Source organism: Methylobacterium guangdongense, assembly GCF_038442355.1.
Classification (GTDB): domain Bacteria; phylum Pseudomonadota; class Alphaproteobacteria; order Rhizobiales; family Beijerinckiaceae; genus Methylobacterium; species Methylobacterium guangdongense.
This window is the reverse complement of the sequence record NZ_JBBXMX010000013.1, coordinates 113240-167468: the sequence shown is the minus strand read 5'-3', so window position 1 is coordinate 167468 and position 54229 is coordinate 113240. Positions and strand designations below refer to the sequence as shown.

Below are 54229 nucleotides of genomic sequence, written 5' to 3'. Positions count from 1 at the left end.
CATGTCGACGCCGAGGATGCCGCCCACCGTGCCGGTGGCCGCACCGACGGCGCCGCCGACGATCCCGCCGATCGGGCCGGCCGCATCGGCACCCGCGGCGGCGCCGCGCTCGGCACCCGGGATGGTGCCCTGGGCCTGGGCAGCCAGCGGCAGCGACAGGACGAGGGCCGAAGCGGCGATAAGGGTCTTGATGGTCATACGGGATTGCTCCGTTCCGTGGCGTTCCGCCGCGGACACGCGGCGAAGCTCGGGCCGGTAACGTCCGATACCCGGAATCGGATGCATCGCTTTTTGCGGAGGATCGCCGAGGGCTAACGCCGCCTTACGCGTCCTTGGGCATCGCCGACTGGATGAACCGGTCGGAGCCGAGATCCTCCTCGTCGTAGCCGAGCAGCTCCGCCAGCCGGCCCCGGGCACGGCTGACGCGGCTCTTCACGGTGCCGACCTTGCAGCCCATGATGGTGGCGGCTTCCTCGTAGGACACGCCCTCGGCACCGACCAGAACCAGGGCCTCGCGCTGGTCCGGCGGGAGCTTCGCCAGCGCCGATTGCAGATCCTCGACGTCGAGCCGGTCGCCCTGGTGCGGGGCGGTGGCGAGGCGCGCGGCATAGGAGCCGTCCTGATCCTCGACCTCGCGGACCCGCTTGCGGTGATCCGAGTAGAAGATGTTGCGTAGAATCGTGAACAGCCACGCGTTCAGGTTGGTGCCCGGCTGGAACCGGGCCCGGTGCTGCCAGCCCTTCAGCAGGGTGTCCTGCACGAGATCGTCGGACCGGGCGGGGTTCGAGGTCAGCGACAGCGCGAAGGCACGCAGCGAGGGGACGGCGGCCAGCAGGCCGTTGCGGAATTCCGGCTCGATCGCCTCGCCCCGGGCGCGGAGCGCCGCCTCCAGCTTCTCGATCAGCTCGGCGAAGCGGGACGGGAGTGACTCCTCGCCGATCCGCTCGTAGACGGTGCGCAGGTGCTCGCCGAGATGCGTGCGGATGCCGGCGTTCAGGTTCGGGCGGCCATCCCGAGTCCCGCCCTCCTGGGACAGGACGGTATCGGTGTCGTCGCGGGTCATGCGGTTCGCACTCGTCAGCTCATCGTGGCTCGACCGTGGTCCCTCAAGGGTCGAGGCGGATCGCTTGCCGGCCCGAGACAGGACGAATTCGGGCCGATGCGCTCCTGTTACAGGCGTTCTAGCGCATCAAACGCGGGCATGCACCCTCGGCCCACTGACTTATGATAAGGTTGCCGCGCGCAACAAGCGGATCGACCCGTCCCGCAGGGTCAGGACGTCGCCGCGCTCGAGGTCGGTCCAGCGCTCGTCCCGGGTCAGGGCCTTCGTGGCGATCACCGTGACGATGTCGTGCTCGGTGGTCTCCCGGGCGAAGTCGACCTGCCAATCCTCGTCGATCAGGGTGGCCTTGCCGAAGGGCGCGCGGCGGGTGAGGTAGCAGAGGCGCTTGCCGCAATGGGCGTAGAGGGTGCGGCTGTCGGTCAGCAGCATGTTGAACACGCCGAGGCCGTGCAGCTCGCCGGCGAGGTCGGCGACGGCCCGGTCCAGGGCCTCGGGCCGCGGCAGGGACTTGTAGCGGTCCTGCAGGCGGCCGAGCATCCAGCAGAAGGCGTGCTCGCTGTCGGTGGAGCCGATCGGCATGAAGCCGCCGAGCGGCAGCTTCTTCACGCCCTTGAGCTGGCCGTTATGCGCGAAGGTCCACCGGCGCCCCCACAATTCCCGCGAGAACGGATGGGTGTTCTCCAGGCTGACCCGGCCGCGATTGGCCTTGCGCACATGGGCGACGACGATCCGGCTCTTGATCGGCATGTCGCGCAAGAGCCGGGCGAGCTGCGAGCGGGCGCTCGGCTCCGGCTCGTGAAAGCTCCGGCAGGTGCGGCCGTCGTAGAAGCTGATCCCCCAGCCGTCGGCGTGGGGCCCGGTGTCGCCGCCGCGCCGGGCGAGACCCGCGAAGGAGAAGCGGATGTCGGTCGGCACGTTGGCGCTCATGCCGAGCAGTTCGCACATCGTCTGTCAGCCGGGCCATGCGGGGAAGCGGCGACGTGTAGGAGTGTTCGGCCGTCCCGACAACGGCTTTCACGCGCCTTACCGCGCGAGATAATCGGTCAGCGTCATCCCCACCATGATGGCGACCCAGAAGAAGCCGAGCCCTGAGAACAGCCGGATCAGCGGCGGCTCGTGGATCACCTCCATGGAGACGAGGAGGATCAGCGCCACCATCACCGCCACGACGAGAAGCTCGACGATCCAGACCTGCGCGAAGGGCAGGGTGGCGCCGAGCGTCACGTTGACGGCGAGCAGGGCGAGGAGCGCCAGGAAGGTCAAGACCGGCGTGCGCAGGCGCCTGCGGAGCAGGGCGCGGTCGTCGGCGCTCAAGGCGGCGAGGGGGTTCCGCATCCTACCGATTCACCACGTAGAGGATCGGGAAGGCGAGGATCCAGACCAGATCGATGAAGTGCCAGTACAGGCCGTAGACCTCGATCCAGTTCTGGTGCCGCGCCAGGAACCCGGCCTTGGCGGCCATCCAGGTCATGCCGAGCAGGAGCCCGATGCCGGTGAACAGGTGCAGCGCGTGAAGGAGCGTCGCCACGTAGTAGAGGTTCACGAACAGCCGCGCCGCCGGCGTCTCGGCCAGCGCGAAGGGCCGATGGCTGAGGAACGGCATCATGTGCTCGTCCCAGTCGGCGTAGTACTCGTAGCCCTTCAGCACGAGGAACAGGCCGCCCAAAGCCGCGGTCGCCAGCATCGCCCGGACCATGGCGCGCTGCCAGCCCATCCGGGAGAACTCGATCGCCATCGACATGGTGAGCGAGGAACAGATCAGCACCACCGTGTTGGTGGCGCCGATCCAGAACTTGAGGTGCTTGGCCGCCGCCACCGTCGCCTCGGGGTGCTGGATCCGGGTGATCAGCGCCACCAGGAACAGGGCCGAGAACAGCAGCAGCTCGGTGATCAGCCACGCCCAGATACCGAGCGTCGCGGCCTGGCGCTGCTGGGCGACGCTCTCGAAATGCTCGGCGCGGGCGACGCCGACGCCCTGGGCCAGGGGCTCGCTCATCCGTGCTGGTCCCGGGCTTCCTGGGCCTGGATCGGGTAGTCGTAGGGGACGCGCGGCACCTCGGGCGGGGACAGGAAGTTGTGCGTCGGCGGCGGGGAGGCGGTCTCCCATTCGAGCCCCTTCGCGTTCCACGGGTTGGCGGGCGCCTTTCGGCCGAACCACAGGGAATAGACGAGGTAGAGCATCGGGAAGATGTAGCCCGCCGCCAGGATCGTGGCGCCCGCCGAGGACAGCACGTTGAGGAGCTGGAACTCGGCCGGGTAGGTCGCGTAGCGCCGCGGCATCCCCAGGTAGCCGAGGATGAACTGCGGGAAGAAGGTCACGTTGAAGCCGAGGAAGATCAGCAGCGCCGAGATCCGCCCCCAGGGCTCGCTGTACATCCGGCCGGTGAACTTGGGCCACCAGAAGTGCAGGCCGCCCAGGAACGCCAGCACCGTGCCGCCGACCATGATGTAGTGGAAGTGGGCGACCACAAAGTAGGTCGCGTGGATGTGCTGGTTGATGGCGAGCGTCGCGAGGTAGAGGCCGGTCAGGCCGCCGAGCACGAACAGGCCGATATAGCCCATCGCGTAGAGCATCGGCGTGTCGAGGCGCAGGCTGCCCTTATGGATCGTGGCGGTCCAGTTGTAGACCTTCACGGCCGAGGGCACCGCCACCGCGAAGGACAGCGCGGAGAACACCAGCGAGGCCAGGTCGCTCTGGCCGTTGACGAACATGTGGTGACCCCAGACGAAGAAGGTCACCGAGGCCAGCCCGATCGACGCGTAGGCGACGAACCGGTAGCCGAACAGCTTCTTCTGCGCGAAGGCCGGGACGATCTCGGAGATCACCCCCATGCCGGGCAGCACCATGATGTACACGGCCGGGTGCGAGTAGAACCAGAACAGGTGCTGGAACAGCACCGGATCGCCGCCATAGGCCGGATCGAACACGCCGATGTGGAAGGCGCGCTCGGCGATCAGCAGGATCAGCGCGGTCGTGATGACGGGCGTCGCGAGCAGGAAGATCAGGCTGGTGGCGTAGTGCGTCCAGACGAAGATCGGCAGCTTGAACCACGTCATGCCGGGGGCCCGCATGGTGTGGATCGTGACGACGAAGTTGAGCCCCGTCAGGATCGACGAGAAGCCCACTATGGTCACGCCGATCAGGGCGGGCAGCACCCAGGTGTTCGAGAAGGCCGTGGAGAGCGGGGCATAGAAGGTCCAGCCGGTGTCGACGCCGCCCAGCACCACCGAGACCAGGGTGAACAGGGCGCCCGCCATGAACACGTACCAGCTCGTCAGGTTGAGCTTCGGGAAGGCGAGGTCCCTGGCCCCGATCATGAGGGGGATCAAAAAATTGCCGAAGGTCGCGGGGATCGACGGGATCAGGAAGAACCAGACCATCACCACGCCGTGGATCGTGAAGGCCTTGTTGTAGGTGTCGTTGGTCATGATCGCGCCGTTCGGCACGATCAGCGCGAGGCGCACCACGCCCGCCGCCAGGGCGCCGATGACGAAGAAGCCGGTGATCGAGGCGAGGTAGAGGATCGCGATGCGCTTGTGGTCGGTGGCGAGGAACCACGAGCGCAGGGTCGATTCGGCGTGCAGGTAGTCGGGCTTGCGCCCGATCGTCGATTCCGGGGTGTGGGGTTCGCGGCGGGCGGTGCCGCCGATGCTGCCCGATGCGCTCATCGTGTCGCCCCCGCCGGCGTCGCGTCCGCGGCCTTGCCGGCGGCCGGGCGCGAATAGGATTTCAGGAAGTCGATGAGGGTCCCGAGCTCATCCGCCGGGATCCGGCCGGCGAAGCTCGGCATGATCTGCTTATACCCGTCGGCGAGCCGGTCACCGTTGGGGTTCAGGATCTTTTCGCGGAGCCACCCGTCATCGGCCGTGACGGTGCGGCCGTCGGCGAGCTTCACTTGACTGCCGTAGAGGCCCGCGAGGCTCGGCGCCTTCACGGCGGAGCCGGGCTCATGGCAGCCGGCGCAGCCATAGGCCTCGTAGAGGGCGCGGCCCGCCGCGACCTTGCCCTGCTGGGCGCCCGCATGGGTCAGCCAGTCCTGGTAGTCGCCGGGGTTCATGAAGGTGACCTCGCCGCCCATCACCGAATGGTCGGTGCCGCAATATTCCGAGCAGTAGAGGTGATAGGTGCCGGTCTTGTCGGCCTTGAACCACAGGTCGGTGTAGCGGTCGGGCAGGGCGGCGACCTGCATGCGCACGGCCGGCAGGTAGAGGGCGTGGATCACGTCCTGGCTGATGATGTGCAGGCGGATCGGCTGGCCGATCGGCAGGTGCAGGTTGTTGATCTCGGACTGGCCCGTGGGGTGCTGGAACTTCCACATCCATTGCCGGCCGACCGCCTCGACCACCATGGCGTCGGGGGGCGCGTTCTTCGACTGGATGAACAGCTTCGCGCCCCAGACGAAGAAGATCAGCGTCAGCAGGAACGGGATCAGCATCCAGCTGATCTCGATGAGGTTCGAGCGGATGCCCGACGGGCTGCGGTTCGCCTCCGAGCCCTCCCGGTAGCGCACGGCGAAGTAGGTGATCGCCACGAAGACCGGCACGGTGAGCAGCAGCGTCAGCACCGTGAAGGCCAGGATGAGCAGGTCGGTCTCGGTCGCGGTGGCGGAGACCGCGGCGGGCCAGAGCTGGAGGGATTCGTGGCTCGGCGTCATCGCGCGGCGGGCTCCGACGGTTCGAGGGAGCGGCCCACGGTCAACGCCATGGCGCGGCCGATCGGGATGCGGGCGCGGGTCTGGGCCGCGTCCCGGTAGGCGTAGCCGGCGATCCGGGCCTCGGTGGCGGCCCGCTCGCGGTCGATGTCGGCATAGGGGTTGGCCTGGAGATTCGGGGCCGGCGGGACGAGCCGTGCGGTCTGCTGGGCCGTCAGAGCCGGCAGGGTCCGGCGCTGGCTCGCCGCGACGGTGTGCATCAGCCAGACCATGGTGCCGATCACCGCCAGCGCCGTGAGGCCGAGGCCGGCCATGACCAGGGCGGTGTTGCGGACGTTGACGTCGCGCGTCTCGTGCCCGGGATCGTTCGGATCGCGCTGCGTGTTGGCGGGCGGGCGCGGCGGGCGTCCGTTCAGGATGCCGCTTCCGCGCAGCGTCAGCCCGGCCAGGATCGCCGGGATCAGCCCGGAGGGTCCGTTGCCGCTCATGCCGGCCTCCCGGAGCGGCGGGCCACGGAGGCCGCCCGGTCGGCCCGCGGGCGCAGGAACGGCCGCAGCGCGGCGGCGAGGCAGGCCACGGCACCGGCGGCGAGCGCGTCGCTCGGGCGGAGCACGAACCGATCGCGGATCGCAGGGGTGATCAGCCAGAACATCTCCAGGGCGTGCACGGCGAGCGCGGCGCCGGCCAGGATCCGCGTGGTCGGGCGGCCCGGCCGCAGAGTCGCCAGGGCGGCGAGCACCACCACGGCGCCCGCCACGATCGACAGCGCCCGGCCGAGCCAGCCGCCGCGGGCGAAGTACCACGCCACCTCCGGCGGCAGGTTCGCCGACCAGACGATCAGGAATTGCACGAAGTGCAGGTAGGCCCAGAGGCCGAGCAGCACCACGAGGGGGACCAGCCGGCCGCGCCCCGGCGCGGTGCGGCCGCGCCCCACGGGCTCGGGCTCCTCCCAGGCAAGCAGGATCGCCGTCGCGAAGGCGAGACCGCTCCAGGCGGTCATGACCAGGAGACCCAAAAGGGTGGAGTCGAGGCGCGGATCGAGGGAGGCGATCACGTCGGTGACGAACAGGGTGCCGATCACCGCGTGGAGCCCCACCGCCGGCACGGTCCGGCCCTCGCCGGGCGCGTCGAAGGGGCTGGCGAAGCGGAAGGACAGCCAGGTCCAGGCGGCGAGATAGGCGATCACCCGGGCCACGAAGAACGGCACCGTGAACCAGAGCGCGGCGAGCGGCGTGTGCGCCGGTTCCCGCACCCAGGGATAGAGGAGCGCCGCGCCGGCGAGCACGGGGAGGCCCAGCACGGCCGCCACCGGCATCAGCGCCATCAGCCGCCGCAGGCCCGCCAGCATCTCGACGCCGCCGCGCGCCTTCACGCGCCCGCCGAAGCGCTCGGCCACGATGACCACCGGCAGGGCACCGACCGGCAGGGCGAGGAGGACGAGCCAGGCGGCGAGATACGAGGCCATCGCCCCGCGCCAGCCGCCGGCGAGCAGGCAGAGGGCCAGGAGGCCGAGGCCGGCGAGGCCGAGCAGGGCAGGGCGGCTCATCGCGACGCCTCCAGCCGCGCCCGGTCCGGCTCCGGCAGGCTCGCCACCGGAGCGTCCTGGCTGAGCTGGAGGGCGCGCACATACGCGACGATCGCCCAGCGATCGGCGGACGGGATCATCTGCGCCATGCCGAACATCGCCTTCCGGCCGTTCGAGATCGCGTCGTAGAGTTCGGCCGCGGAGGCCCGGCGCACGTCCTCGCCGGTGAGATTGCCGGCATGCGGGAAGCCGCGGGCCACGATCATGCCCTGGCCGCGCCCGTCCTGGCCGTGGCAGGGGGTGCAGAACACCGCGTATTGCTGCTGCCCCCGGTCGAGGAGGTCCCGGCTGATCGTCTGCGGCTGTGGCGCCGGCGCGGCGGGATCGCGGCGCGGCACCGTGCCGGCGACCGGCTGGCGCATGGTGATCTCCCGCGGGAAGAACGGGTTCTTGTCCCAGGTCTTGGCCCGGGCCTGATCGGCCATGTCGGCCTCGCCGCAGGCGGCGAGCGGCGCCAGGACGAGGAGGACCATGGGGAGGGCGCGCCTCATCGCGGGATCCGCCGGATCTCGAGGGGCCGCCCGGCCTCGGCCGGCATACCCGCGAGCCTCCGCTCGATGCGCTCCGGATCGAAGCGATCGTCCCGCGCCTCCGCGGTCAGGAAGAAGCGGTCGTCCGAGACGCGCAGGAAGCCCGGGATGTTGAAGGCCGGATGGTTCAGCCGCGGCAGGCGGTTGAGCACGAGCAGCGCGAGATGGATCGCGATGCAGCCCGCCATCATCGCGAAGGAGAGGCTCGGCACCACGAAGGAGGGCCAGGACAGGCGCGGGCGCCCGCCGATCAGGAACACGTAATCGTAGGCGGTGGCGAAGACACACATCCCGTAGAAGCCGGCGCCGCCGAGAAGCGCACCGGCGAGCGCGTAGGGCAGGATCGAGCGGCCCTCCAGGCCGAGCGGCCGGAGGGTGCGGGGCATCGGCACGGGCCCGTGCCCGTCGAGATGGACGTGGTCCGGACCGATCCCCGACACCGCCTGGAGCGCGGCCGCGAGATCGCCCTCGCTGGCGAAGCTCGCCGAGACGCCCCAGAACGGCCCAGGGCCGGCGTTCTCCTCCGGCCGGGCCGCCGCCCGGGACGCGGCGGCGCGGGCAGCCTCCTGGGCGCCCGGGGCTTTCGCCAGGGCGAGGCGCCGGCTCTCCACGATCGAGACCGCCGGCAGGTAGCGCAGGAACAGGAGCAGCAGGGTCAGGAACAGGCCGACCGAGCCCGCGAAGGTGGCGATGCCCCAGATGTCGACCCCGTAGGGCAGCCGCGAGGAGGGCAAGAAGTCCTGCGTCAGGGTCACGACGAGGACCATGACGTGGTCGGCATAGGCGCCGATGGCGACGAGCAGCCCCACCGCCGCCAGGGCGAGCGGCGCCGTCCGGGCGCGCGCCGACCACAGGATCTGCGCCGGCAGCACGAGGCAGAGGATCGCCGTCCACGAGATCACAGCGTGGTCGCCGGTCATGCGCCGGGCCAGGACGCCGCGCGCCTGGGCGTCGCCGTTGAGGAACGTGTCGAAATACTCGGCGGCGTAGCAATAGGCGCTGGCGCAGCCGAGGCAGAGCAGCAGGCGGCCGAGCACGTCGAGATGGCGCGGGGTCACCAGGCCGTCGAGGCCGTAGACGACGCGGATCAGCATCACGATCACCGCGGTGACGCCGACGCCGGAATAGACCGCGTTGACGAAGAAGCTCACCGGCACGAGCGTGCTGTGCCAGCCCGGCATCAGCGAGCCCGCCAGCATCACCGAGGCGCCGGTCTGGACCGAGACCACCAGCAGCACGCCGAGCAACGCCACGGTCCGGTAGGCCTGGACCCAGATCTGCCAATGGGCCGCCGAGCCGCGCCAGCCCGAGGCGACGATGCCGTAGACCTGGGCGCGCAGCAGGGCGAGCTTGCGAGTCGGCGCCTTGGCGTCGGCCTGGCGCATCGCCTCCGCGAAGGCCCGGTCGCGCAAGGTCGCGAGGTCCGGCAGCAGGCCGATGAACCACAGGCTCACGCAGATCACGAGGAACGACACGATGTCGATCGCGTCCCACAGGAGCGGCGAGCGGAATTGCGGCCAGAGATCGTAGGTGTTGGGGTAGGGCAGGTTCCAGAAGAAGAACCACGGCCGCCCGAGATGGATGATCGGGTAGAGTCCGGCCGCCGCGGTGGCGAGCAGCGCCAGGGTCTCGGCGACCCGGTTGACCGCCCCGCGCCACTCCGCCCCGAGCAGGAGGAGCACGGCCGACACCAGCAGGCTGCCGGAGGCGACGCCGATCCACCAATCGTAGCTCGCGATGTCGAGCGCCCAGACGACGGCGTTGTTGTTGCCCCAGATGCCGGGCCCCGCGGCGAGCAGATAGCCGAGGGTGAGCAGGAACAGGCCGAGCAGCGCGGCCGCCCCCGCGAAGGCGATCCACCAGCGCCGGTTGAGCGGATGGGTCAGCGGGATCGCCGTGACCGTGCCGCCGATGCCCTGGAGGGTCTCGTCGGGCCGGATCAGGGGGCCGCCCGTGACAGAACCGGCCATGCTCAGCCCTCCCGCCCGCCGGGTTCCGCGGGCGGCGCGAGCCCGGCGAGGTAGGTGGTGCGCGGCCGCGTGTTGAGGTGGCCGAGCAGCGCGTATTCCCGGGGATCCCGGCGGGCCGCCGAGACGTGGCTCCCCGGATCGGCGACGTTGCCGAAGGTGATCGCCCGGGTCGGGCAGGCGCCCTGGCAGGCGGTCTCGACGGCGCCGTCCGGGATCGGCGCGTGCGCGTCCTTGGCCGAGGTGATCCGCGCCGCCGTGATCCGCTGGATGCAGTAGGTACACTTCTCCATCACGCCGCGGGCGCGGACCGTGACCTCGGGGTTGCGCTGCTGCTGCTCCACCGGGGTCATGCCGCCGCTATAGTCGAGGTAGTTGAACCGGCGGACCTTGTAGGGGCAGTAGCTCTGGCAGGTCCGGGTTCCGACGCAGCGGTTGTAGACTTGGAGGTTCAGCCCCTCGCTGTCGTGCAGCGTCGCCTCGACCGGGCAACCGAGTTCGCAGGGCGCCTGCTCGCAATGCATGCAGGGCACCGGCTGGAAATGCGTGCGCGGCGCGTCGAGCTCGCCCGCATAGTAGCGGTCGATCCGCAGCCAGCCCATCCAGCGCCCCAGCGCGACCTCCTCGCGGCCGACCACCGGGATGTTGTTCTCCGCCTGGCAGGCGGTGACGCAGGCGTTGCATCCGGTGCAGGCATCGAGGTCGATGGCCATGCCCCATTGCGCCGCGACCCAGCGATCCTGGCTCCCGGGGGGCGGATAGAACGAGGCGGGCGCCGGCGCGCCCTTGGGGTCGCCCACCGGGGCTGCGCCGAGCGCCTGCACGCGGACGAGATCCTCGCCCTCCATCGTGCCGAGGTGTTGGGTGGTGACCGGCTGGCTGCGCCGTCCGGTCCTGGTCAGCGTTGCCCCGGAGAGCCGCCAGGACGCGCCGACCGGCCGGAGCGGCCCGGCATCGTAGCCGAGGCCGCGGGACAGGTGGTCCGGCACGTTCCGGCCGTAGCCCAGCGTCAGGGTGACGGTGTCGTCGGCCTGACCCGGCAGGATCCAGGCCGGCCCCTCGACCGCGCGGCCCGCCGCCACGATCCGCAGGACGTCCCCGGTGGCGATGCCCTCGCGCTCGGCGAGCCGCGGGCTCACCGCCACCACATTCTCCCAGACCACCTTGGTGAGCGGCTTGGGCAGTTCCTGAAGCCACGCGAGGTCGGCATGGGTGCCGTCCCAGAGCGTCGGGTCGGGTCGGATCAGCACCTCGATCCCGCCGACGGGCAGGGCGGGGGCAGGGGAGGCGGCATCCTGCGTCAGCGCCACGGTCTCGACGGGCCGCGCGCTGTCCGCCCAGAACCCCCGGCGCAGGGCCTCCGAGAACCGGGCCTCGAAGGCGGCCTCATCCTCGCCGTCTCTGCGCCAGCGCGCCTTGACGAGGGCCAGCGCGTCCTCGGCCTCGTCGCCGCCCGCCAGGAAGGCCAGCATCTGCGGCAGGGTGCGGCCGTTGTAGAGCGGCGCGATCGTCGGCTGGATCAGCCCCACGGTCCCGTCGAGGGCGCGGACATCGCCCCAGGATTCCAGCGGATGCGCGATCGGCAGGTGCCAGTCGGCATGGGCGCCGGTCTCGTCGTAATAGAGGCCGGCGTGGATCTTGAGCGGCACGCGCGCCATCCGGGCGGCGAAATCGAGCGCGCCGGGCGCGTCGTAGACCGGGTTGGCGCCGAGCACGATCAGCGCCTTGACGGTGCCGCGCTCCATCGCCTCCGCGAGTTCGGCCAGCGTGCCGGCCCCCGGCTCGGCGGCGGGCTCCACGTGCAGGAGGGTCGCGCCGGTATTGCCGAGCGCGCCGTTCAGACGGTGGACCAGGGCGTGCAGATCCGGGCTCGCGGTCAGGCCCGCCGTGACGATCCCGGCCCCCCGCGCCCCGGCGAGCGCCGTGCCGGCCCCGCGCGTCCAGCGGGCGACCGGATCGTCGCCCCCCGGCCCCGTACCGCCGCCGGCCATGCCGAGGAGATCCCGGGCGAGGTCATCGAGCCGGCCGGCCGGGACCACGACGCCGTGATCCGCCTTGGCACTGGTCAGCGTCGGGGTCGGGGCGGCGGCGTGCAGGGTGAGGAGGCGCCCGTCCGCGTAGGCGGCCCGCCGGGCGTCGATCCACCGCCGGGACAGCCCCACTTGGCCCGGTCCGAGATCCAGAAAATCGCCGTCGAGCGCCACGATGGTGCGCGCCCGATCGAACGCGGGCAGCGTTTCCAGCGGTCGTCCATAGGCCCGGCGGGCGCCCTCGTAGAGACCGTCGCGCGACGCGCCCGCACCGACATGCCAGCGGAGCGCCGGGTAGGCGGCCCGCAGCCGGGCGATCTGCGCGGCCAGCGTCGGCGAGGTCACCGGCCCGGTGAGCAGGGCGAGTCCCTCGCCCCGGTTCTCGCGCCAGGCCGGCATCTGCGCCTGCAGATCCGCCCGGAACGCCGCCCAGGAACTCGGCCGGCCGAGATGCTGCACCGCCTGCGACCGGAACGGGTCGTAGAGCCCGAGCACGGAGGCCTGGGCCAGCACGTCGGTGCCGCCGCGGCTCCAGGGATGGTCGGGATTGCCCTCGATCTTCAGCGGCCGCCCGTTGCGGGTCGTGACCAGCACGCCGTTGCCGAACCCGTCGAACAGGGCCGAGGAGGCGTAGGACAGATCCGTGCCCGGCACGATCCGCTCGGGCTGGTTGACGTAGGGCACCTCGTAGTCGCGCCCGCTCCCGGCGCCGCAGGCGGTCAGCCCACCGAGCGCGAAGGAGGCCGCCATCAGCTTCAGGAAGCCGCGCCGCTCCGGCGCCGCGGCGAGCCGGGAGGCCGACGGGAATTCGGCCGCGAGATAATCGCGAAACTCCGGGCTGTCGGCCACGGCGTCGAGGCTGCGCCAGAAGCGCGGGCCGTCGCCCTGGCTGAGCTTCTCGCGGAGTGCCGCGAGGTCGGGGGTGCCGGTCATCGGTGGCAGATCCCGCACTCGGTAAGCCGCGCGCCGCCGCGGATGTGGTATTGCGCGACGAGCTTCGGACCCAGCGTCGCCTGATCGGCCGGCGGCTTCCAATTCATGTTCCAGACCTGATCGGGCGTGCGCACATACTTCTCGGGTGCCCGGTGGCAATCGAGGCAGAACTGCATCTCGAAGGCGTTGGCCCGGTAGGTCATCTGCATCGACGTCACGTCGCCGTGGCAGGTCGAGCAGCCGATCCCCTTCGTCACGTGGACGGAGTGGTTGTAGTAGACGTATTGCGGCAGCTTGTTCAGCCGCTTCCATTCCAGCGGCTTGTCCTGCGCGTAGCTGTCGCGCACCGGCTTGAGCATGTCCGAGCCGGTCCAGATCTGCGAGTGGCAGGTCATGCAGGTATGGGTCGGCGGGATGCCGGCGGTGGCCTCCTTCTCGACCGTGGTGTGGCAGTAGCGGCAATCGACGCCGAGTTCGCCGGAATGGTGCTTGTGGCTGAACGGCAGCGGCTGGGCCGGCGCCACGCCGACGCCCGTCACGTAGTTCGAGCGCACGATCCCGGCGGCCAGCACCGGCAATCCGACGAGGCAGGCGACCCCGGTCATCAGGGCGAGGCGGTAGATCGCGTCCGCGCCGGGCGTGAACAGCTGCGCCATCAGGCGCGCCCGCGCCGGAGGAGGGCCGGACGATCGCGCTCGCTCACCTCACACCGTCGCCGCAAGCCTCGCCCCACCCTCGACTCCCGGTCGCAATCGGGCCGCGCACGGCACTGCACCACCCACCTCAACCTAGAGCGCTTCCAGATCCAGGCTAGAACTTGAGTTAGGCGGACCGACATGTCGCACGGGCCCGGGCTCTCGTCACAGAACGCCCGCTCATGGGCCGCCTTTCGTCGGCCCGCAACCGTGCAACGGGCGCGCTGTGAGAGGCTCTGAAACCCTTCCCGCGGCCGGCACGAAGGCCTATGCCCGGGGCCGCCTCGATTGGACGCCGCGGACGATCCCCCGATCCCCCGGAGACGCATGGAATCCGATCCCCTCCTCCTGACCTGGCGTGCCGCGCGGCGCGCGCACGGGGCCGCCGTGGCGCTCGCGGTCGGGATCGGTGCGCCGCTCTGCGCCCTGGCGCTGCTCTGCCTGCGTGACCTCGTCGCGGTGCTGCCCCGCGACGAGGCGCCGGACCTCGCCTTCCTGCGCCTAGCCGTGCCGTTGCAGGGCCGCGAACTCGTCCTGGCGCCCGGCCTGCCGATGCGGGCGGCCGGGCTCGAACTCGCGGCCTTCCTGTGCATCGCCGCCTGCGCGCTGATCCTGGCGGGTCTCGGCTGGTGGGTGGCGCGCCTGTGCTTCAAGGCCCAGGCCCGCGCCGCCGACACGGTGCGGGAGGGGGTGCTGCGGGCGATCCTCGACGCTCCGGCGGGGGCCCGGGACGAGGCGCGCAGCCTCGCCCGCCTCGTCGGCGAGGTGCTGGCGCGGGCCGACCGGCTGCTCGCCGCCGGCATCGTCCTGCCCGCGATGACGCTTGCCGCGCTGATCCTGGCGCTGGGCTTCGCCGCCCTGGCGGCGCCCCGGCTGATCCCGGCCGCCCTGGTCGGCCTCGGGGCGGTCGGCCTCGCCTACGGGCTGGTGCTGGAGCGCGCCCGGGACCGGCAGGAGCTGCGCCTGCGCACCAGCGTGCGGGCCGAGGAGAACCTGAACGACCTCGTGCGCCGCCTGCCGGCCGTGCGCAACCACGGGGCGGCCGCCCTGGAGCGGCGGCGGATCGCGGCCCGCGTGGTCGCGATGCGCGGCACCGTGGCGCGGGCCGAGGCGCGGCTGGCCTATGCCCGGGCGCCGGCACTCGCCCTGGCGGTGATCCTGCCGGCGATCGCGGTGGGCACGGCCCTGTGGCGCACGACGGGACCCGGAGCGCCCCCGGCGGCGCCGGTCGATCCGGCAGCCCTCCTGGCGGCGGTGGGCGCCTTCGGCCTCGCGGGCTGGCTCGCCGCCATCTGCGCGCGGCTCTGGACGGTGCGCCGCGCCGTGCGCCCGCGCTTCCGCGACCTCGCCCGCATCATCGCCGCCCTCGAAACCCGCCGGGCGCGGACCGGCGCCCCGGTGCCGCTGCCGCGCTCCGGCCTCCTGGCGACCCAGGGGGTCGGCGCCTTCGACCCGACCACCGGCGAGCGGCTGTCCGGCGTCGACGTCGCGGTGACCATGCCGGGCCACGTGGCGATCACCGGCAGCCGGGGCAGCGGTGCCCGGGCTCTGGCGGCGGTGCTGGCCGGGCAGGTCGAGCCGACCGCCGGCACCGTCACCTACGCGGGCACGGACCTGCGCGGCTTCGACCCCGCCGAGCGCGCCCGCCGCATCGCCTTCGCGGCCGGCGAGGCGATCCTCATGGCGGGCTCCCTGCGCCAGAACCTGCTCTACGGCACCGACCCGGGCGGCGCGCCCGACGACATCGCCGTGGTCGGGCTCTGCCGGCTGACCGGGCTCGACGGCTTCGTGTATGCCCGCGGCCTGACCGGTCGGCTCGATCCCGCGGCCCGGCCCCGCCTCGCGACGGCGATCGTCGCGGCCCGCCGGACCATGCGGCAGGCGCTCGCCGCCAAGGGAGCCGAGCGCCTCGTCGAGCCGTTCGACCCCGACCGCTACAATCATCAGGCGAGCATCGGCGAGAACATCCTGTTCGGCGAGCCGGTGGGCGGCGCCTTCGCGCCCCTGCGCTTCGCCCGCCACCCCTACCTGCGGGCGGTGCTGGAGGCCGAGGGGCTGGTGCGGCCGCTGACCGAGATCGGCCTGTCGGTCGCGCGCAGCACCGTGGAGATCTTCGCCGACCTGCCGAACGACCATCCGCTGTTCGACGCCTACTCGCTGTTCCAGGCCGCGGAGCGGGGCTATTTCGAGGACCTCGTGGTGCGCCTGCCCGATGCCGGGGGCCTGCGCCGGGGGCCGGCGGGCCAGCGCGACCGGATGCGGCTGATCGGGCTCGCCCTGCGCTACAGCGAATCGCGCCATCGCTTCGGCCTGATCGACGCCGCCTTCGAGGCGCGGCTGGTCCAGGCCCGGCGCTCCTTCGCGCGGATGCTGCCGCCCCATCTCGCCGGGGCGGTGGAGTTCCACGATCCCCGCCGGGTCAACCCGGCCGCCAGCCTCGAGGAGAACCTGCTGTTCGGCCGGATCAGCCTGGGCGAGGCCAACGCCGAGCCGCGGGTGCGGGCGCTGGTGCGGCGCGTGCTCGCCGACGAGGGCCTGGAGGCCGCGGTCTACGAACTCGGCCTCGACAGCAAGGTCGAGATCCAGCCCAGCACCGGCGCGCTGGCGGACGGCGCGATCAACGCCCGGGAGCGGATGGCGATCGAACTGGTCCGATGCCTCGCCCGGGACCCCGACATCCTGGTCGTCGCCATCGCGGCCGACGAGCGCAAGGAGGGCCTGCGCGAGCGCCTCGCCGGCCTGCGGCAGGTGCGGGCCGGGCGCGGGCTGATCGTCTGCCTGCCCGGGGCCGGCGCCCTGGACGAGGCCGCCCCCTTCGACGCGGTGATCGCGGTGGAGAACAGCGCGGTGGTGGCGCCCGAGCCGGTGCGCGCGGCGGCGGAGCCGGACCCGGTGGCGTGAGCCCCGCGCCCGGGGCGGGACCCGGCACGGTCCGTCACCGCATGGCGGAGGTCAGGCGGCCCCAATCCGGGCGACACCGCCCTGCGACGGTTCGATGGCGCCCATCGGGTGGTCCGTGCGTTAGGTCTGTCCGCGCGCCGCACCTGCGGTCGGGCGGGTGAGGGGGATCCGAATGCGCGTGTTGTTGCTCACCGCCCTGGCAGCCTTGACCCTGCCGGCGGCCGTTGCCCAGGCGGGCGACCCGATCGTGTCCAGCGCGGGGAACTGGGACCTCAAGAAATCGGCCCGCGGTCCGACGACCGAAGCGGCGTGCCTTCTGGCGCCGAAGACCCCCTCGCGCATCGAGGTGTTCAAGGACAGGCTCGTGGTCACGGGCCTGCCGAAGAATTCGATCTTCAACTATCAATATAGGATCGACGACCGGTCCGCGTCGACGCCGGCGATCCCGTCGAGCGCCATGCAGAACGAAGGCCTCATCACCCTGGACGGCGCGGCGCTGGCCGACATCGTGAACGGCCACCGCTTCCAGATCCGCATCCTCGACAAGTGGCACGAGGCCATCACCGAGGATGTCGATCTCACCGGCCTGAAGGACCTCTACGGAACCCTGGACCAGGCGTGCCGGTGAGGGCGGCCCGGGACGGCCATCCCGCGGCTCATCCGTCGGCTCAGCGCGGCATGAGCCGCGGGATGGCCTTCCGCAGGCGCGCATAGCCCCGGGTGGCCAGGGGCCACGCGGCCGCGTCCCAGTCGCGGCGAACCCGCAGGCAGCCGGCCGGCAGCGCATCGGCCGAGGGTCCGACCGGCGCCCAGGCCGTCACCGTCGGACAGCCCGCGTCCCACGCCGCCGGGACGAGGTCCGCCGGACAGGCGAAATGCGCCGCCGCCCGCTTCAGCGCGTCGGCCATGGCGGCCCGATCGGCCTCCCGCACCCGGTCGGACGCCCCCGGCGCGTGGGCGACATGGCCGCCGACCCGCACGATCCTGGCTTCGCCGAGCGGGAGGCTTTCCGGGTTCAGGTCATCGAGATGCAGGAGCAGCGCGACGGCGCCGGCCGGTGCCGCGTCGGCCCGCGGCAGCGGGACCTCCCGCGGCGGCGCGGGCTCGTCCAGCGGATCCGGATACTCATCGAGGCCGACGGGATCGAAGCGGCCGTCGGTATAGCGCCGGATGTTCTCGGCCCGGGCGACATAGTGCTTGCCCCGCGTGTGCAGGCCGGCGACCCAGCGCCACGACAGGGTGTTGCTCGCCGGATCCCCGTCGATCAGCTGCGCCAGGAAGAACTCGGCCCCGAGCGCCCAGGGCAGGCGCAGGGTGAAGATCCAGATCGAGGCGAACCACATCCGGGCGTGATTGTGCAGCCAGCCCGTCTCGACCAGTTCGCGCGCCCAGGCGTCGAACCCGTCGATGCCGGTCCGGCCCTCGACGGCGGCCGCGTAGGTGCGGCGCAGCCCCGGCTCGGCCGCCAGCCGCGCGCGGTCCGCCGCGGCCAGGGACAGGACATCGGTCCAGGCCCCGGGATGGGTCTCCAGGTGGCCCTTGAAGTAGGTCCGCCAGAACACCTCGGACACGAATTTCTCGCTGCCTTCGCCGAACGCCCGCTCGGCCGCCTCCACGACCTCGGCCTCGGTGATCAGCCGCCGGCGCAGGTAGGGCGAGAGCGCCGAGGTCGTCGGCTCCGCGCCCGGCCCGCGATCGGTGTTGCGGGCGCCGGCATAGGCGGGGCCCGCCTGCGCGAGGAAGGCGGACAGCCGGTCGAGGGCGGCGTCGCGGGTCATGGGAAAGGTGCGATCCATGCCGGCGAGATAGGGCGGCCGTTCGCGACGCGGGTCCGCCGGGGCAGGGTCTGGTCGCCGCAGCCTGCCGACGCGGCCACGTCAGCCCGATCGCGATCCGTCCGGGCGCCGGCCCGGTCCTAAACCCGCCGTTAACCGAGATGGGAGATTTGCCGGGTCATTGGTAGCGTCGCGCGGGTTATACCTGTCGCCGCGCAAGGACAGCAAATCATGCGGCTGCTCGTCGGCACTTTGATCGTCTTCGCCTGCGTCTTCGGCAGCTACGCGGCGATGGGCGGCCACCTGGTCGTCCTGTGGCAGCCGTTCGAGTTCGTCATCATCCTCGGTGCAGCGATCGGCGCCTTCGTCATCGGCAATACCGGGCCGGTGCTCAAGGCCGTGCCCGCGATGCTGGGCACGCTCGTGAAGGGCCCCAAATACAACCAGCAATCCTATGTCGAACTGCTTGGAATGCAGTATTCGCTGTACAAGCTCGCGAAGTCGAAGGGTTCGATGGCGCTCGAGCCGCATATCGAAGATCCGGGCGCCTCGGCGCTGTTCAACGCCTTCCCGAGCTTCGCCGCGAACCATCACGCCGTCGAGTTCGTCTGCGACTACATGCGCATGGTGACGCTGGGCGCCAACAACGTCCACGAGATCGACGCGCTCATGGATGAGGAGCTGCAGACGCACCATCAGGAGCAGGAGCGCATCGTCTCGGCCATGCAGTCGCTCGCCGACGGGACGCCGGCGCTCGGCATCGTGGCCGCCGTGCTCGGCGTGATCAAGACGATGGGGGCGATCAAGGAGCCGCCGGAGGTGCTGGGCCACCTGATCGGCGGCGCGCTCGTCGGCACCTTCTTCGGCGTCTTCATCGCCTATGGCTTCTTCGGGCCGATGGCGCAGTCGCTCAAGAGCCTCTTCGAGGCCGAGGCCAAGTACTACCTGTCCCTCAAGACGGGGCTCCTCGCCCATATCGCCGGCCAGCCGCCGGTGATGGCGGTCGAATTCGCCCGCAAGGCCCTGATGAGCGACGTCCGCCCGACCTTCAACGAAGTGGAAGCGGCAACCGCCGCCCTGCCCGCCCAGGCCTGACCCGATCTCCAGCAGGGACGCGATGACCCAGCCGATCATCATCATCAAGAAGGTCAAGAGGGCCGCCCACGCACACCACGGCGGGGCCTGGAAGATCGCCTATGCGGACTTCGTGACCGCCATGATGGCGTTCTTTCTGCTGATGTGGCTGATCAGCATGACGACGCAGGAGCAGAAGATCGGGCTGGCGGAATACTTCGCGCCGGCCTCCCTGAGCCCCGCGACCAGCGGCGCGGGCGGACTCATGTATGGCCGCGCCCTCGACACGTCGGGCAACAAGCCGTCCACGCCCCGCGACGCGGAGCGGGGCTCGGCCGACCAGCAGGACAAGGCGCGCCCGACCAGTCCGGGCCGCGCCAGCGATCTCGATGCCAGCCGCTCGGCCGCCAGCGCGCAGGCCAACTGGAGCGCCATCGCCAGCCTCCGGCAGGCGCTCCAGACGCTGCCCGACATCGCCGAGCTGTCGAAGAACATCGTGATCGAGCCGACCAAGGAGGGCGTGAACGTGTCCCTCGTGGACGAGGACGGCCGCTCCATGTTCCGCGACAACGCGGTCGAGCCCTACGAGCGCACCCGGCGCGTGCTGGAGGCGATCGCGCCGACGCTGCGCCGGCTGCCCAACGGCCTGACGATCACCGGCCACACGTCCACCGTGCGCCCGGGCTCGGCGGGGTCCGCCGAACCCTGGAACCTCACCGCCGGGCGCGCGCTCGCCGTGCGCGAGATCCTGTCGGGGGCCGGGGTTCCCAACGATCACTTCACCTCCGTGGTGGGTCGCGCCGACACCGAGCCGGTCTTCCCCGACAACCCCTACATCGCGCCGAACCGGCGGGTGACCATCACCCTGCTCAACGCCAGCCCGCCGGTGCCGCCGAACCTTCTTCGCTGACGACACGCCGCCCCGTCCCGCCGGGGCGGCCGCAGGACGACGCGGCCCGGGGGAGGGAGGGGGACCCGGTCCCCCCTGAGACCGGCCGGCACGGCAGCCTCACGGATGCCGCATTACCGCGTCACGTCGGGCTGCCGTGCCCGTCCGGCGCCATCCCGGCCGATCCCCTTGCGGACGGTACATGCCTCGAACGCCCCTGATCATCCGCGCCGCCGGCCTCGCCCTGCTGGCCGCATCCGGCCCCGCCGCCGCGCAGGCCGGCAAGGCCGAGGCGCCGATCCCGGCCGCGACCCTCGCGCTGATGGCCCAGAAGGGCGTCACGGCCGCGTCCCCGGTGCTGTTCCGGGCCTACAAGAAGGAATCCGAGATCGAGGTCTGGAAGAAGGGCCGGTCCGGCTACGTCTTCATCAAGGCCTTCCCGATCTGCCGCTGGTCCGGCCAGCTCGGTCCCAAGCGCAGGAGCGGCGACCGGCAGACCCCGGAGGGGTTCTACACGGTGCCCAAGCGCCAGATGAACCCGAATTCGCACTATTACCTGTCGTTCGACGTCGGCTACCCTAACGCCTACGACCGGGCCCATGGCGGCACCGGCTCGGCCGTGATGGTCCACGGCATCTGCTCGTCGATGGGCTGCTTCGCCATGACCAACGGCACGGTCGGCGAGATCTACGCCATCGCCCGGGAGGCCCTGAAGGGCGGTCAGGCGGCGTTCCAGTTCCAGTCCTACCCGTTCCGAATGAGCGCCGAGGCCATGGCCCGCCACCGGACCGACCCGAACATCGCGTTCTGGCGCGAATTGAAGGCCGGCTCCGACCGGTTCGAGGCGAGCCGCGAGGAGCTTCAGGTCTCGGTGGTCGCCGGCCGCTACGCCTTCGCGCCGTCCAAGAACCCTACCGTCGAGGCGGCCGTGGCGACCCGCCAGGCCGTCGAGGAGGCCCGGGCCGCCGCGCTCGCCGAGGCGGGGGAGCCGGCCGTGCGAACCACCTATTCCGACGGCGGCCAGAACGCCTTCTGGGCGGCCTACACGGCCCGGGGCGGGGTGGTCGGCGACATCAGCCGGCCCGAGGCCCTGGCCTACGCGGGACAGGAGGTTGTGGTGGTGCCGGGTCACCGCGCCGCGCGCCCGGTCCCGGAATCGGTCTGGAGCGCCTGGGCGGCGGCCTCTCCCCTGTCACCCCGGCACATGGCCGGCTTCGTGCCGGCCTACGCGCGCGCCGCGGATCCGTTCGGGGCGCTGGCCGGCCCGATCCCGACGCGCTACGGCGACGGCCTGCCCTCCTGGCTGACCGCCGGCCTCGGCGGGCTCACCCTCGGCTCGGCCGATACATCCGATTCGGCATCCGGCCTCGTCGCGGCGGCCGACAGCCCATGAGGCATGCAGGCGCCGGCCCGATCCCCTCATCTGTGTGCGCAGACGCACATCACAGCGGCATACGGCACACCAATTCATGGTACGGCAGGGGACGCGCGGTACTCTTGAACCGACAGCCTGCCGTAATCCTTGCATTCTTCCCGGAACGGCGACGGGGTTTCGATCGTAACCGATCGGGATCGACGTCCGCAGATTCGTGATCGCCATGTCCAATTCGTGTGGGCCGACCGTCCAGGCGGCCAATCAGGACCTCGTACTGCGCTTCTGGGGCGTCCGCGGCTCGACTCCGGTCAGCGGCCCGCAATACGCCGAGTTCGGCGGCAGCACCCCCTGCCTCGAAGTCCGCTGCGGCGAGCGCTTGTTCATCGTGGACGCGGGCTCGGGCATCTACAATCTCGGGCAGGGCCACCGGACCGATCTTCCCCGGGAGGTCGACCTGCTGTTCAGCCACCTGCATCTCGACCACACGGCGGGCCTCCCGTTCTTCAAGCCCGCGGTGCTCGACTGCAACCGGGTGATCAACACCTATTGCGGCAACCTCGGCGGCGAATCGGCCGGGCCGACCCTCGACCGCCTGTTCGCGCCGCCGCTCTTCCCGGTTACGCTCGACAAGCTGTGCTGCACCTTCAACCATCACGGTTTCGAGGCGGGCCAGACCCTGACCTTCCCGGACGGCACGCGGGTCGACACGATCGCGCTGAACCACCCGCAGGGTTCGGTGGGCTACCGCTTCGAGCATGCCGGCCGGCGGCTGTGCCTGATCAGCGATATCGAGCACAGCGACCCCTGGCCGGATCCGGCGCTGGCCGACTTCGTCGCCGGGGCCGACCTGATGGTCTACGACGGCATGTTCACCGACGGCGAGTATCCGACCTGCCGGGGCTGGGGCCATTCCACGTGGCAGAAGGGCGTCGAACTGGCGCAGGTCGCGGGCGTGAAGGCGCTGGCCATCATCCACCTGCACCCGGCCCATTCCGACACGGCGCTGCGCGACATGGAGGCCGATCTTCAGGCCGAGATGCCGACCGCCTTCATCGCCCGGGAATCCCAGAGCATCACGGTCGGCGCCCCGCGGACCGTGAGCCGCCGGGCCAACGGCCGGCCCGCCGTGGCGCGCGAGGTGCGCCGCCGGATCCGGGTCGCCTGATCAGGCCGAGTGGCCGAGCGAGCGGGCCGAGGCGCGCGCCTTGCGGCTCCGGTTGAACCGGCTGAACGCGAACAGCACGAACAGCGCGATACCGATCGTCAGGATGCTCCAGCCGTAGTTGCTCACGAGCTGCGCATCGATCGGGTGGCCGATCCAGCCGAGGGCGACGAGCAGCCCGAAGACGGCGATCGCCGCTGAGACGAGCATCCCGACAATCATCGCACGCACTCCGGTGGACCACGCCAGCCGTTGCGGCGCGGAAGACGGGGGAAATGCGCGGGACCGGCAGCCGTTCCGTGAAGCCCTGGCCCGCGGGCGGGTGAAAGCGGGATCCCCGGCCCGGAGAAGCGCCGCAAACCGCGATCGGCGTACACACCTGATTGCCACGCCCTCCGGCCCCGCTCTAAGTAGGCCCCGTTACGGCGCCCCGGGGCGCGCGCGGAGCCCGAGACCACGGCGATGACCGGCCCAGACACCACGACCGCGAACACGACGGCCCACACCTCCCCGGACGGCGGGCCAGCGCCCCTGGTCGCCCCGCCCCCCCTGCGGCCGCAGGACCGGCTGGTGACGATCTACGGCGGCTCCGGCTTCCTGGGCCGGCACGTGGTGCGGGCGCTGGCCAAGCGCGGCTACCGGATCCGCGTCGCGGTGCGGCGGCCGGATCTCGCGCTGTTCCTGCAGCCCCTGGGTCAGGTCAACCAGATCGTGGCCGTGCAGGCGAATCTCCGCTACCCGGATTCGGTGACCCGCGCGGCGGAGCGCGCCGACGTGCTGATCAACCTCGTCGGCATCCTGCAGGAGACCGGCTCCCAGAGCTTCGCGCGGCTGCAGGTCGACGGGGCCGAGACGATCGCCCGCGCGGCCGCCCGGCAGGGCGCCCGGATGATCCACGTCTCGGCGATCGGGGCGGATCCGGCCTCGCCCTCGCTCTACGCGCGGACCAAGGCCGAGGGTGAGGCGAAGGTCCTCGCCGCCTGCCCGGACGCGGTGGTGTTCCGGCCCTCGTTGATCTTCGGGCCGGGCGACGGCTTCTTCAACCGCTTCGCCGGGCTCGCCCGGGCGCTCCCGGTCCTGCCGCTGGCGGGTGGGCAGTCGCGCTTCCAGCCGGCCTTCGTGGGCGACGTCGCCGAGGCGATCGCCCGCGCGGTCGACGGCACGCTCGCAGGCGGCAAGGTCTACGAGCTCGGCGGCCCGGAGGTGGGCACGCTGGAGCACTTCGTGCGCTACATGCTCAAGACCATCCGGCGCAAACGCGTCGTGGTCGATCTGCCCCTGCCGGCGGCCAAGTTCCAGGCCCGCCTGCTCGAGATCGCCGACACCCTGACCTTCGGCCTCCTGCCCGACACGCTCAAGCTCACCCGCGATCAGGTGATCCTGCTGCAGAACGACAACGTCGTCTCGGAGGCCGCCAAGGCCGAGGGCCGGACGTTCGAGGGAATCGGGATCATCCCGACCGCCGCCGAGGCGGTGGTGCCGGGCTATCTCTGGACCTACCGGAAGGCCGGCCAGTTCTCCACCGAGCGGGACCTGGAGCACCTGTCCGAAGTGCCCGACACGATGGCGCCGCAGCCGCTGGCGGCCACCTCACAGCATCGGCCCCAGACGGCCTCCGGCCCGGCGATCGGCGCCGATGCCGGCAGCTCGCCGGGCGGTCGCCAGGGGGGCATGGGCGTGCGCTGGGGCACCCGGAAGTCGAGCTAGATGGTGAGCCGCACCCGCACCTGCGCCGCCGCGGCCTGGACGTGAGGCGCATCCTCGTCACCGGCGCCGCCGGCTTCGTCGGCGGGCATGTCCTGCCGCTCCTGGTTGCGGCGGGCGACCGCGTGGCGGGGATCGGCCGGGGCCGCGCGCCCCGCCTGCCGGCGGGCGTGACCTACGAGACCGTGGATCTCCTCGACGAGGCGGCGCTCGCCGGCTTCGTGGCCCGCTTCCGGCCGACCGAGATCCTGCATCTGGCGGGCCTCGCCTCGGTGGCGGATTCCGCGAGCGGCCCCGGGCAGACCTGGCGGGTGAACGTCAACGGCCTGATGAACCTCGTCGCCGCCGTGGCCGCCGTGCCGGGCTGCACGTTCTTCGATGTCAGCTCGGGGGAGGTCTACGGCAGCGCCTTCCTGGCCGGCCACGCCCTCACGGAGGCGGCCGAGCCGCTGCCGCGCAACACCTACGCCCGGTCGAAATGGGTGGGCGAGCAGCTCCTGCGCGACCTCCTGCCCCGGATCGGCGTGAAGCTCGTGGTGCTGCGGCCGTTCAACCATATCGGCCCGGGCCAGGACGAGCGCTTCGTGGTGGCCTCCTTCGCGGGTCAGATCGCCCGGATCGAGGCCGGGCTGGTGCCGCCCTGCCTGGAGGTCGGCAACCTCTCCTCCCACCGCGACTTCCTCGACGTGGCCGACGTGGCGCAGGCCTATGCCGACCTGATCGGCCAGTCGGACTCGCTGATGGACGGCAGCGTGTTCAACATCAGCTCCGGGCAGCCGCGCACGATCGCCAGCGTCCTGGAGGATCTGCGGGAACGCGCCCGCGTGCCCTTCGAGATCCGGGTCGCCCCGGAGCGGGTGCGCCCGGCCGAGATCCCGATGGCGGCCGGCGATGCCGGGCTTCTGCGCGCCATGACCGGCTGGCGGCCGCGGGTCGCCTGGGACGCCGCGGTGAACCGGGTGCTGGACGATGCCCGGGCGCGGCTGGCGAACACACGCCAGAGCGGGTGAGGCGGACCAGCGCCGCCGCTACCGCACCACCCCCTTGGCCTTGAGCGCGTCCTGCGCGTCCGCCGGATAGTCCAGCTGCTCCGCCAGGATCTCCGCACTCGAATCCCCGAGGCCGGGCGGCATCCGGCGCACCGGCAGGCGCCGCCCGTCGAGCCGGTAGGGCGGGGCGATCACGTGGGCGTTGTCGGCGCCGCCGACCACCAGCCCGGCCTCCTGGGCCCGATCGCAGGTCAGCGCTTCCCGCAGGCCCATCACCTCGCCGCACGGGATGCCGGCCGCCCGCAGCTTGGCGATCAGCGGGCCGCGCTGCCACTGCGCCAGGGCGGCTTCCAGCACCGGGATGAAGGCGGCGCGGTTCTTCGAGCGATCGAGGTTGGTAGCGAAGCGCGGATCGGCGATCAGGTCCGGCCGCTCCAGCACCTGCTCGCAGAAGCGCCGGTACTGGCCGTTGTTGCCCACCGTGATCACCACGGGCCCGTCCGCGGCCTCGAACACCCCGTAGGGTACGATCGAGGGATGGGCGTTGCCGTAGCGCGGCGGGTCGATGCCCCGGGCCAGCGCCTCCAGGCCGTAATACGACGTCAGCGCCACGCCGCAATCGAACAGGGCGAGGTCGATCGCCTTGCCGCGCCCAGTCCGCTCCCGCTGGTAGAGCGCCGCCAGCACGGCCTGGGCGGCGAACTGGCCGGTGAACAGGTCCACCGCCGCGACCCCGAACTTCAGGGGTGGCCCGCCGGCCTCGCCGTTCAGCGCCATCACGCCGGACTCGCCCTGCACCACGAGGTCGTAGCCGGGGCGGCCGGCCTCCGACCCGTCGGAACTGTAGCCGGCAATCGAGCAGTAGATCAGCCCGGAATTCTCCGCCGACAGCGCCGCGTAGCCGAGGCCGAGCTTGTCGGCCCCGCCGGTCTTGAAGTTCTGCACCAGCACGTCGCTCTCGCGGGCGAGCGCCTTCACGATCGCCAGCCCCTCCGGCGTGGCGAGATCGACGCCGATCGAGCGCTTGTTGCGGTTCACGCTGTCGAAATACGAGGTGTTGCCGGGGCTGGTGGGCACGCCCCAGTCGCGGGTGTCGTCGCCGCGTTCCGGGTGCTCGACCTTGATCACGTCGGCACCGAGGTCGCCCAGCACCTGCGCGCACCAGGGCCCGGCCAGGACCCGGGACAGGTCGAGCACCCGGATCCCGGCGAGCGGCAGATCGTGAGCCGGATCAGCATCCATCGAAGGACTCCTCGGTACGGGGATTTTGGCTCAGGAAAGTCATGGTTTCAAAAGGTCTTCGACCTTTTGCGGGTCCAGGGCGGAGCCCTGGTGTCGGGCTTCGCCCGATCGTCGGACCTTGCCCGATTGTCGGGCTCCGCCCCGACACCCCGCCAAAGGGCTCGCCCTTTGGAAACCCCGTCTTCACGGCTCAGGCCCCCATCACGCCGTCGAGGCTGCGCACGGCCTCGATCAGCTTCGGGCGCGCGACGTCCAGGAGGAAGCGCGCGTCGGTGATAACGGTGGGGGCGCCGCAATTGACCGCCATGGGCGGCAGGCCGCCGCCGGGATGAAACCCGACCGCGATGGCGCAGACCGTCTCCTGCCACTCGCCGAACGAGGTGCAGCAGCCGATCTCCCGGTGCTCCTCCACCGCCCGGTCGAGGCCGGCCCGGAGCGCGGGCCACGCCACGGGGTCCAGCGCCTCCAGATCCTCGTAGAGGCCCGCGCGTTCCCGGTCGGGGCAGACCGCCACGTAGGCGCGGCCCATGGCGCTCCGGGCGAGGGAGATGCGCGAGCCGGTGTCGAGGTTGAGCGAGATCGCCGCCGGCCCGCGCTGGCAGTCGACGTAGCGCATGCTGAGCCGGTCGCGCACGCCGAGCCCCACCGAGGCGTTGGCGGCCTCCGCCACCGCCCGCAGCACCGGCCGGGCGATGGCCCGCACGTCGAGCCCGCCGAGGGCCGCGGAGCTCAGCGCGATCGTCGCGGTGCCGAGCCGGTAGCGGCCGATCTCGGGCATGTGCTGGAGATAGCCGAGCTTGGTCAGCGTGTAGGTGAGCCGCGACACGGTGGAGCGCGGCAGGCCGCAGGCTTCGGCGATGTCGTGGTTGGCGAGGCTCGTCCGGCCCGGCCCGAAGCAGGCGAGCACAGAGAGACCCCGGGCGAGCGCCGTGACGAAGTGGCGGTCCTCCTTGGGGCCGGAGCCGGCGGCATCGAGCCCGGCCAGCAGGGTCTCTCCGGCCGTCATCGGCGCAGGAACGCCGCGAAGGCCGCCTGCGCCTCCGGGCCGCGGCGCAGCGCGTGGAACACCTCCGCTTCCTCGGCCAGCGCGCGGGCAACGGCCTCGTCCTGACCGCGACGCAGGGCCCGCTTGGTGGCGGCGATCGAGGTCCGGGGCAGGGCGGCGAGGGACCGGGCCTTGGCGAGGGCCATCGCCAGCGCCGTCCCCTCCGGCACGGCGGCGTTGACGAGGCCCGCCGACACGGCCTCCGCGGCCGTGAACGGCTCGCCGAGCATCAGCAGCTCGGCGGCGCGCTTCGATCCGGCCGTCAGGGGCAGCAGGTAGCTCGATCCGCCCTCGGGGCTGAGGCCCAGGGCCGTGAACGGCAGGCGGAACCGGGCGCTCTCCCCCGCATAGGCGAGGTCGCAATGGAGCAGCAGCGTCGTGCCGATGCCGACCGCGTGCCCCTCCACCGCCGCCACGACCGGCTTCGGGCAGGCCCGCAGCGCCTTCAGGAAGGTCAGGCCGGGGCTGGCGCCCCCGGTCTCGACGTCCTGGAAGTCCTTGAGGTCGTTGCCGGCCGTGAAGCAGCCCCCCGCGCCGGTGAGCACCACGGCGGCCACGCTCTCGTCTCCGGCCACCGCCCGGAAGGCTTCGGTCAGCCTCGCATAGGCGGCGCGATCGAGGGCGTTGCGCCGCTCCGGCCGGTCGATGGTGACCAGCCGGATCTCGGGCTCCGGATCGGCGAGGCGGATGCTCACGGCGCGGCCTCGCCCGCGTAATCCGCCGACACCCCGGCCATCCGCGCCCGCGCCGCCGCGTAGTCCCGGATGAGCCGCGCGACGAGATCGGCCGTCGCCGGCGCGTCCGCGATGGTGCCGACCCCCTGGCCCGCGCCCCAGACGTCCCGCCACGCCTTCACGCTGCCGCTGCCGAAATTCATCGCGGTCTTGTCGCGGACGGGCAGCGCGTCGGGGTCGAGCCCCGACGCGCGGATGCTCGGCGTCAGGTAATTGCCCGGCACGCCCGTGAAGTAGGGGGTGTAGAGGATGTCGGACGCGGCGCTGCCGGTGATCATGTCCTTGTAGGCCGGGACCGCGTTCGCCTCCCGGGTGGCGATGAAGCGGGTGCCCATATAGGCGAGGTCGGCGCCCATGGCCTGAGCGGCCAGGATCGAGGCGCCCGAGGTGATCGCCCCCGACAGGATCAGCGGTCCATCGTAGAACCGCCGGATCTCGCCGATCAACGCGAAGGGACTCAGCGTCCCCGCGTGGCCCCCGGCCCCGGCGCAGACCAGGATCAGCCCGTCGACGCCGGCCTCCAGCGCCTTCTCGGCGTGGCGGACGTTGGTGACGTCGTGGAACACCACCCCGCCATAGGCGTGGACCGGTCGGATCACCGCGTCCGGCGCCCGCAGGGAGGTGATGATGATCGGCACTTGGTGCCGGACGCAGGCCTCGACATCCTGCGCCAGCCGGTCGTTCGAGGCGTGGACGATCTGATTGACCGCGAAGGGCGCGATTCGCTTCGACGGGTCGGCCGCACGGGCGTCCGCGAGGGTGCGGGTGATTCGCGTCAGCCACTCGTCCAGCAGCTCGGCCGGCCGGGCATTGAGGGCCGGAAAGGAGCCGACCACCCCCGACAGGCACTGGGCGATCACCAGCTCCGGCCCGGAGACGATGAACATCGGCGCGCAGATCACCGGCAGGGCGAGCCGGCCGCGCAGGACCTCGGGCAGGCGCCCGCTCGAGGGCCGCCCTGAGGCTTGCTCGGGACCGTCGCTCACCGCCCGCTCCCCGCCCGAACCTGACAGGCGTTCACGCTCCGATCGATGCCGCGCACGGCGCTTCTCCCCCTGCTTCCGAGAGCCCGGCCCACGATTGCCCGACGGCGCGCGCAACCGAGCCTTGTTCAACACGGTTTTGATGACATAGCGCCCCGGCCGTGGTCAAACCGATAAACGCCGTATGTTCTGCACTGCAGAACTGTTGTCGGATCCTTAAGGGGATCGCCACTTAGTCTTGACGATGTGGACGTCGCGGACCAACATGTCGCCGACAAGCAGACCAGAGTTCTGCATTGCAGAAGACGCGAGGGAGTCCCGGGTGGTTCGTCAGGAGGTCGATGGCGGCGTGGCCGTGCTCACGCTCGCCAACCCGCCGGTCAACGCGCTCGGTGCCGCGTTGCGGGCCGCCCTCGACGGGGCCCTGGATCAGGCCATTGCGGACGAATCGGTCCGCGCGATCGTGCTGGCCGCCGAGGGCAAGGTGTTCGTCGGCGGGGCCGACATCACCGAGTTCGGCAAGCCGCAGCAGCCGCCGAGCCTGCCCGACATCCTGGACCGCCTCGATGCCAGCCCGAAGCCCGTGGTGGCGGCCATCAACGGCGTGGCCCTCGGCGGCGGCCTCGAACTGGCGATGGCCTGCCACGGCCGGGTCGCGGCGCCCGCCGCCAAGCTCGGCCTGCCGGAGATCAAGCTCGGGATCATCCCGGGGGCGGGGGGCACGCAGCGCCTGCCGCGCCTGATCGGGCCGGACGCGGCCTTCCCGATGATGCTCACCGGCGAGCCGGTCTCGGCCGAGAAGGCCGCTTCGCTCGGCATCGTCGATGCCGTGGTGCTGGGCGACCTCGTGGCGGCAGCCCGCACCCGCGCCCTGGAGATCGCCGATTCGGGCCGGCTTCCGCGGGTGCGCGACCGGTCGGACAAGCTGACACCGGCGGCGCGCGAGAAATTCGAGGCCCTGGCCGCCGACGCGGTGAAGCGCGACCCCGACGCCACCAACGTCCACGCCCTGGTGCGGGCGGTGCGCGCCGGCCTGGAGCAGGATTTCGAGGCCGCCGTGGCGGTCGAGCGGGCTGAGTTCCGCACCCTGGTGGAGGATCCCCGCTCGAAGGCCCTGCGCTACGCCTTCTTCGCCGAGCGCGAGGCCGCCCGGGTCCCCGGCCTGCCGAAGGACACGCCCCGGCGCCCGATCCACACGGCCGCGGTGATCGGCGCCGGCACGATGGGCGGCGGGATCGCCATGTGCTTCGCCAATGCCGGCATCCCGGTCACGGTGATCGAGACGGAGGAGGGCGCCCTGACCCGCGGCCTCGACCGCGTGAAGGGCCTCTATGCCGGTTCGGCCAAGCGCGGATCGATCACCGACGCCCAGCGCGACGAGCGGATCGGCCGGATCACCGGCGCGATCGGCCTGGATCACGCCAAGGACGCCGACATCGTCATCGAGGCGGCCTTCGAGGATATGGGCGTCAAGCGCGAGATCTTCTCCAAGCTCGACACCATCGCCAAGCCCGGCGCGATTCTCGCCAGCAACACCTCCTACCTCGACGTGAATGCCATCGCGGCGGTGACGAATCGTCCGCAAGACGTGCTCGGCCTGCATTTCTTCAGCCCCGCCAACGTGATGCGCCTCGTGGAGGTGGTCCGGGCGGAAAAAACCGCGCCGGAGGTGCTGGCCACCGCGCTGGACCTGGGCAAACGCCTCAACAAGCTGCCGGTGACGGTGGGGGTCTGCTTCGGCTTCGTCGGCAACCGCATGCTGGAGCGCCGCAGCCGCGCCGGCGAGCGCCTGCTGCTTGAAGGCGCGCTGCCGCACGAGGTCGACGCGGCGGTGACCGGTTTCGGCTTCCGGATGGGGCCCTTCGCCATGGGCGACCTCGCGGGGCTCGATATCGGCTGGCGCTCGCGCAAGGATTTCGGCGGCCGGGCCCCGGTGGCGGATTCCCTCGCCGAGATGGGGCGCTACGGCCAGAAGACCGGCCGCGGCTTCTACCTCTACCCGGACGGCGCCCGCACCGGCACCCGCGACCCGGAGGTCGAGGCGCTGATCACGCGGGTCGCCGCCGAGCATGGCATCGCGCGCCGCAGCTTCACGCCGGACGAGATCGTGGCGCGGCTGATGTACCCGATGGTCAACGAGGGCGCGCGGATCCTGGAGGAGGGCATCGCGGCCCGGCCGAGCGACATCGATACGATCTGGATCAACGGCTACAACTGGCCGGCTTGGCGCGGCGGCCCGATGCACTGGGCCGACACAGTAGGCCTCAAGACCATCGCCGAGGCGCTGTCGCGCTTCGCGGCCGAGACCGGCGACGACAGCCAGGAGCCGGCGCCGCTCTTGAAGCGCCTCGCCGCCGAGGGCGGCCGCTTCGCCGACTGGAAGGCTTCGGCCTGATGCCGTGTCGGTTCGCGCCAACCAAGTCCCGGTTTCGTAAGGTCCGGGAGCTTTCGCGGGTGCAGGGCAGCGCCCTGCTGACGGCCGAGACCGCATCCGTCGGGGCCTCGCCCCGACACCCCACCAAAGGGCGTGACGCCCTTTGGGAACCCCAGAGGATTCCGGCATGACCGACGCGGTGATCGTCGCGACCGCCCGCACGCCCATCGGCAAGGCGCATCGCGGCGCGCTGAACCTCACCCGCGGCGCCGATCTGGCCGCCCACGCGATCCGCGGCGCCCTGGACCGGGCGCGGCTGGAGCCGGAGGCGGTCGAGGAGGTGGTGCTCGGCTGCGGCTATCCGGAGAACGCCACGGGCGGCAACGTCGCCCGCCATGCCGCCCTGGTGGCGGGGATCCCGGTCGAGTCGGCCGGGGTCACGGTCTCGCGCTTCTGCGCCTCGGGCCTGGAGGCGATCGCCAGCGCGGCCCGGCGGATCATCCTCGACGGCGTGCCGGTGGCGGTGGCGGGCGGGGTCGAGTCGATCAGCCTCGTCCAGCCGAAGGTGCAGCGGGAGCTGACCCGCAACGCGTGGCTGGAGGCCCATCTGCCGGCGATCTACATGCCGATGATCGAGACCGCCGACATCGTGGCGGAGCGTTACGGCATCTCCCGGGAGGCGCAGGACCGTTTCGCCCTGGAGAGCCAGCGCCGCACCGCCGCCGCGCAGGAACGCGGGCTGTTCGACGACGAGATCGTCCCGATGAGCGCCGTCATGGCGGTGACCGACAAGGCCACCGGCGAGACCCGCGAGGTCGAGACCCGGCTCGACAAGGACGAGGGCAACCGGCCCGACACGACCCTGGAGGGCCTCGCCAAGCTCAAGCCCGTGCGCGGGGAGGGCGCCTTCATCACGGCGGGCAATGCCAGCCAGTTGTCGGACGGGGCCTCGGCCTCGGTGCTGATGTCGGCCGACGAGGCGGCGCGCCGGGGCCTGACGCCGCTCGGCACCTTCCGGGGCTTCGCCTCGGCGGGCTGCGGGCCGGACGAGATGGGCATCGGCCCGGTCTTCGCGGTGCCGCGGCTGCTGGAGCGGCAGGGCCTGCGCGTCGCCGATATCGACCTGTGGGAGCTGAACGAGGCCTTCGCGTCCCAGTCGGTCTATTGCCGCGACACGCTCGGGATCGACCCCGAGACGGTCAACGTCAACGGCGGGGCCATTGCGGTCGGCCACCCGTTCGGCATGTCGGGGGCGCGACTCGTGGGCCACGCCCTGCTGGAGGGCCGCCGCCGCGGGGCGCGCTACGCCGTCGTGACCATGTGCGTCGCCGGCGGCCAGGGCTGCGCCGGCCTGTTCGAGATCGCCCGGAGCTGAACCGATGGACCTGCGCTTCACCGACGAGGAAATCGCGTTCCGCGACGAGGTCCGGACCTTCTGCCGGACGGAGATCCCGGCCGAGATCCGGAAGAAGGTCTCGGAGGGGCGCAGCCTCTCGAAGGAGGATTACGTCACCAGCCAACGGATCCTCAACGCCAAGGGCTGGGCGGTGCCGCACTGGCCGCAGGAATGGGGCGGCCGGGATTGGACCTCGATCCAGCGCTACATCTACACCGAGGAGCTGTTCCAGGCGGCGGTGCCGCTGCCGCAGCAGTTCAACTGCTACATGTTCGGCCCGGTGCTAGCGACCTTCGGGCGGCAGGACCAGAAGGAGCGCTTCCTCCCCCGCGCCGCCAACCTCGACGATTGGTGGTGCCAGGGGTTCTCAGAGCCCGGCGCCGGTTCCGACCTCGCCTCGCTCAAGACCAAGGCGGTGCGCGACGGCGACCACTATATCGTCGACGGCCAGAAGACCTGGACCACGCTCGGCCAGCACGCCGACTGGATCTTTTGCCTCGTCCGCACCGATTTCGAGGCCAAGAAGCAGCGCGGCATCTCGTTCCTGCTCATCGACATGAAGAGCCCTGGCATCACCGTGCGGCCGATCCTCACCCTGGAGGGCCGGCACGAGGTCAACGAGGTCTTCTTCGACTCTGTCCGCGTGCCGGTCGAGAACCTGGTCGGCGAGGAGAACAAGGGCTGGGACTACGCGAAATTCCTGCTCGCCAACGAGCGTACCGGCATCGCTCGGATCGGGCTGACCAAGGAGCGGATCGCCCGGATCAAGCGGCTCGCCCGCGAGATGCCGGCCGGGCCCGGCACGATGTGGGACGATCCCGCCTTCCGGTCTCGCGTTGCCGAGGTCGAGGTCGAGCTGAAGGCCCTGGAGATCACCCAGATGCGGGTGGCCGCCAAGAAGGGCCGGGCGGATTCGGTGGAGCCGGATCCGGCCTCCTCGCTCCTCAAGATCCGCGGCTCGCAGCTCCAGCAGGCGGCGACCGAACTGCTCGTGGAACTGGCCGGTCCGTTCGCGCTGGCTGCGCCCGCGCGCGGGGCCGGGGCCAACAACCTGCCGGGGGGCTTCGACTGGGTCGATGCGGCCGCGCCGAGCTACTTCAACAACCGCAAGGTCTCGATCTACGGCGGCTCGAACGAGATCCAGCACAACGTCATCGCCAAGGGCATTCTGGGGTTGTGAGCGACGGTCCCATCCCTCCCACACCCTCATCCTAAGGTGCCCGCGTCAGCGGGCCTCGAAGGAGCCCTCCAGCTGGCCGCGCGATCCCTGGAGGGCTCCTTCGAGGCGGCTGCGCCGCACCTCAGGATGAGGGGAATTGGTGGGAGGAACGCCGCCGCCGCGATCATCCGCGAGGAACACCACCATGGATTTTGACCTGAACGAGGACCAGTCGCTCCTGCGCGACAGCGTCGAGCGGCTGGCCGCCGATCTCTACCCGTCCCTGGAGAGCCGGCAGGCGCGGCTGAAGGCGCCGCTCGGCTTCCCCGCGGAGGGCTGGGCCGCCTTTGCCGAACTCGGCATCCCCGGCCTGCCCTTCTCGGAAGAGGAGGGCGGGTTCGGCGGCGGCCCGGTCGAGACCCTGCTGGTCATGGAGGCGGTGGGCCGCAACCTCGTGGTCGAGCCGCTGCTGGCGAGCCTCGTCCTGGGCTCGACCGCCCTGCGTCTCGGCGGTAGCGCGGCGCAGAAGGAGCGCTTCGTTCCCGGCCTCGTCGCGGGCGATCTGCGCCTCACCCTCGCCCACACCGAGCGCCAGTCCCGCTACGATCTCGCCGACGTAGCGACGACCGCCCGGCGCAGCGGCGACGGCTTCGTGCTGAGTGGCGCCAAGAGCGTCGTGCCGAATGCCGACGCGGCCGGGCTGATCATCGTCTCGGCCCGGGTCTCGGGGGAGCGGCGGGATCCGCACGGGGTCGGCCTATTCCTGGTCCCGACCGATGCCGCCGGCGTCGCCATCGAGGCCTACCCGACTCAGGATGGCGGAAGGGCGGCCGAGGTGTCCTTCTCGGACGTCACGCTGCCGGCCGACGCGGCCCTCGGCGACCCGGAGGGCGGCCTGCCGCTCCTGGAGCGGGTGGTGGAGCACGGCATCGCCGCGCTCGCCGCCGAGGCGGTCGGCTCCATGGATGCGCTCCACAAGCTGACGGTGGAATACCTCAAGACCCGCAAGCAGTTCGGCGTCAGCGTCGGCTCGTTCCAGGCCCTGCAGCACCGGGCCGTGGACATGCTGATCCAGCTGGAACAAGCCCGCTCGATGGCGCTCTACGCCGCCATGATGGTGGACACGGCCGATGCGCAGGCGCGGGCCGCGGCCCTGTCAGCCGTGAAGGTCCAGATCAACAAGGCCTGCCGCTATGTCGGCCAGGAGGCGGTCCAGCTCCATGGCGGCATCGGCATGACGCTCGAATACATCGGCGCCCACCACTTCAAGCGGCTCGCCATTATCGAGTACCAGCTGGGCGACACCGCCCACCACCTGCGCCGGATCACGCAGGACGAGAACGGGCTGCTGGCGGCCTGACGGGTTCCCAAAGGGCGGGCCCTTTAGTGGGGTGTCGGGGTGAACCCCCGACGAACAGGTCTCCGACCCCCGCCAGGGGGTCTGAGACCTGTACCGCAGGGCCCTGCCCTGCACCCGCCAAAGGACTTGTCCTTTGGGATCCGTTTTCAGGACCCTCGCGCGATCAATTGAACAGCGAGCCCACCCCGCCCTGCACGCGGCCGAGGCCGGCGCGGGCGACGGCGTTGTTGGGCTCGATGGTCGCAGCGCGCTGGTAATTCTCCATCGCCTCCTTGCGCTGGCCCTGCTTCTCGTAGGCGAGGCCGCGATACGCCCAGGAGGTGGCGTCCTTGTTGTTGACGTTGAGCGCCGCGTTGTAGTCCTCGATCGCCTTGCCGTACTGGTTGGTGGCGATCAGGCTCTGGCCGCGGGCCGCGTAGGGGGCGGCCACGAAGGGGTTGCGGTCGATGGCGGCGTCGAAATCGGCGATCGCCTGGGTCTCCTGACCCTGCTTCTGCCGCACGAGGCCGCGGGCATGGTAGGCCTCGGCCGATTCCGGCATGAGCCGGATCGCGACGTTGAGGTCGTTCAGCGCCGCATCGAGGTTGCCCTGGGCGCGCTCGACATTGGCGCGGCCGATATAGGCCGGGCCGTAATTCGGATCGACGCTGATCGCCTTGCTGAAGTCCTGCAGCGCGGCGGCGTCGCGGCCGATCTGGCGGCTGGCGAGCGCCCGGTTGTTGTAGGCCGACACGGAGTTCGGATCGAGCTGGATCGCCTTGGTGAAGTCCGCGATGGCGTCGTTGAACTGGCCGGCGCGGGCATAGGCGGCCCCGCGGGTCGTGTAGGCGGCCGCGTCGTTCGGATTGCGCTGGATCACCTCGGAGAGCGAGGCGATGTTGACCGTGGTGGCGCCCGTCGTGTCCGTTTCCAGCACCGCGTATTGGCGCGGTCCGGCGGCGCTCCCGACGGTTTCGCAGCCCGCGAGCGCCGCGGCCGAGACCAGGGCCGCGCCGATCAGCGCCGTCTTCCGTGCCAGCCCGTTGCGTACGATCATCGCCCCACTCTCCCCGAGGCGCGGCCCGCATCTCGCGCGCCCGCCCCGCCCCTCGCCGTTCCAGAGCCCGCGCCGCGCGCCGGGCACACCCGATCCGGGGCACCGTCGCGCATCACGGTGAAGGCCGGCTTAAGAAGCGCCCCTGCACGATCCGACCCGTCGCCCGTCCCGGCGTGGGTGAATCGACCGGCAGCATTCGGCACCGACCACGCCGTGGTGGAAGCGGTGGGATGTGGCGAAGGTATGGCTCGCGCATGCGTCGGCACCGCCTCAGGCGCTCGGACCGCCACGCAACGGTACGGGTGTGCCTTTGAGGCCTCAGCCGACCGGTTCGGATCCCAGCCGGGTGACGTGCCCCATCTTGCGGCCGGGCCGGGCCTCGCCCTTGCCGTAGAGGTGCAGATGCGCGCCGGGCTCGGCCAGCAGGGCGTGCCAACCGTCGGCCTGGGCGCCGATCAGGTTGCGCATCTCCACCGGCAGGCCGCCGGTCCGGGCCGGATCGCCGAGCGGCCAGCCGCAGACCGCCCGGACGTGCTGGGCGAATTGCGAGGTCAGCGCGCCCTCGATGGTCCAGTGGCCGGAATTGTGCACCCGCGGCGCGATCTCGTTGACCACGAGGTGCTCGGCGCCATCCTCCCGCACCAGGAACATCTCCACGGCGAGCACGCCGACATAATCGAGCGCGTCGGCGATGCGCTGGGCGATGTCGAGGGCCGCGCGGCCGGTCTCGGGGGTCAGGCCGGGGGCGGGCACCCGGGTCAGGGCCAGGATGTGGTCGCGGTGCTCGTTCTCGCACAGGTCGAAGGCCGCGAAGCTGCCGTCCCGGGCGCGGGCCCCCACCACCGAGACCTCGCGCTCGAACGGCACGAACCCTTCGAGGATCAGCGGCGCGCCGCCGAACTCGGCGAACAGGGCGTTGCGGTCGCCCTCGGCCCGCTCCCGCAGGATGCGCTGGCCCTTGCCGTCGTAGCCGAAGCGGCGGGTCTTGAGCACCGCCGGCAGGCCGATCGCCGCGATCGCCCGGTCGAGATCGTCCGGCGTGTCGACCGCCTGGAACGGCGCGGTCGGGATGCCGAGCCCGTTGATGAATTCCTTCTCCGACAGGCGGTCCTGCGTGGTCGAGAGTGCCCGCGCGTTCGGGTGCAGGGGGGCGTGCGCCGCCAGGATGTCGGCGGTGGCGTGGGGGATGTTCTCGAACTCGTAGGTGACGACGTCGACGCTCTGCGCGAAGGCCGCCAGGGCCCCGGCGTCGTCATAGGCCGCGCAGGTGGTGCGGGCCGCGACGTCGAAGGCGGGGCTGTCGCGGTCGGGGGCGTAGACGTGCACCTTGAGGCCGTAATTCGCCGCCGCGAGCGCGATCATGCGCCCGAGCTGACCGCCGCCGACGATGCCGAGGGTGGAGCCGGGGCCGAGGGTCCTGTCCGTCACGCGAGAAACCCGTCCGTCACGATCACGCTTCCGTCTCCGGCCGCTCGGCCACCGACGCGGTCTGGGCCGCGCGCCACGCTTCCACACGCTCCGCCAGATCCGGATCGGAGAGCGCCAGCACCGCTGCGGCGAGCAACGCCGCGTTGACCGCCCCGGCCCGGCCGATCGCCAGGGTCCCCACCGGGATGCCGGCCGGCATCTGCACGATGGAGAGCAGGCTGTCCTGGCCCGAGAGCGCCTTCGATTCCACCGGCACGCCGAAGACCGGCAGCCGGGTCATCGCCGCCGCCATGCCGGGCAGGTGGGCGGCGCCACCCGCCCCCGCGATCACGACCTTGAACCCGGCCGCAACCGCGCCCTTGGCGAAGGCGACCAGCCGGTCCGGCGTGCGGTGGGCCGAGACGATCCGCGCGTCGTAGGGCACGGCCAGCGCGTCGAGCGTCTCGGCGGCGTGCCGCATGGTCGCCCAATCGGACTGGCTGCCCATGATGATCGCGACCGGAGGCGACGCCATCGTTGATCCCGGCAAAAGAGGGCGCTTACAGGCGCGGCGGCCCTGCGGCAAGGCTGCGCGGGACGGCGTCCACCGGCATCAGGCGATGATGTCCGGCGTGATCGCGTCCTCGATGTGGAAGATCCGGTCGCGCAGGGTGAGCTTGCGCTTCTTCAGGCGCTGGATCTGCAGCTGATCGCCGGCGACGCTGCGCTCCAGCGCCTCGATGGCGCTGTCGAGATCCCGGTGCTCCTCGCGCAACCGGGCCAGCTCGGCCTGGAGGTCCGACTGCGCGTTCTCACCCGACTCGTCCGCCATCGTCACCTGCGGGCCAAAGGATCGCTCATCACCCGATGAGAGCATGCGTCACGCCCTTCCCTGGGACAAGCCATGCCGGAAAGCCTTCACCAAGCTTAGCCGGAGAAAACGCTTCAACAGGTGCGGCATCCTGTGTCAGTCTTGGCGTGTCGAAACGATGACAGGAGATTCGACTCATGTCGCTGCAGACGCATCTGAGCCAACTCGCCCGGAAGCACGAAGCCCTCGAGCGTGAGATTCACGAAGCGATCCACAGGCCTTCGGCGAACGACCTCCACATCGCCGAACTGAAGCGACGGAAACTCCTCCTCAAGGACGAGATCAACCGGCTCCGGGGGGCCGGCGACACCCTGCACTGAGCGGCTGATCCACCTCCTACAGTAACAGATCCACCAAGACAGATGCCGCCGCATCGGAAGCCCCGGTGCGGCGGTTTTCCTAGTGTTTAAGCAGGACCGCTTCGCGGCGCTTCCTATGCTGGATCCCGGAACAGGTTCCGCTGACGCTCCACCTGTCCGGGAAAAGGGCCGTGGACCGTCAATCACGCGGCCCTTTCCCGGGCGCATGCAGCGCAAGCGGAATGCGACCCGGGAGCCAGCACAAGACGCGCCGCGGCAGCGGCACCATCTTCCCGGCCTCTAAACGGGCGCGAACCCGTCTCGCCCCCGCATGAGAATGCGCTACTCTGCCCCCGCCGCCGGAGAGCGGCACGGGGAACGCCTGTCGATGACGAAAGCCAGCCTTCCGGGCCGCTATCCGGAAATCTACGACGCAGCCCTGCGCGACCCGGAGGCGTTCTGGCTCGACGCGGCCCGGGCGATCGACTGGGCGCAGGCGCCGACCCGAGCCTTCGCGCCGGAATCCGGCCCCTACGGCCGCTGGTTCCCGGACGGGTCGCTCAACGCCTGCCGCAACGCCGTCGATCGCCACGCCGACGGGCCCCGGGCGGAGCAGGTGGCGATCCGCTACGATTCCCCCGTCACCGGCACGAAGCGCAGCATCACCTACCGGGCATTGCGCGACGAAGTCTCGACGCTGGCCGCGGTGCTGGCCGGGCTCGGCGTCGGCAAGGGCGACCGGGTGATCCTCTACATGCCGATGGTGCCGGAGGCTTTGTTCGGCATGCTGGCCTGCGCCCGGCTCGGCGCGGTCCATTCCGTGGTGTTCGGCGGCTTCGCGGCGAACGAGCTGGCGGTGCGGATCGAGGACGCGGCGCCCAAGGTGGTGCTCGCCGCCTCCTGCGGGATCGAGCCGAACCGCGTGGTCGCCTACAAGCCGCTGCTGGATGCGGCGATCGACGCCTCGCGCCACAAGCCGGATTCCTGCCTGATCCTCCAGCGCCCGCAGGGCCCCGCGACGCTCGTGTCGGGGCGGGACCACGACTGGGCCGGGGCCGTGGCGGACGCCGCGGCGGCGGGGGAGCGGACGGATTGCGTGCCGGTCGCCGCCACCGACCCGCTCTACATCCTCTACACCTCCGGCACGACCGGGAAGCCCAAGGGCGTGGTCCGCGATACGGGCGGCTACCTCGTGGCGCTCGCGTGGTCGATGCCCAATCTCTACGGGGTGCAGCCCGGCGAGACCTACTTCTGCGCCTCCGACATCGGCTGGGTCGTCGGGCATTCCTACATCGTGTACGCGCCGCTCCTGCACGGCTGCACCACGGTGCTGTACGAGGGCAAACCCGTCGGCACCCCCGATGCCGGCGCCTTCTGGCGGGTGGTCGCCGAATACGGGGTCGTGTGCCTGTTCACGGCGCCGACGGCGCTGCGCGCGATCAAGAAGGAGGATTCCGCCGGCGCCCGGATCTCCGCTTACGACCTGTCGGCCTTCCGCAGCCTGTTCCTGGCCGGCGAGCGCGCGGATCCGGATTCGGTCGCCTGGGCCGAGCGGGTGCTGAACCGGCCGGTGATCGACCATTGGTGGCAGACCGAGACCGGCTGGCCGATCGCCGGCAACCCGATGGGCCTCGGCCTGCTGCCGGTGAAGCACGGCAGCACCTGTGTGCCGATGCCGGGCTACCGGGTCGAAGTGCTGGACGAGGGCGGCAAGCCCGTCCCGGCCGACACGATGGGCACCATCGCGATCCGCCTGCCCCTGCCGCCCGGCTGCCTGCCGACCCTCTGGGGCTCGGACGAGCGGATGCGGTCGAGCTACCTCGCGACCTTCCCGGGCTACTACGACACCTCGGATGCCGGGGTGATCGACGGCGACGGCTACATCACGGTCCTGGGGCGGACCGACGACATCATCAACGTGGCGGGCCACCGCCTCTCGACCGGGGGCATGGAGGCGGTGCTGGCCGGCCATCCGGACGTGGCCGAGTGCGCGGTGATCGGCATCCGCGATGCCCTGAAGGGGGAGGTGCCCTGCGGCTTCGTGGTGCTGAAGGCCGGCGTCGACCGTCCCACCGAGGCGATCGAGAAGGAACTCGTCGCCAAGGTGCGCGACGAGATCGGCCCGGTCGCCGCCTTCAAGCTGGCGCTCACCGTGCCGCGGCTGCCCAAAACCCGCTCGGGCAAGATCCTGCGCGCCACCATGAAGCGCATCGCCGACCACGAACCGTGGACGATGCCGGCCACGATCGACGACGCGGCAGCCCTCGACGAGATCGGCGAGAGCCTGAAGGACCGCGGCATCGGCGAAAGCTAGGGATCCCAGAGGGCCACGCCCTTTGGTGGGGTGTCGGGGTGAAATCCCGACGCACGGGTTCGGTGCCCCCTGGTTGGGGGCATCGAACCCGTCTGCAGGGCTCTGCCCTGCAGACGGGAAAGGGTTCGCCCTTTCGAAACCGTGACTTTTCGGGACGGTGCGCCTTGCGCTTCGCCAGCCTATAGCCATCTCTGGACCATCCAACCGGATGGCCTGGAGATGGTGAGACGATGAACGGCCCCAGACCCGAGCCCCGGCCGAAGGTGCCGGACAGCGAGAAGATCACGGTCAATCTCGGCTTCGTCGATCTGGGCCGCGTCGACCTGATGGTCCGGGACGGCTTCTACGCCAACCGGGCCGACTTCATCCGAACCGCCGTGCGCAACCAGCTCGAACGCCACGACGACGCGGTTCGCCAATCCGTGGCCCGGCGCCAGTTGCGCCTCGGAATCGCGCATTACGGGCGCGCCGAGCTCGAAGCCGCACGCGATGCCGGACGGCCCCTGCACATCCAGGTGCTGGGCCTCGCCACCGTGGCAAGCGACGTCACGCCGGAACTCGCCCGCGCCGCCATCGCCTCCGTGGAGGTTCTCGGCACCTTCCAGGCGAGCCCCGCCGTCAAGGCCGCCCTGGCCGACCGGATCGCCTGACGCCCCGCAGCCGGTCGCAGAGGCGGGTGAACCGTCCGGCCCTGTCCGAACTCTGTCCCGAAGGATCGGCCCATGTTCCGCTTTCCGAAATTCGACTTTTCGAAAGTCGATGTTTCCAAATTCGACCTCTCCAAGTTCGACCCCTCCAAATTCGATCTGCCTCCGCGCGCGGGTCTGAATTCCGACGCCTCCGGCTCCGGCGCCGACCGGCTCGCGGAGCGGATGGCGCGGTTCCAGCGCGCGCAGACGGAAGCCTTTGCCAAGTGGGCGCAGACCTATGGCCGACCGGGGGCCTCCCCCGGTCCGGCCGGCGGCGAGACGATCCTCGACATGGAGGCGCCCGAAGCCCCCGGCGGCGCCTGGACGGCCCCCCGGCCAGGGCAGGGCAGGGCGGCGGAGCCGGAACTCGACCTGTCGGCCTTGATGCGGGGTCGCGCGCCCGCCCGGGGCCGGTCACCGGTCCCGGTCCCGCCCGGCGCACGGTTCGAGGAACGGGTGTTCACGGGCGCCGCCGGCAGCCGGCACTACAAGGTCTACGTGCCGAGCGGCTATACCGGTCAGGCGCTGCCCCTCGTGGTGATGCTGCACGGCTGCACCCAGGATCCGGACGATTTCGCCACCGGCACGCAGATGAACGCGCTGGCCGAGGCGCAGACAGTCCTGGTCGCCTATCCGGCGCAGGCGCAGTCGGCACACATGCAGCGGTGCTGGAACTGGTACGCGGTCGGCGATCAGGCGCGCGCAGGCGGGGAACCGGAACTCATCGCCGGCATCGCCCGGGCGGTCATGACGGAATTCTCGGCCGATCCGACCCGGGTCTACGCGGCCGGGCTCTCGGCCGGCGGCGCCGCGGCCGCGATCCTGGCGGCGACCTATCCGGATCTGTTCGCGGCGGTCGGGATCCATTCCGGATTGGCCTGCGGGGCCGCCCGCGACCTGCCGGGCGCGCTCGCGGCGATGAAGGGGCAGGCCGGGCCGACCCGGACGAACCGTCAGGCGGTGCCCACCATCGTGTTCCACGGTGACAGCGACCGCACCGTCCATCCCGCCAACGGCGATCAGGTGATGGCCCAGGCCGGCCTTACCCAGGGCCTCACCCAGACCGTCACGCGGGGGACGAGCCCGGGGGGCATCGCCTATACCCGCACGGTCTGGAGCGACGCGGCGGGCCGGCCGATGCAGGAGCAGTGGCGCCTGCACGGCGTCGGGCATGCCTGGTCGGGGGGCAGCCCGACCGGATCCTACACGGAGCCGCGGGGTCCCGATGCGAGCCGGGCGATGCTCCGCTTCTTCCTGTCCCACACGCTGGAACCGCGCGCCCGGGCCTGAGCCCGGGCGGCCGGATCGCGCTCAATCGGCGTCGGAATCGTCCCCGTCGTCCTGCGCGACGCCGGCATCCGGAGCGCGGGCGGGCAGGCTCGACGTATAGGCTTCCGGCGCCGTCCGGCTGGCGAGCGCGGTCGGCACGCGCTGCTGGCCCCGCTCCGACGGGATCAGGGTCGCGGTCGCGGCGATCAGTCCGGCCATCGAGCGCAGCTTCTCGGGCTGGCGCGGATCGCGGGCGATCAGCGCCGCGTCCTGCTGCAGGCGCAGGTTGCAGGCCTCGGTGGGCAGACCGCCATCCGGCGTGCAGGCATCGTGCCGGGCGCAGGCCGCGTCGAGGGCATCGATCGGCGGCCGCGGCGCGTTGTTGCCGGGGCCGCAATAGTTTCCGTAAATCAGCATCTTGGGGCCACCGAAGGCGGCGGGCTGGGCCTGCGACGGCGCCGCGAAGACGGCGTAACCGGCGGCCAGGAGGAGCGGGGCGGCGACTTTCGTGAGCATTGTCTCGACCTCAAGCGATCTCGCCCCCTCAGGCGGTTCGCGTCGGTTGCCGCGGTGCGGCAGGAGTCCAAAAAACGGTCGGCCATATCCGCAAGTTCCCGCGATGGCACGGTGCAGGGGTGCTGTGCCGCACCGCACTGGCTCCTGCGCCCGTCCTGCGCCACAGTGAGACCTCCACCGGGAGTTGCCGATGACCGCTCGCCTGTTCGAACCGTTGACGCTCGACGCGCTCACCCTCGAGAACCGCATCCTGATCGCGCCGATGTGCCAGTATTCGGCCCGGGACGGCGAGGCCACCGACTGGCACATGATGCATCTGGGCCAGCTCGCCCTATCGGGGGCCGGCCTGCTGACCCTGGAGGCCACGGCGGTCTCGCCCGAGGCGCGGATCACCGCCTGGGATCTCGGCCTCTACAACGACGGCTGCGAGCGGGCGCTCGGCCGCGTGCTCGACGCGATCCGTGAATACGCGCCGATCCCGATCTGCATCCAGATCGCCCATGCCGGCCGCAAGGCGTCGAGCGCGGCGCCCTGGGACGGCGGCCAGCAGATCCCGCCCGAGCACGCTTACGGCTGGCGCACGGAGGCCCCCTCGGCCCTGGCGCACGGGGAGGGCGAGGTGCCGCCCCACGCCCTCGACGCCGCCGACCTGAAGCGCGTCCGGGATCAATTCGTGGCCACCGCCAAGCGCGCCGTGCGGCTCGGCATCGAGTCCGTCGAGATCCACGGCGCCCACGGCTACCTGCTGCACCAGTTCCTGTCGCCGATCGCCAACACGCGCACCGACCAGTACGGCGGCAGCCTCGAGAACCGGATGCGCTTCCCGCTCGAGATCTACGACGCGGTGCGCGACGTCGTGCCCGCGGGCAGCCCCGTCTGGCTGCGCGTCTCGGCCACCGACTGGGTCGAGGACGGCTGGGACATCGACGAGACCGTGGAGCTGGCCAAGGCGTTGAAGCGCGCGGGCTCGCCGGCGCTCCACGTCTCCACGGGGGGCGTCTCGCCCAAGCAGGCGATCAAGCTCGGGCCGGGCTATCAGGTGCCCTACGCCGAGCGGATCAAGGCCGAGACCGGGCTGACCACCATCGCGGTCGGGCTGATCACCGAAGCGGGCCAAGCCGAGGCGATCCTGCGGGAGGGCAAGGCGGACGCGATCTCGCTGGCCCGCGCCATGCTCTACGACCCGCGCTGGCCCTGGCACGCGGCGGCCGAGCTCGGCGCCCGGGTACGGGCGCCCAAGCAGTACTGGCGCTCGCAGCCGCGCGAGTACAAGGACCTCTTCAAGGATACGGCGTTCGGGCAGCGGTGAGGTCGAGCCGAACCTTCCGAGAAAAGTGATTCAATGGATCGAGATGTGCTTTCGTCATCTGATCCTCTTCCTCTTGTCGTGACGCAAAGTCAGATTTAACTTGCATCTCCTTGCTGTGTTAAGCGATGCGAAAATGGATCCGGGCATGAGGGACATGATCATGCAGGCAGTTGTCACGCCGCCAGCTGTCCCGGTCGGCAAGGTCAAGAGCTTCGGACCGTTCGGTCCAAAATACGAAGTTGGCCAAGCTCTTCACCAGTTAGCCGACGGCGACTGGATGATTGAGGTCACGATGATCGAGACGGGAGAGAAAGCGGAGTACCGCTGGACGCATCTGACCGATGACCCGGAAGCATATTGAATGTACGCGTTAGCTTTCGATCTGGTGGTTGCTGAGACCGAGAAGCACCATCCGAGAGGCGTGTCGCAGGCATACACCGACATTGCCGCTGTGCTTGGCGAGCATGGATTCGACCGCGTGCAGGGCAGCCTGTACGTCACGGAGAACGAGGATATGGCAAATCTATTCCTTGTAATCTAGGCATTGCGTTCCAAGGCGTTGTTTCCAAAATCGGTACGCAATATTCGTGCCTTCCGTATCGAGCAATGGTCGGACTTCACGGCTGTGGTAAAAGGCGTAGCGAGGCCTGCGCCAAAAAGGAGTTGAGCGATCGGATCAGACAGCCTTCTGATTCCGCAACGGATTCGATGGAGGCGCGCCAAAATAATTTGGATCAACTGAAGTGTAGAGATTTCATTGTATTAAGATACGCCCTTCATACGATCAGGCATTCAACAGCCGTTCGCACTCCGTAGTACTATCCTGGACGCGCCTGCGCCGCTCGGTGCTGGCTCGATGATCCATCTTGTCGCTGTTGCGGGATCATCCAGACTAGGTCCTGCACCTACCGCGGCGCCGCCCCGACCAACGGCCCAAGCGGCCGGCTGATATCGGTGCGGCCGAGATTCGGCGCGTGGAGGCTCGACACCGAACCGTCGAGGAACAGGGCGTTGCGGCAGTGGAGGTCGTCCTTGAACAGCCGCGCGAATGCCCCGAAGGTCACCGGCCGCTCGGAGATCGCGAAGATCGCCACGTGCCCGTCGTCGACCACGCCAACGCCGTTGCGGATCTTCTGGCTCGGCCCGTCGGCGGAAATCTTCGGGTGGATCTGGCCGTCGATCACCAGCATCGGGCCGGATTGCGTCGCGTAGTCCGGGCGGATCCTGGCGCGCAGGTAATGGGGCGTGTCGAGCACCCCCGCGCGCTCGCCCTTCACCCAGAACACGCCGTTCGGCTTGAGGTGGAAGTTGCCCGGCCCATCCGCGGTGGACACGGACTTCATCTCGCGCCCCCCCTCGACGTAGAGGCCGACCGGCGCCTGATCCTTGTCGTACATGCCGGCATTCATCGCGAAGTCGAGGCGCCGGCCCTGCGCCTCGGCCAGCGTGCCCAGCGATCCGTAGGGCCGCCCGTCCGGCTGCAGCCAGAAGAGCCTGAGCCGCTGCCGCCGCAGGTCGATCGTGCAGACCGTGAAGGTCTCGCCCTGGGCCTCCAGGGCACGGCAGGGCTCGGACGCGGCCGGTGCGGCCAGGGCACCGCGCGGCGTGGTCAGCGCGAGGAGCGCGATCAAGAGGGCGTGAGCCAGACGTAGCGTCATGACGCGTTCCATGCTGCGCGGGGAGGCGAACGCTGCGCCTGTCGCCCCTGAAAGCGGCGATTTTCGAGCCTGAAGCCGTCCCGGGGCTTGCGCCGTGAAGAGCGGCGGCACGTCGCGGTCTTCACCTGAACTGATTCGTACAGTCGACGTTTCTAGCACTCGAGGGCGGTTTTCGACGGAGATGACGTGATGAAGGGTGCAGTGCTCTGCTCGACCCTGCTGGCGGCGGGCGCTCTGGCGTTCGCGCCTGCCAGCGCGGACGCGCGCGGCTTCGGCGGCGGCGGGTTCCATGGCGGCGGTTTCGGCGGCGGTTTCCACGGTGGCGGCTTCGGCGGCTTCCGGGGCGGCGGGTTCCGGGGTGGCTTCGGCGGATACCGGGGCGGTTTCGGCGGCTACCGCGGCGTCGGCTTCCGCGGCGGCGGGTTCGGCTATCGCGGCGGCTACGGCCGCGGCTTCTACGGTCGTGGCTACGGCTATCGCGGCGGCTACGGCTACGGCCTCGGCGGCCTGGGTCTCGGCGTCGGTCTGGGTCTGGCGGCCGGCAGCCTCTACGGCGGCTACGGCTATGGCTACCCGGGTTACGGCTACGGTGGCTACGGCTACGGCGGCGGCTACGCCCCGGTCGGCTACGGCTATGGCGATTACGGCTACGGCGGCGGCTGCTACACCGTTCCGCGGGTGCGCTGGACTCCCTACGGCTACCGCCGGGTTCTGGTCGAGCGCTGCTACTGAGCCGCGATCCGACAGCGACGAGACCAAGAAAGGCCGCCTCCGGGCGGCCTTTTCCTTGACGGCCGGAGCCGCGGCGTTGGACAGCACTCTTTGGCACGCCGATACCGGTATTCCACGGCGGGAGAGGGCGCATGAGCACGGCAACCGGACAGGGCACGGGCGGCGTGGACGCGGTCGAGATCCGCAACGCCAGCCTCGGTGCTTTCTACCGATCGATGACGCCTCCGGAGCGCCACACCTTCTGGGCGTGCGCCGCCGGCTGGTGCCTCGACGGCATGGACTTCATGATCTACCCGCTGGTGATCGGGACGATCATGAGCCTGTGGCACGTGGATTCCGGTACGGCTGGGCTCGCCGCCACGGTGACGCTGCTGGCCTCGGCGCTCGGCGGCTGGCTCGCGGGCTTCGTCGCCGACCGGATCGGCCGGGTGCTCACCCTCCAGATCACGATCCTGTGGTTCTCGGTCTTCTCGCTGCTCTGCGCCTTCGTGCAGAACTTCGAGCAGCTGCTCGTCGCCCGGGCGATCCTCGGCCTCGGCTTCGGCGGCGAATGGGCGGCCGGCGCCGTGCTGATCGGCGAGACGATCCGGGCCGAGTATCGCGGCCGGGCGGTCGGCTCCGTGCAGTCGGGCTGGGCGATCGGCTGGGGGCTCGCGGTCCTATCCCAGGCGGTTTTGTTCTCGCTCCTGCCGCCCGAGACCGCGTGGCGCTGGATGTTCGCGGTCGGCGCCCTGCCGGCCCTGCTAGTCTTCTACCTGCGCCGCTACGTCGAGGAGCCGCAGGTCGCCGTCGAGACCCGGGCCCGGGCGGCCGCCACCGGCGACCGGCCGCGGATCTGGGAGATCTTCTCCGGCCCGATCCTCAAGACGACGCTCCTCGCCTCCCTGGCGGCGGCGGGCTGCCAGGGAGGCTATTACGCGATCACCACCTGGGTGCCGCGCTTCCTCACCACCGAGCGCCACCTGTCGGTCGTCTCCTCCACGGGTTACCTCGCGGCGCTGATCATCGGCTCGTTCACCGGCTATCTCGTCGGCGCGTGGCTCGCCGACCGGCTGGGGCGGCGGCCGCTGTTCCTGATCTTCTCCCTGGGCGCGATCGCGGTCATCGTCGCCTACACGCAGATCCCGCTCTCGAACGGCGTGCTCTGGGTGCTGGGCTTCCCACTCGGCTTCTTCGCCTCCGGCTACTTCTCCGGGATGGGCGCGTTCCTGACCGAACTCTACCCGACGCGGCTGCGCGGCTCGGGGCAGGGGTTCTGCTACAATTTCGGCCGGGGCATCGGGGCGCTGTTCCCGGCGCTCGTGGGCTACCTGTCGGAGCGCGTCGGCCTCGCCTCGGCGATCGCGATCTTTGCGGCCATCGCCTACGGGGTGTTCTTCCTCGCCGCCTACGCGCTGCCCGAGACGCGCGGCAAGGTCCTGCACGCGGATAGCTGATCATGCCCGAGATCCGAGACTGCCCCGCCCCGGACCCGCATCCGGGCGGCCCGACCCGCTACGCCGTGCCGGCGGGCGCGGTCGACACCCACGCCCACGTGATCGGCCTGCCGCCGGCCTACCCGCTGGTGCCGGACCGCAGCTATACGCCCCCGGCGGCCCCGGCGGAGACCTATCTCGCGATGCTCGATGCGACCGGCATGGCCAACGGCGTGCTGGTTCAGGTCAGCGTCCACGGCACCGACAACCGGCTGATGGTCGAGACCCTGCGCGCCCACCGGCAGCGCCTGCGCGGCATCGCGGTGATCCCCCTCGGCCTGCCCGACGCGGAACTCGCCGCCCTGAAGGATTCCGGCGTGGTCGGCCTGCGCCTCAACGTGCTGTTCGGCGGCGGAGTCGGCCTCGACGCGGTCGAATCCTACGGGGCGCTCGCCCGGGAGATGGGCTGGCATCTCCAGTTCCTGCTCGACGCCCGGGAGTTGCCGCCGATCGCCGGCCGCCTGTCGCGGCTGCCGGTACCGCTGGTCTTCGACCATATGGGCCACATGCCGGCCTCGGCGGGGGTGGACCATCCGGGCTTCCAGGCGCTGCTCGGCCTCGTCGCCGACGGGAACTGGGTCAAGCTCTCGGGCGCGTTCCGGGATTCGGTGACCGGGCCGCCCTACGCCGACACGATTCCCTTCGCCCGCGCCCTCAACGACGCCGCACCGGAGCGCTGCCTCTGGGGTTCCGACTGGCCCCACGTCGCCGCCTGGGACGGGCCGCCGCGGACCACGGCGCTCCTCGACCTGATGGCCGACTGGGTGCCGGACGAGGTCCTCCGCAGGCTGGTCTTCGTCGACAATCCGCGCCGGCTCTACGGCTTCGGCCCCGAGGCTGGCTGAAGTCCTGGTCTGGGAAGGGCGAGCCCTTTCGCGGGTCCCGGGCGGAGCCCCGGTCAAGCGCTCAGGGCTCCGCCCTGAGGACCCGCCAAAGGGCAGGCCCCAGCCCGTTTCAAGGTGTTTGGCCGAGCGTGCATCGCGGGCACCGCGCGCCCTTTCCCGGACAGGTGGAGCGCCAGCGGAACCCGATTCGGGATCCAGCAGAGGAAGTGCCGCGCCAGCGGCACAGGTCGATCCCGATCGACGCTGCGCGACGTCGTGCGCTGGGTCCCGGGTCGCATTCCGCTGACGCTGCATGCGCCCGGGAAAAGGGTGATGCATCCGATCAGACCGCCAAACACCTTAAAAGGGCTGGGGCTTGCCCTTTGGAAACCCGGACCTTGGCCCATCAAAGCCCCGTTTCAGCGCCGCCGTGATTCGTCCTGCGGCAGGTGGCGGCCGTAGGCCTCCTGCTTCTCCGCGCGCTCGCGGATCAGGTCGGCATAGGCCTGCCGCATCTCGGGGGAGACGCTGACGCTCTTGCCCTTGGCGGGCTTGCGCTTGGGCGCCTTCTTGAAGGTGTTGCTCGCATCGGTCATGCCGGGCTCCGCGTCGAACCATGGCGGCATCGCGTGGCCGGAGGGCCGATCGGGCTGTCCGGCTGCCGCCCCGGGCCGGACATCAGCCCTGTAGCGCATCCCGGCGGCGGGCGCACGACGGTGGAACGCCGTCCGCACGGATTCGGTCTGGCCCGCCCAGGGGGCCTCTGCCAGGATCCGGGCGATTCCGGTCGGGGAGGGCGGTCATGGATTCGGGTGCGTCGTGGTGCGGCCGTTCGCGGAGGGCAGGCCATCGGCGGGCCGCACATCTGCTGGCGCTGCTGCTGGCCGCCGCACCCGCCGCCGCACAGAACCAGCCGCAGCCGTCCCGCGCGGCACCGGCCGCCGCCGTGCCGGCCTATGCCGCCTACGAATCCGCGAAGGCCACCTTCGAGGCCCTGCCCGAGCCGGAGCGCAAGGCGCTTCAGGACGCCCTCGTCTGGACCGGCGACTTCAACGCCGTGGTGTCGGGCGCCTTCGGGCGCCGGACCTTCGAGGCGCTCAACGCCTACCGCGCCCGCAGCCAGGGCGCCGATCCCTTCGATCCGCGCGGCCGGGCGGCCCTGCTGGCGGCGGGCGCGGCGGCCCGGAACGCGGCGCGCTTCCGGATCGCCCCGGATCCCGGCAGCGGAGCCGTGATGGGCGTGCCCGAGCGCCTGCTGTCCAAGCGCACCGCCCTCGCCGCGGGCACGCGCTGGCAGAGCCAGGACGGGCGGGTGACCCTGGAGACCCGCGCCTACCCGCCGGGAGGCGAGACCCTCGACACGCTGTTCGAAAAGGCGACCGCGCCGTTGCCGAGCCGCAAGGTGACCTACAAGCTGAAACGCCCCGACACCGTGGTGGTCACCGCCGAGACCGGGGCCGGTCTGTCCTACATCCGCTACGCCGCCGGGCCGGCGGGGGTGCGTGGCTTCCTGTTCGGCTACGACAAGGCCCTGGCGCCGGAGGTCGATCGCCTGGTGATCGCGGTGGCGAACGCCTTCGTGCCGTTCCCGGACGCCGCCGCGCCGGCGGGGCCGGTCGCGATCCCGTCGGCTCCGGCCCGCCCCGAGACCGGCGCGGCGCAGACTTCTGCCGTCGCGGGCGCCGGCCTCACGGTGGCGCCGGGCCGGGTCCTCACCGCGGCCTCCGTGCTGGAGGGCTGTGCCGCGCCCAGGATCGGCGCGGCGCCCGCCCGTCAGCGCGCCGCCGACCCCTCCGGACTCGTGCTTCTCGAAGCGCCCGGAGCGCCCGCGCCGATCCCATCCGTGGCGCGGACCGAGCCGGTCGATGCCGAGGTCGGCCTCATCGCCCTGGCGCCGAGCCCGGACGGAGTCGTGGCCGCCCCCGGAAGCGCCGTGGCGGGCGATGTCGTCGCGGCCCTCCAGCCGGGCTCGGCCGGCGCACCGGTGCTCGACAGGGCCGGGCGGCTCGTCGGGCTCGTGGCCCGTTACCCGGCGACGCCGCGCCGGGTCGCCGGGATCGTACCGCCCGCGCGCCTCCCGGTGGTGCCGGCCGGGGCGATCACCGCCTTCCTCGCGGGCCAGGGCATCGCCGCCGCGAAGGCGCCCCCGGCCGGTGGGCCCGGGGCCGTGGCGCAGGCGGTGGTGGGGATCGCCTGCCGTTAGAGTGCTCTCCGCCGAAGTGGACACCGGTTCGGCGCAAGAGAGCGCGTTGAAACAAAGGCTTAGAGCCGCGCACGATTGCAACGCGATCGGGCACGGCTCTAGAGTCCGCTCGACCCGGGATCCGGGTATCCGAAGGGCTTGGCCCTTGGGTGGGCCGTCGGGGCGAAGCCCCGACCGTCTCGGGCGCAGCCCGACACCGGGGCTCCGCCCTGGACCCGCGAAAGGTCTCGACCTTTCGAAACCAGGACGGGTGCGCTGCTTACAGCCGGCCGGTGACCAGCAGCACGATCAGCACGATCAGCAGGATGCCGCCGAGGCCGAAGCCCGGACCGCGATAGGCGCCGCCGCCGAGGAAGCCGCCGCCGCCGAAGGCCAGGATGATGAGAATGATGAGCAGAATGGTGACGAGGGACATCGGTCGCGTTCTCCGGACGGTCGCGCTGGTGCGAGCGTGACCGTTCAAACGCTGCGACATTCCGTTCCGTTCAACCGCGGACCACGCTTTTGTGTCGAAGGGCCCGGGATGGGGATGCGGGCCTCAGGCGTGCCAGTCCGGCAGCGGATCCTGCGGCGTGTCGAGCCAGCCCGGGACCGGCAGGTCGCGCTCCGCGAGGAAGGCCGGGTTGAACAGTTTCGAGGCGTAGCGCGCCGCCCCGTCGCACAGGATCGTCACGATGGTATGGCCGGGCCCGAGTTCCCGGGCCAGCCGGATCGCCCCGGCGATGTTGATCCCCGACGAGCCGCCGAGCGACAGCCCCTCCTCCCGCATCAGCCCGAACACGATGTCGAGGGCCTCGCGATCCGGGATGCGGAAGGCGTGATCCGGCGTGAAGCCCGCGAGGTTCCCGGTGATCCGCCCCTGGCCGATCCCCTCGGTGATCGAGGATCCCTCGGCCTTCAGGGTGCCGGTGGTGTAGTGCGCGTAGAGCGCCGAGCCCTCCGGGTCGGAGAGGGCGATCCTCACCTGCGGATTGCGGGCGCGCAGGGCCTCGGCGGTGCCGGCCAGCGTGCCGCCGGTCCCGGCCGCGCAGACGAAGCCGTCGACCCGGCCGCCGGTCTGCGCCCAGATCTCGGGGCCGGTGCCGTCCACATGCGCCTGCCGGTTGGCGACGTTGTCGAACTGGTCGGCGAAGAAGGCGCCGGCCGGCTCCGTGGCGGCGAGCTTTTCGGCGAGCCGCCGGGCGACGTGGACGTAGTTGTTCGGGTTGGCGAAGGGCACGGCCGGCACCTCGACGAGGCGCGCGCCCGCGAGCCGCAGGGTCTGCTTCTTCTCTTCGGACTGCGTGACCGGGATGACGATCAGCGTCCGGTAGCCGCGCACCGAGGCCACCAGGGCGAGGCCGATGCCGGTATTGCCGGCGGTGCCCTCCACGATGGTGCCGCCCGGCCGGATCAGCCCCTTCGCCTCGGCGTCCCGCACGATGGACAGCGCCGCGCGGTCCTTCACCGACAGGCCGGGATTGAGGAACTCGGCCTTGCCGTAGATGGCGCAGCCGGTCTCCTCGGAGGCTCGGCGCAGGCGGATCAGCGGGGTCTGGCCGATGGCGGCGAGGACGTCGGGGGCGGATTCGCGGCTCGGTGCGGTCATGGGTTGGGAGCCTAGGAGAAGCCGCGGAGTTCAGGAAGACGGTTCCGGGGCGGACATGACGGTTGAGCCCGCTCCGAGATCGGCGCTCAGCCGCTCGACCAACCGATCGACCGCCGCCTCCGCCCGCGCGAGGGAGGCGCTCAGGCGCGCATCGGCGAACTCGTCATACTCGACGGCCACGGTGTCGCTGTCGGTGAGCCCGATATAGGCGAGCGGCACCGTCAAACCGGCCTCGACGAGGTTCCTAGCGGCGAGGCGACCGCCCGGATCGTAGCCGAAATCGCCCCGGGCCGTCAGGATGACCAGCCGCTTGCCCGGCGCCAGCAGCGGCCAGTACGGCTCGCCCGCACGCGCCCGATCGAAGCCGAAGGTCACGCCGACCCGCACGATGTTGTCGATCCACGCCTTGAGCGGGGCCGGCA

Annotated in this window: 52 protein-coding genes (2 of these 52 cut by a window edge); 23 read left to right on the top strand and 29 right to left on the bottom strand. The window is 71.3% G+C overall.

What is annotated here, in order from left to right; all coding sequences use genetic code 11:
• The 13 genes from AAHG09_RS22280 to AAHG09_RS22220 form a co-directional block, all read right to left on the bottom strand.
• Nucleotides 1-198 carry the start of a DUF1236 domain-containing protein gene (locus tag AAHG09_RS22280; protein ID WP_243999776.1) on the bottom strand. It extends 216 nt beyond the left edge of the window, so only the first 198 of its 414 coding nucleotides appear in the window; the start codon lies at nucleotides 196-198; its stop codon lies beyond the left edge, outside the window.
• 124 nt (nucleotides 199-322) lie between these two features.
• Nucleotides 323-1063, bottom strand: a complete 741-nt coding sequence (locus AAHG09_RS22275; RefSeq protein ID WP_342109682.1) for a NepR family anti-sigma factor — start codon at nucleotides 1061-1063, stop codon at nucleotides 323-325.
• A 159-nt stretch (nucleotides 1064-1222) separates the two neighbouring features.
• Nucleotides 1223-2008, bottom strand: coding sequence for a class II glutamine amidotransferase (locus AAHG09_RS22270; protein WP_342109681.1), 786 nt, complete (start codon nucleotides 2006-2008; stop codon nucleotides 1223-1225).
• Nucleotides 2009-2086: 78 nt separating this feature from the next.
• Nucleotides 2087-2398, bottom strand: coding sequence for an oxidase (locus AAHG09_RS22265; protein ID WP_342109680.1), 312 nt, complete (start codon nucleotides 2396-2398; stop codon nucleotides 2087-2089).
• Between the two features lies 1 nt (nucleotide 2399).
• A complete protein-coding gene (locus AAHG09_RS22260; RefSeq protein WP_342109679.1) occupies nucleotides 2400-3059 on the bottom strand; it encodes a cytochrome c oxidase subunit 3 in 660 nt (219 codons plus the stop codon).
• Nucleotides 3056-4732 (bottom strand): cytochrome c oxidase subunit I, encoded by a 1677-nt coding sequence (locus AAHG09_RS22255; RefSeq protein ID WP_342109678.1) that lies wholly within the window; start codon nucleotides 4730-4732, stop codon nucleotides 3056-3058. Before AAHG09_RS22255 ends, AAHG09_RS22260 begins: the two co-directional genes overlap by 4 nt.
• Complete coding sequence (coxB, locus tag AAHG09_RS22250; protein ID WP_342109677.1) at nucleotides 4729-5718, bottom strand: cytochrome c oxidase subunit II; 990 nt, start codon at nucleotides 5716-5718, stop codon at nucleotides 4729-4731. Before coxB ends, AAHG09_RS22255 begins: the two co-directional genes overlap by 4 nt.
• Nucleotides 5715-6203, bottom strand: coding sequence for a hypothetical protein (locus tag AAHG09_RS22245; protein WP_342109676.1), 489 nt, complete (start codon nucleotides 6201-6203; stop codon nucleotides 5715-5717). Before AAHG09_RS22245 ends, coxB begins: the two co-directional genes overlap by 4 nt.
• Nucleotides 6200-7261, bottom strand: coding sequence for a hypothetical protein (locus AAHG09_RS22240; protein WP_342109675.1), 1062 nt, complete (start codon nucleotides 7259-7261; stop codon nucleotides 6200-6202). The genes AAHG09_RS22245 and AAHG09_RS22240 overlap by 4 nt, the downstream gene beginning before the upstream one ends.
• The gene (locus AAHG09_RS22235; RefSeq protein WP_342109674.1) at nucleotides 7258-7791 is read right to left on the bottom strand and encodes a c-type cytochrome; all 534 of its coding nucleotides are present in this window, start codon (nucleotides 7789-7791) and stop codon (nucleotides 7258-7260) included. Before AAHG09_RS22235 ends, AAHG09_RS22240 begins: the two co-directional genes overlap by 4 nt.
• On the bottom strand, nucleotides 7788-9800 hold the full coding sequence (locus tag AAHG09_RS22230; protein WP_342109673.1) for a DUF3341 domain-containing protein: 2013 nt from the start codon (nucleotides 9798-9800) through the stop codon (nucleotides 7788-7790). Before AAHG09_RS22230 ends, AAHG09_RS22235 begins: the two co-directional genes overlap by 4 nt.
• 2 nt (nucleotides 9801-9802) lie before the next feature.
• On the bottom strand, nucleotides 9803-12760 hold the full coding sequence (locus tag AAHG09_RS22225; protein ID WP_342109672.1) for a TAT-variant-translocated molybdopterin oxidoreductase: 2958 nt from the start codon (nucleotides 12758-12760) through the stop codon (nucleotides 9803-9805).
• The gene (locus AAHG09_RS22220; protein ID WP_342109671.1) at nucleotides 12757-13416 is read right to left on the bottom strand and encodes a cytochrome c3 family protein; all 660 of its coding nucleotides are present in this window, start codon (nucleotides 13414-13416) and stop codon (nucleotides 12757-12759) included. Before AAHG09_RS22220 ends, AAHG09_RS22225 begins: the two co-directional genes overlap by 4 nt.
• Before the next feature lie 366 nt (nucleotides 13417-13782).
• Here AAHG09_RS22220 and AAHG09_RS22215 point away from each other — a divergent pair, with 366 nt between their 5' ends.
• Together AAHG09_RS22215 and AAHG09_RS22210 are read left to right on the top strand one after the other, a co-directional pair.
• The gene (locus tag AAHG09_RS22215) at nucleotides 13783-16356 is read left to right on the top strand and encodes an ABC transporter ATP-binding protein (protein WP_342109670.1); all 2574 of its coding nucleotides are present in this window, start codon (nucleotides 13783-13785) and stop codon (nucleotides 16354-16356) included.
• 172 nt (nucleotides 16357-16528) lie between these two features.
• Nucleotides 16529-16984, top strand: a complete 456-nt coding sequence (locus tag AAHG09_RS22210) for a hypothetical protein (RefSeq protein ID WP_342109669.1) — start codon at nucleotides 16529-16531, stop codon at nucleotides 16982-16984.
• A 40-nt stretch (nucleotides 16985-17024) separates the two neighbouring features.
• Here AAHG09_RS22210 and AAHG09_RS22205 read toward each other — a convergent pair whose 3' ends face one another.
• Nucleotides 17025-18134 carry an FAD-binding domain-containing protein gene (locus tag AAHG09_RS22205; RefSeq protein ID WP_342109668.1) on the bottom strand — a complete coding sequence of 370 codons (1110 nt, stop codon included), beginning with the start codon at nucleotides 18132-18134 and terminating at the stop codon, nucleotides 17025-17027.
• 228 nt (nucleotides 18135-18362) lie between these two features.
• On the opposite strand from AAHG09_RS22205, the gene motA reads away from it, so the two are divergent.
• From motA to AAHG09_RS22185, 4 genes are all read left to right on the top strand, one after another.
• On the top strand, nucleotides 18363-19226 hold the full coding sequence (gene motA / locus AAHG09_RS22200; protein ID WP_342109667.1) for a flagellar motor stator protein MotA: 864 nt from the start codon (nucleotides 18363-18365) through the stop codon (nucleotides 19224-19226).
• 22 nt (nucleotides 19227-19248) lie between these two features.
• On the top strand, nucleotides 19249-20115 hold the full coding sequence (locus tag AAHG09_RS22195) for a flagellar motor protein MotB (protein WP_342109666.1): 867 nt from the start codon (nucleotides 19249-19251) through the stop codon (nucleotides 20113-20115).
• A gap of 181 nt (nucleotides 20116-20296) precedes the next feature.
• Nucleotides 20297-21487: a murein L,D-transpeptidase family protein gene (locus tag AAHG09_RS22190; RefSeq protein ID WP_342109665.1), complete on the top strand. Its 1191-nt coding sequence runs from the start codon at nucleotides 20297-20299 to the stop codon at nucleotides 21485-21487.
• Nucleotides 21488-21692: 205 nt separating this feature from the next.
• Nucleotides 21693-22634, top strand: a complete 942-nt coding sequence (locus AAHG09_RS22185; RefSeq protein WP_342109664.1) for an MBL fold metallo-hydrolase — start codon at nucleotides 21693-21695, stop codon at nucleotides 22632-22634.
• Here the strand turns inward: AAHG09_RS22185 and AAHG09_RS22180 are convergent, their stop codons facing one another.
• The gene (locus AAHG09_RS22180; protein WP_342109663.1) at nucleotides 22635-22853 is read right to left on the bottom strand and encodes a hypothetical protein; all 219 of its coding nucleotides are present in this window, start codon (nucleotides 22851-22853) and stop codon (nucleotides 22635-22637) included. It abuts the gene before it with no gap.
• A gap of 240 nt (nucleotides 22854-23093) precedes the next feature.
• Here AAHG09_RS22180 and AAHG09_RS22175 point away from each other — a divergent pair, with 240 nt between their 5' ends.
• Both AAHG09_RS22175 and AAHG09_RS22170 read left to right on the top strand, forming a co-directional pair.
• Nucleotides 23094-24338, top strand: a complete 1245-nt coding sequence (locus tag AAHG09_RS22175) for a complex I NDUFA9 subunit family protein (protein ID WP_342109662.1) — start codon at nucleotides 23094-23096, stop codon at nucleotides 24336-24338.
• A gap of 41 nt (nucleotides 24339-24379) precedes the next feature.
• Complete coding sequence (locus AAHG09_RS22170; protein ID WP_342109661.1) at nucleotides 24380-25345, top strand: GDP-mannose 4,6-dehydratase; 966 nt, start codon at nucleotides 24380-24382, stop codon at nucleotides 25343-25345.
• An 18-nt stretch (nucleotides 25346-25363) separates the two neighbouring features.
• Here the strand turns inward: AAHG09_RS22170 and AAHG09_RS22165 are convergent, their stop codons facing one another.
• The 4 genes from AAHG09_RS22165 to AAHG09_RS22150 all read right to left on the bottom strand — a co-directional run bounded on the left by AAHG09_RS22165 (nucleotide 25364) and on the right by AAHG09_RS22150 (nucleotide 29331).
• Complete coding sequence (locus tag AAHG09_RS22165) at nucleotides 25364-26566, bottom strand: CaiB/BaiF CoA transferase family protein (protein ID WP_342109660.1); 1203 nt, start codon at nucleotides 26564-26566, stop codon at nucleotides 25364-25366.
• Between the two features lie 190 nt (nucleotides 26567-26756).
• On the bottom strand, nucleotides 26757-27572 hold the full coding sequence (locus AAHG09_RS22160; RefSeq protein ID WP_342109659.1) for an IclR family transcriptional regulator: 816 nt from the start codon (nucleotides 27570-27572) through the stop codon (nucleotides 26757-26759).
• Nucleotides 27569-28306 (bottom strand): enoyl-CoA hydratase-related protein, encoded by a 738-nt coding sequence (locus AAHG09_RS22155; RefSeq protein WP_342109658.1) that lies wholly within the window; start codon nucleotides 28304-28306, stop codon nucleotides 27569-27571. The genes AAHG09_RS22160 and AAHG09_RS22155 overlap by 4 nt, the downstream gene beginning before the upstream one ends.
• Nucleotides 28303-29331, bottom strand: a complete 1029-nt coding sequence (locus AAHG09_RS22150) for an NAD(P)H-dependent flavin oxidoreductase (RefSeq protein ID WP_342109657.1) — start codon at nucleotides 29329-29331, stop codon at nucleotides 28303-28305. Before AAHG09_RS22150 ends, AAHG09_RS22155 begins: the two co-directional genes overlap by 4 nt.
• Before the next feature lie 262 nt (nucleotides 29332-29593).
• Between AAHG09_RS22150 and AAHG09_RS22145 the strand changes: the two genes are divergently transcribed.
• The 4 genes from AAHG09_RS22145 to AAHG09_RS22130 all read left to right on the top strand — a co-directional run bounded on the left by AAHG09_RS22145 (nucleotide 29594) and on the right by AAHG09_RS22130 (nucleotide 35617).
• Entirely contained in the window at nucleotides 29594-31723 is a 2130-nt protein-coding gene (locus AAHG09_RS22145) for a 3-hydroxyacyl-CoA dehydrogenase NAD-binding domain-containing protein (protein ID WP_459558970.1), read from the top strand.
• A gap of 166 nt (nucleotides 31724-31889) precedes the next feature.
• Nucleotides 31890-33077 (top strand): acetyl-CoA C-acyltransferase, encoded by a 1188-nt coding sequence (locus AAHG09_RS22140; RefSeq protein ID WP_342109655.1) that lies wholly within the window; start codon nucleotides 31890-31892, stop codon nucleotides 33075-33077.
• A gap of 4 nt (nucleotides 33078-33081) precedes the next feature.
• Nucleotides 33082-34278, top strand: a complete 1197-nt coding sequence (locus tag AAHG09_RS22135; protein ID WP_342109654.1) for an acyl-CoA dehydrogenase family protein — start codon at nucleotides 33082-33084, stop codon at nucleotides 34276-34278.
• A gap of 184 nt (nucleotides 34279-34462) precedes the next feature.
• Entirely contained in the window at nucleotides 34463-35617 is a 1155-nt protein-coding gene (locus AAHG09_RS22130) for an acyl-CoA dehydrogenase family protein (protein ID WP_342109653.1), read from the top strand.
• Between the two features lie 163 nt (nucleotides 35618-35780).
• Here AAHG09_RS22130 and AAHG09_RS22125 read toward each other — a convergent pair whose 3' ends face one another.
• The 4 genes from AAHG09_RS22125 to AAHG09_RS22110 form a co-directional block, all read right to left on the bottom strand.
• Nucleotides 35781-36653: a tetratricopeptide repeat protein gene (locus AAHG09_RS22125; RefSeq protein ID WP_342109652.1), complete on the bottom strand. Its 873-nt coding sequence runs from the start codon at nucleotides 36651-36653 to the stop codon at nucleotides 35781-35783.
• A gap of 318 nt (nucleotides 36654-36971) precedes the next feature.
• Entirely contained in the window at nucleotides 36972-38081 is a 1110-nt protein-coding gene (locus AAHG09_RS22120) for a 5-(carboxyamino)imidazole ribonucleotide synthase (protein WP_342109651.1), read from the bottom strand.
• Nucleotides 38082-38103: 22 nt separating this feature from the next.
• Nucleotides 38104-38595: a 5-(carboxyamino)imidazole ribonucleotide mutase gene (purE, locus tag AAHG09_RS22115; protein ID WP_342109650.1), complete on the bottom strand. Its 492-nt coding sequence runs from the start codon at nucleotides 38593-38595 to the stop codon at nucleotides 38104-38106.
• Nucleotides 38596-38673: 78 nt separating this feature from the next.
• Nucleotides 38674-38892, bottom strand: a complete 219-nt coding sequence (locus AAHG09_RS22110; RefSeq protein ID WP_244005821.1) for a YdcH family protein — start codon at nucleotides 38890-38892, stop codon at nucleotides 38674-38676.
• A gap of 176 nt (nucleotides 38893-39068) precedes the next feature.
• Between AAHG09_RS22110 and AAHG09_RS22105 the strand changes: the two genes are divergently transcribed.
• From AAHG09_RS22105 to AAHG09_RS22090, 4 genes are all read left to right on the top strand, one after another.
• Nucleotides 39069-39251, top strand: a complete 183-nt coding sequence (locus AAHG09_RS22105; protein ID WP_243919813.1) for a YdcH family protein — start codon at nucleotides 39069-39071, stop codon at nucleotides 39249-39251.
• Nucleotides 39252-39618: 367 nt separating this feature from the next.
• Nucleotides 39619-41544, top strand: a complete 1926-nt coding sequence (locus AAHG09_RS22100) for a propionyl-CoA synthetase (RefSeq protein WP_342109649.1) — start codon at nucleotides 39619-39621, stop codon at nucleotides 41542-41544.
• Between the two features lie 230 nt (nucleotides 41545-41774).
• Nucleotides 41775-42194 carry a CopG family transcriptional regulator gene (locus AAHG09_RS22095; RefSeq protein WP_342109648.1) on the top strand — a complete coding sequence of 140 codons (420 nt, stop codon included), beginning with the start codon at nucleotides 41775-41777 and terminating at the stop codon, nucleotides 42192-42194.
• A gap of 72 nt (nucleotides 42195-42266) precedes the next feature.
• Nucleotides 42267-43523 (top strand): extracellular catalytic domain type 1 short-chain-length polyhydroxyalkanoate depolymerase, encoded by a 1257-nt coding sequence (locus tag AAHG09_RS22090; RefSeq protein ID WP_342109647.1) that lies wholly within the window; start codon nucleotides 42267-42269, stop codon nucleotides 43521-43523.
• Between the two features lie 21 nt (nucleotides 43524-43544).
• Here AAHG09_RS22090 and AAHG09_RS22085 read toward each other — a convergent pair whose 3' ends face one another.
• Complete coding sequence (locus tag AAHG09_RS22085) at nucleotides 43545-44018, bottom strand: hypothetical protein (RefSeq protein ID WP_342109646.1); 474 nt, start codon at nucleotides 44016-44018, stop codon at nucleotides 43545-43547.
• A gap of 190 nt (nucleotides 44019-44208) precedes the next feature.
• On the opposite strand from AAHG09_RS22085, the gene AAHG09_RS22080 reads away from it, so the two are divergent.
• From AAHG09_RS22080 to AAHG09_RS22070, 3 genes are all read left to right on the top strand, one after another.
• Entirely contained in the window at nucleotides 44209-45327 is a 1119-nt protein-coding gene (locus AAHG09_RS22080) for an NADH:flavin oxidoreductase/NADH oxidase (RefSeq protein ID WP_342109645.1), read from the top strand.
• Between the two features lie 145 nt (nucleotides 45328-45472).
• Complete coding sequence (locus AAHG09_RS22075) at nucleotides 45473-45688, top strand: DUF5397 domain-containing protein (protein WP_342109644.1); 216 nt, start codon at nucleotides 45473-45475, stop codon at nucleotides 45686-45688.
• Nucleotides 45689-45868 (top strand): hypothetical protein, encoded by a 180-nt coding sequence (locus AAHG09_RS22070; protein WP_342109643.1) that lies wholly within the window; start codon nucleotides 45689-45691, stop codon nucleotides 45866-45868.
• 364 nt (nucleotides 45869-46232) lie between these two features.
• Here AAHG09_RS22070 and AAHG09_RS22065 read toward each other — a convergent pair whose 3' ends face one another.
• The gene (locus AAHG09_RS22065) at nucleotides 46233-46985 is read right to left on the bottom strand and encodes a phosphodiester glycosidase family protein (RefSeq protein WP_342109642.1); all 753 of its coding nucleotides are present in this window, start codon (nucleotides 46983-46985) and stop codon (nucleotides 46233-46235) included.
• Between the two features lie 189 nt (nucleotides 46986-47174).
• Between AAHG09_RS22065 and AAHG09_RS22060 the strand changes: the two genes are divergently transcribed.
• The 3 genes from AAHG09_RS22060 (at nucleotide 47175) to AAHG09_RS22050 (ending at nucleotide 50037) form a co-directional block, all read left to right on the top strand.
• Complete coding sequence (locus tag AAHG09_RS22060) at nucleotides 47175-47717, top strand: hypothetical protein (protein ID WP_342109641.1); 543 nt, start codon at nucleotides 47175-47177, stop codon at nucleotides 47715-47717.
• A gap of 131 nt (nucleotides 47718-47848) precedes the next feature.
• Complete coding sequence (locus AAHG09_RS22055) at nucleotides 47849-49153, top strand: MFS transporter (RefSeq protein ID WP_342109640.1); 1305 nt, start codon at nucleotides 47849-47851, stop codon at nucleotides 49151-49153.
• A gap of 2 nt (nucleotides 49154-49155) precedes the next feature.
• On the top strand, nucleotides 49156-50037 hold the full coding sequence (locus tag AAHG09_RS22050) for an amidohydrolase family protein (RefSeq protein WP_342109639.1): 882 nt from the start codon (nucleotides 49156-49158) through the stop codon (nucleotides 50035-50037).
• Between the two features lie 398 nt (nucleotides 50038-50435).
• On the opposite strand, the gene AAHG09_RS22045 is transcribed toward AAHG09_RS22050, so the two are convergent.
• Nucleotides 50436-50612 carry a hypothetical protein gene (locus AAHG09_RS22045; RefSeq protein ID WP_342109638.1) on the bottom strand — a complete coding sequence of 59 codons (177 nt, stop codon included), beginning with the start codon at nucleotides 50610-50612 and terminating at the stop codon, nucleotides 50436-50438.
• A gap of 206 nt (nucleotides 50613-50818) precedes the next feature.
• On the opposite strand from AAHG09_RS22045, the gene AAHG09_RS22040 reads away from it, so the two are divergent.
• Nucleotides 50819-52219: a serine protease gene (locus AAHG09_RS22040; protein WP_342109637.1), complete on the top strand. Its 1401-nt coding sequence runs from the start codon at nucleotides 50819-50821 to the stop codon at nucleotides 52217-52219.
• A gap of 259 nt (nucleotides 52220-52478) precedes the next feature.
• Here the strand turns inward: AAHG09_RS22040 and AAHG09_RS22035 are convergent, their stop codons facing one another.
• The 3 genes from AAHG09_RS22035 to AAHG09_RS22025 form a co-directional block, all read right to left on the bottom strand.
• Complete coding sequence (locus tag AAHG09_RS22035; protein WP_007563230.1) at nucleotides 52479-52634, bottom strand: hypothetical protein; 156 nt, start codon at nucleotides 52632-52634, stop codon at nucleotides 52479-52481.
• A 123-nt stretch (nucleotides 52635-52757) separates the two neighbouring features.
• On the bottom strand, nucleotides 52758-53807 hold the full coding sequence (locus AAHG09_RS22030) for a cysteine synthase A (protein WP_342109635.1): 1050 nt from the start codon (nucleotides 53805-53807) through the stop codon (nucleotides 52758-52760).
• Nucleotides 53808-53837: 30 nt separating this feature from the next.
• Nucleotides 53838-54229: the 3' portion of an FMN-dependent NADH-azoreductase gene (locus tag AAHG09_RS22025; protein WP_342109634.1), read on the bottom strand. 337 nt of this gene lie beyond the right edge of the window; only the last 392 of its 729 coding nucleotides appear in the window; its start codon lies off the right edge, out of view; it ends in the stop codon at nucleotides 53838-53840.

What these genes read in the sequence shown, in the direction of transcription:
- AAHG09_RS22230 (WP_342109673.1), bottom strand. Translation starts at nt 9,800, where the DNA reads ATGGCCGGTTCTGTCACGGGCGGCCCCCTGATCCGGCCCGACGAGACC.
- AAHG09_RS22100 (WP_342109649.1), top strand. Translation starts at nt 39,619, where the DNA reads ATGACGAAAGCCAGCCTTCCGGGCCGCTATCCGGAAATCTACGACGCA.
- AAHG09_RS22095 (WP_342109648.1), top strand. Translation starts at nt 41,775, where the DNA reads ATGAACGGCCCCAGACCCGAGCCCCGGCCGAAGGTGCCGGACAGCGAG.
- AAHG09_RS22240 (WP_342109675.1), bottom strand. Translation starts at nt 7,261, where the DNA reads ATGAGCCGCCCTGCCCTGCTCGGCCTCGCCGGCCTCGGCCTCCTGGCC.
- AAHG09_RS22175 (WP_342109662.1), top strand. Translation starts at nt 23,094, where the DNA reads ATGACCGGCCCAGACACCACGACCGCGAACACGACGGCCCACACCTCC.
- AAHG09_RS22080 (WP_342109645.1), top strand. Translation starts at nt 44,209, where the DNA reads ATGACCGCTCGCCTGTTCGAACCGTTGACGCTCGACGCGCTCACCCTC.
- AAHG09_RS22190 (WP_342109665.1), top strand. Translation starts at nt 20,297, where the DNA reads ATGCCTCGAACGCCCCTGATCATCCGCGCCGCCGGCCTCGCCCTGCTG.
- AAHG09_RS22275 (WP_342109682.1), bottom strand. Translation starts at nt 1,063, where the DNA reads ATGACCCGCGACGACACCGATACCGTCCTGTCCCAGGAGGGCGGGACT.
- AAHG09_RS22215 (WP_342109670.1), top strand. Translation starts at nt 13,783, where the DNA reads ATGGAATCCGATCCCCTCCTCCTGACCTGGCGTGCCGCGCGGCGCGCG.
- AAHG09_RS22085 (WP_342109646.1), bottom strand. Translation starts at nt 44,018, where the DNA reads ATGCTCACGAAAGTCGCCGCCCCGCTCCTCCTGGCCGCCGGTTACGCC.
- purE (WP_342109650.1), bottom strand. Translation starts at nt 38,595, where the DNA reads ATGGCGTCGCCTCCGGTCGCGATCATCATGGGCAGCCAGTCCGATTGG.
- coxB (WP_342109677.1), bottom strand. Translation starts at nt 5,718, where the DNA reads ATGACGCCGAGCCACGAATCCCTCCAGCTCTGGCCCGCCGCGGTCTCC.
- AAHG09_RS22220 (WP_342109671.1), bottom strand. Translation starts at nt 13,416, where the DNA reads ATGGCGCAGCTGTTCACGCCCGGCGCGGACGCGATCTACCGCCTCGCC.
- AAHG09_RS22030 (WP_342109635.1), bottom strand. Translation starts at nt 53,807, where the DNA reads ATGACCGCACCGAGCCGCGAATCCGCCCCCGACGTCCTCGCCGCCATC.
- AAHG09_RS22185 (WP_342109664.1), top strand. Translation starts at nt 21,693, where the DNA reads ATGTCCAATTCGTGTGGGCCGACCGTCCAGGCGGCCAATCAGGACCTC.
- AAHG09_RS22135 (WP_342109654.1), top strand. Translation starts at nt 33,082, where the DNA reads ATGGACCTGCGCTTCACCGACGAGGAAATCGCGTTCCGCGACGAGGTC.
- AAHG09_RS22105 (WP_243919813.1), top strand. Translation starts at nt 39,069, where the DNA reads ATGTCGCTGCAGACGCATCTGAGCCAACTCGCCCGGAAGCACGAAGCC.
- AAHG09_RS22070 (WP_342109643.1), top strand. Translation starts at nt 45,689, where the DNA reads ATGTACGCGTTAGCTTTCGATCTGGTGGTTGCTGAGACCGAGAAGCAC.
- AAHG09_RS22180 (WP_342109663.1), bottom strand. Translation starts at nt 22,853, where the DNA reads ATGATTGTCGGGATGCTCGTCTCAGCGGCGATCGCCGTCTTCGGGCTG.
- AAHG09_RS22160 (WP_342109659.1), bottom strand. Translation starts at nt 27,572, where the DNA reads ATGACGGCCGGAGAGACCCTGCTGGCCGGGCTCGATGCCGCCGGCTCC.
- AAHG09_RS22075 (WP_342109644.1), top strand. Translation starts at nt 45,473, where the DNA reads ATGAGGGACATGATCATGCAGGCAGTTGTCACGCCGCCAGCTGTCCCG.
- AAHG09_RS22270 (WP_342109681.1), bottom strand. Translation starts at nt 2,008, where the DNA reads ATGTGCGAACTGCTCGGCATGAGCGCCAACGTGCCGACCGACATCCGC.
- AAHG09_RS22065 (WP_342109642.1), bottom strand. Translation starts at nt 46,985, where the DNA reads ATGACGCTACGTCTGGCTCACGCCCTCTTGATCGCGCTCCTCGCGCTG.
- AAHG09_RS22235 (WP_342109674.1), bottom strand. Translation starts at nt 7,791, where the DNA reads ATGAGGCGCGCCCTCCCCATGGTCCTCCTCGTCCTGGCGCCGCTCGCC.
- AAHG09_RS22210 (WP_342109669.1), top strand. Translation starts at nt 16,529, where the DNA reads ATGCGCGTGTTGTTGCTCACCGCCCTGGCAGCCTTGACCCTGCCGGCG.
- AAHG09_RS22255 (WP_342109678.1), bottom strand. Translation starts at nt 4,732, where the DNA reads ATGAGCGCATCGGGCAGCATCGGCGGCACCGCCCGCCGCGAACCCCAC.
- AAHG09_RS22225 (WP_342109672.1), bottom strand. Translation starts at nt 12,760, where the DNA reads ATGACCGGCACCCCCGACCTCGCGGCACTCCGCGAGAAGCTCAGCCAG.
- AAHG09_RS22130 (WP_342109653.1), top strand. Translation starts at nt 34,463, where the DNA reads ATGGATTTTGACCTGAACGAGGACCAGTCGCTCCTGCGCGACAGCGTC.
- AAHG09_RS22055 (WP_342109640.1), top strand. Translation starts at nt 47,849, where the DNA reads ATGAGCACGGCAACCGGACAGGGCACGGGCGGCGTGGACGCGGTCGAG.
- AAHG09_RS22110 (WP_244005821.1), bottom strand. Translation starts at nt 38,892, where the DNA reads ATGGCGGACGAGTCGGGTGAGAACGCGCAGTCGGACCTCCAGGCCGAG.
- AAHG09_RS22205 (WP_342109668.1), bottom strand. Translation starts at nt 18,134, where the DNA reads ATGACCCGCGACGCCGCCCTCGACCGGCTGTCCGCCTTCCTCGCGCAG.
- AAHG09_RS22260 (WP_342109679.1), bottom strand. Translation starts at nt 3,059, where the DNA reads ATGAGCGAGCCCCTGGCCCAGGGCGTCGGCGTCGCCCGCGCCGAGCAT.
- AAHG09_RS22245 (WP_342109676.1), bottom strand. Translation starts at nt 6,203, where the DNA reads ATGAGCGGCAACGGACCCTCCGGGCTGATCCCGGCGATCCTGGCCGGG.
- AAHG09_RS22195 (WP_342109666.1), top strand. Translation starts at nt 19,249, where the DNA reads ATGACCCAGCCGATCATCATCATCAAGAAGGTCAAGAGGGCCGCCCAC.
- AAHG09_RS22140 (WP_342109655.1), top strand. Translation starts at nt 31,890, where the DNA reads ATGACCGACGCGGTGATCGTCGCGACCGCCCGCACGCCCATCGGCAAG.
- AAHG09_RS22265 (WP_342109680.1), bottom strand. Translation starts at nt 2,398, where the DNA reads ATGCGGAACCCCCTCGCCGCCTTGAGCGCCGACGACCGCGCCCTGCTC.
- motA (WP_342109667.1), top strand. Translation starts at nt 18,363, where the DNA reads ATGCGGCTGCTCGTCGGCACTTTGATCGTCTTCGCCTGCGTCTTCGGC.
- AAHG09_RS22125 (WP_342109652.1), bottom strand. Translation starts at nt 36,653, where the DNA reads ATGATCGTACGCAACGGGCTGGCACGGAAGACGGCGCTGATCGGCGCG.
- AAHG09_RS22040 (WP_342109637.1), top strand. Translation starts at nt 50,819, where the DNA reads ATGGATTCGGGTGCGTCGTGGTGCGGCCGTTCGCGGAGGGCAGGCCAT.
- AAHG09_RS22165 (WP_342109660.1), bottom strand. Translation starts at nt 26,566, where the DNA reads ATGGATGCTGATCCGGCTCACGATCTGCCGCTCGCCGGGATCCGGGTG.
- AAHG09_RS22090 (WP_342109647.1), top strand. Translation starts at nt 42,267, where the DNA reads ATGTTCCGCTTTCCGAAATTCGACTTTTCGAAAGTCGATGTTTCCAAA.
- AAHG09_RS22145 (WP_459558970.1), top strand. Translation starts at nt 29,594, where the DNA reads ATGTCGCCGACAAGCAGACCAGAGTTCTGCATTGCAGAAGACGCGAGG.
- AAHG09_RS22045 (WP_342109638.1), bottom strand. Translation starts at nt 50,612, where the DNA reads ATGACCGATGCGAGCAACACCTTCAAGAAGGCGCCCAAGCGCAAGCCC.
- AAHG09_RS22060 (WP_342109641.1), top strand. Translation starts at nt 47,175, where the DNA reads ATGAAGGGTGCAGTGCTCTGCTCGACCCTGCTGGCGGCGGGCGCTCTG.
- AAHG09_RS22035 (WP_007563230.1), bottom strand. Translation starts at nt 52,634, where the DNA reads ATGTCCCTCGTCACCATTCTGCTCATCATTCTCATCATCCTGGCCTTC.
- AAHG09_RS22050 (WP_342109639.1), top strand. Translation starts at nt 49,156, where the DNA reads ATGCCCGAGATCCGAGACTGCCCCGCCCCGGACCCGCATCCGGGCGGC.